The organism is Halomonas sp. V046, assembly GCF_052645355.1.
Genome location: NZ_JBQXYF010000004.1, coordinates 114,314 through 171,100, shown reverse-complemented (window position 1 = coordinate 171,100; position 56,787 = coordinate 114,314). Strand labels below are relative to the sequence as shown.

General features: G+C 65.7%; 52 protein-coding genes (2 of these 52 only partly in view). 7 read left to right on the top strand and 45 right to left on the bottom strand.

Translation table 11 applies throughout. From position 1 onward, the window contains the following. The 11 genes from pdxJ to rpoE all read right to left on the bottom strand — a co-directional run. Window positions 1–809, bottom strand: partial view of a pyridoxine 5'-phosphate synthase gene (pdxJ, locus tag ACUN9Y_RS06825; protein WP_445459930.1) — the 5' portion only. The gene continues 25 nt to the left of window position 1, outside the view; 809 of the gene's 834 nt are visible here — the first part of the coding sequence; the start codon lies at window positions 807–809; its stop codon lies beyond the left edge, outside the window. A 116-nt stretch (window positions 810–925) separates the two neighbouring features. Further along, window positions 926–1,633 (bottom strand): DNA repair protein RecO, encoded by a 708-nt coding sequence (gene recO / locus ACUN9Y_RS06820; protein WP_445459929.1) that lies wholly within the window; start codon window positions 1,631–1,633, stop codon window positions 926–928. A 113-nt stretch (window positions 1,634–1,746) separates the two neighbouring features. Then, window positions 1,747–2,646, bottom strand: coding sequence for a GTPase Era (gene era, locus ACUN9Y_RS06815; protein WP_445459928.1), 900 nt, complete (start codon window positions 2,644–2,646; stop codon window positions 1,747–1,749). Continuing rightward, entirely contained in the window at window positions 2,643–3,332 is a 690-nt protein-coding gene (gene rnc, locus ACUN9Y_RS06810) for a ribonuclease III (RefSeq protein WP_445459927.1), read from the bottom strand. The genes era and rnc overlap by 4 nt, the downstream gene beginning before the upstream one ends. A 55-nt stretch (window positions 3,333–3,387) precedes the next feature. Continuing rightward, window positions 3,388–4,191: a signal peptidase I gene (gene lepB / locus ACUN9Y_RS06805; protein WP_445459926.1), complete on the bottom strand. Its 804-nt coding sequence runs from the start codon at window positions 4,189–4,191 to the stop codon at window positions 3,388–3,390. 11 nt (window positions 4,192–4,202) lie between these two features. Further along, entirely contained in the window at window positions 4,203–6,020 is a 1,818-nt protein-coding gene (lepA, locus tag ACUN9Y_RS06800) for a translation elongation factor 4 (RefSeq protein ID WP_445459925.1), read from the bottom strand. A 211-nt stretch (window positions 6,021–6,231) separates the two neighbouring features. Further along, window positions 6,232–7,653: a DegQ family serine endoprotease gene (locus ACUN9Y_RS06795; RefSeq protein WP_445459924.1), complete on the bottom strand. Its 1,422-nt coding sequence runs from the start codon at window positions 7,651–7,653 to the stop codon at window positions 6,232–6,234. 139 nt (window positions 7,654–7,792) lie between these two features. After that, complete coding sequence (locus ACUN9Y_RS06790; protein WP_445459923.1) at window positions 7,793–8,272, bottom strand: SoxR reducing system RseC family protein; 480 nt, start codon at window positions 8,270–8,272, stop codon at window positions 7,793–7,795. Window positions 8,273–8,368: 96 nt separating this feature from the next. Next, a complete protein-coding gene (locus tag ACUN9Y_RS06785) occupies window positions 8,369–9,517 on the bottom strand; it encodes a MucB/RseB C-terminal domain-containing protein (protein WP_445459922.1) in 1,149 nt (382 codons plus the stop codon). A gap of 494 nt (window positions 9,518–10,011) precedes the next feature. Beyond that, window positions 10,012–10,743, bottom strand: a complete 732-nt coding sequence (locus ACUN9Y_RS06780; RefSeq protein WP_445459921.1) for a sigma-E factor negative regulatory protein — start codon at window positions 10,741–10,743, stop codon at window positions 10,012–10,014. A gap of 231 nt (window positions 10,744–10,974) precedes the next feature. Next, window positions 10,975–11,580, bottom strand: coding sequence for an RNA polymerase sigma factor RpoE (gene rpoE / locus ACUN9Y_RS06775; RefSeq protein WP_445459920.1), 606 nt, complete (start codon window positions 11,578–11,580; stop codon window positions 10,975–10,977). 309 nt (window positions 11,581–11,889) lie between these two features. Here rpoE and ACUN9Y_RS06770 point away from each other — a divergent pair, with 309 nt between their 5' ends. Beyond that, a complete protein-coding gene (locus ACUN9Y_RS06770; RefSeq protein WP_445459919.1) occupies window positions 11,890–12,963 on the top strand; it encodes a 3-deoxy-7-phosphoheptulonate synthase in 1,074 nt (357 codons plus the stop codon). A gap of 518 nt (window positions 12,964–13,481) precedes the next feature. Here the strand turns inward: ACUN9Y_RS06770 and ACUN9Y_RS06765 are convergent. The 4 genes from ACUN9Y_RS06765 to rhlB form a co-directional block, all read right to left on the bottom strand. Then, complete coding sequence (locus ACUN9Y_RS06765; RefSeq protein ID WP_445459918.1) at window positions 13,482–13,931, bottom strand: hypothetical protein; 450 nt, start codon at window positions 13,929–13,931, stop codon at window positions 13,482–13,484. 160 nt (window positions 13,932–14,091) lie between these two features. Further along, entirely contained in the window at window positions 14,092–14,292 is a 201-nt protein-coding gene (locus ACUN9Y_RS06760) for a hypothetical protein (protein ID WP_445459917.1), read from the bottom strand. A 238-nt stretch (window positions 14,293–14,530) separates the two neighbouring features. After that, complete coding sequence (gene dinG / locus ACUN9Y_RS06755; RefSeq protein WP_445459916.1) at window positions 14,531–16,669, bottom strand: ATP-dependent DNA helicase DinG; 2,139 nt, start codon at window positions 16,667–16,669, stop codon at window positions 14,531–14,533. A gap of 123 nt (window positions 16,670–16,792) precedes the next feature. After that, window positions 16,793–18,067: an ATP-dependent RNA helicase RhlB gene (gene rhlB, locus ACUN9Y_RS06750; protein ID WP_445459915.1), complete on the bottom strand. Its 1,275-nt coding sequence runs from the start codon at window positions 18,065–18,067 to the stop codon at window positions 16,793–16,795. Between the two features lie 168 nt (window positions 18,068–18,235). On the opposite strand from rhlB, the gene ACUN9Y_RS06745 reads away from it, so the two are divergent. Both ACUN9Y_RS06745 and xthA read left to right on the top strand, forming a co-directional pair. After that, entirely contained in the window at window positions 18,236–18,490 is a 255-nt protein-coding gene (locus ACUN9Y_RS06745) for a hypothetical protein (RefSeq protein WP_445459914.1), read from the top strand. After that, window positions 18,490–19,305, top strand: coding sequence for an exodeoxyribonuclease III (gene xthA, locus ACUN9Y_RS06740; protein WP_445459913.1), 816 nt, complete (start codon window positions 18,490–18,492; stop codon window positions 19,303–19,305). The genes ACUN9Y_RS06745 and xthA overlap by 1 nt, the downstream gene beginning before the upstream one ends. A 325-nt stretch (window positions 19,306–19,630) precedes the next feature. Here xthA and ACUN9Y_RS06735 read toward each other — a convergent pair whose 3' ends face one another. The 10 genes from ACUN9Y_RS06735 to ACUN9Y_RS06690 form a co-directional block, all read right to left on the bottom strand. Continuing rightward, on the bottom strand, window positions 19,631–20,182 hold the full coding sequence (locus ACUN9Y_RS06735) for a cysteine hydrolase family protein (RefSeq protein ID WP_445459912.1): 552 nt from the start codon (window positions 20,180–20,182) through the stop codon (window positions 19,631–19,633). A 132-nt stretch (window positions 20,183–20,314) separates the two neighbouring features. Next, entirely contained in the window at window positions 20,315–21,304 is a 990-nt protein-coding gene (locus ACUN9Y_RS06730) for a GlxA family transcriptional regulator (protein ID WP_445459911.1), read from the bottom strand. Window positions 21,305–21,770: 466 nt separating this feature from the next. Beyond that, window positions 21,771–22,913, bottom strand: coding sequence for a hypothetical protein (locus ACUN9Y_RS06725; RefSeq protein WP_445459910.1), 1,143 nt, complete (start codon window positions 22,911–22,913; stop codon window positions 21,771–21,773). Continuing rightward, the gene (locus tag ACUN9Y_RS06720; RefSeq protein ID WP_445459909.1) at window positions 22,910–23,719 is read right to left on the bottom strand and encodes an energy transducer TonB; all 810 of its coding nucleotides are present in this window, start codon (window positions 23,717–23,719) and stop codon (window positions 22,910–22,912) included. The genes ACUN9Y_RS06725 and ACUN9Y_RS06720 overlap by 4 nt, the downstream gene beginning before the upstream one ends. Beyond that, window positions 23,719–24,126 (bottom strand): ExbD/TolR family protein, encoded by a 408-nt coding sequence (locus ACUN9Y_RS06715; RefSeq protein WP_445459908.1) that lies wholly within the window; start codon window positions 24,124–24,126, stop codon window positions 23,719–23,721. The genes ACUN9Y_RS06720 and ACUN9Y_RS06715 overlap by 1 nt, the downstream gene beginning before the upstream one ends. Beyond that, complete coding sequence (locus tag ACUN9Y_RS06710; RefSeq protein ID WP_445459907.1) at window positions 24,119–24,655, bottom strand: MotA/TolQ/ExbB proton channel family protein; 537 nt, start codon at window positions 24,653–24,655, stop codon at window positions 24,119–24,121. Before ACUN9Y_RS06710 ends, ACUN9Y_RS06715 begins: the two co-directional genes overlap by 8 nt. Beyond that, window positions 24,636–26,075 carry a MotA/TolQ/ExbB proton channel family protein gene (locus ACUN9Y_RS06705; protein ID WP_445459906.1) on the bottom strand — a complete coding sequence of 480 codons (1,440 nt, stop codon included), beginning with the start codon at window positions 26,073–26,075 and terminating at the stop codon, window positions 24,636–24,638. Before ACUN9Y_RS06705 ends, ACUN9Y_RS06710 begins: the two co-directional genes overlap by 20 nt. Window positions 26,076–26,242: 167 nt before the next feature. After that, complete coding sequence (locus tag ACUN9Y_RS06700) at window positions 26,243–27,076, bottom strand: DUF3450 domain-containing protein (protein WP_445459905.1); 834 nt, start codon at window positions 27,074–27,076, stop codon at window positions 26,243–26,245. A 426-nt stretch (window positions 27,077–27,502) separates the two neighbouring features. Then, entirely contained in the window at window positions 27,503–28,429 is a 927-nt protein-coding gene (locus tag ACUN9Y_RS06695; protein ID WP_445459904.1) for an electron transfer flavoprotein subunit alpha/FixB family protein, read from the bottom strand. Then, entirely contained in the window at window positions 28,426–29,178 is a 753-nt protein-coding gene (locus ACUN9Y_RS06690; RefSeq protein ID WP_445459903.1) for an electron transfer flavoprotein subunit beta/FixA family protein, read from the bottom strand. The genes ACUN9Y_RS06695 and ACUN9Y_RS06690 overlap by 4 nt, the downstream gene beginning before the upstream one ends. Before the next feature lie 378 nt (window positions 29,179–29,556). Here ACUN9Y_RS06690 and ACUN9Y_RS06685 point away from each other — a divergent pair, with 378 nt between their 5' ends. Further along, entirely contained in the window at window positions 29,557–31,224 is a 1,668-nt protein-coding gene (locus tag ACUN9Y_RS06685; protein WP_445459902.1) for an electron transfer flavoprotein-ubiquinone oxidoreductase, read from the top strand. Between the two features lie 351 nt (window positions 31,225–31,575). Beyond that, window positions 31,576–32,844, top strand: a complete 1,269-nt coding sequence (locus tag ACUN9Y_RS06680; protein WP_445459901.1) for a dicarboxylate/amino acid:cation symporter — start codon at window positions 31,576–31,578, stop codon at window positions 32,842–32,844. 210 nt (window positions 32,845–33,054) lie between these two features. On the opposite strand, the gene ACUN9Y_RS06675 is transcribed toward ACUN9Y_RS06680, so the two are convergent. The 15 genes from ACUN9Y_RS06675 to ACUN9Y_RS06605 form a co-directional block, all read right to left on the bottom strand. Beyond that, window positions 33,055–33,888, bottom strand: a complete 834-nt coding sequence (locus tag ACUN9Y_RS06675; protein ID WP_445459900.1) for a sulfurtransferase — start codon at window positions 33,886–33,888, stop codon at window positions 33,055–33,057. A gap of 197 nt (window positions 33,889–34,085) precedes the next feature. Beyond that, window positions 34,086–36,293, bottom strand: coding sequence for an ATP-dependent helicase (locus ACUN9Y_RS06670; protein ID WP_445459899.1), 2,208 nt, complete (start codon window positions 36,291–36,293; stop codon window positions 34,086–34,088). Continuing rightward, entirely contained in the window at window positions 36,284–36,838 is a 555-nt protein-coding gene (locus ACUN9Y_RS06665) for a DUF1285 domain-containing protein (protein ID WP_445459898.1), read from the bottom strand. The genes ACUN9Y_RS06670 and ACUN9Y_RS06665 overlap by 10 nt, the downstream gene beginning before the upstream one ends. Before the next feature lie 120 nt (window positions 36,839–36,958). Further along, on the bottom strand, window positions 36,959–37,789 hold the full coding sequence (locus ACUN9Y_RS06660) for a TatD family hydrolase (protein WP_445459897.1): 831 nt from the start codon (window positions 37,787–37,789) through the stop codon (window positions 36,959–36,961). Window positions 37,790–37,900: 111 nt separating this feature from the next. Continuing rightward, window positions 37,901–38,896, bottom strand: a complete 996-nt coding sequence (locus ACUN9Y_RS06655) for a DNA polymerase III subunit delta' (RefSeq protein ID WP_445459896.1) — start codon at window positions 38,894–38,896, stop codon at window positions 37,901–37,903. Then, window positions 38,887–39,552 carry a dTMP kinase gene (gene tmk, locus ACUN9Y_RS06650; protein WP_445459895.1) on the bottom strand — a complete coding sequence of 222 codons (666 nt, stop codon included), beginning with the start codon at window positions 39,550–39,552 and terminating at the stop codon, window positions 38,887–38,889. The genes ACUN9Y_RS06655 and tmk overlap by 10 nt, the downstream gene beginning before the upstream one ends. Window positions 39,553–39,672: 120 nt before the next feature. Then, the gene (gene mltG / locus ACUN9Y_RS06645; RefSeq protein ID WP_445459894.1) at window positions 39,673–40,677 is read right to left on the bottom strand and encodes an endolytic transglycosylase MltG; all 1,005 of its coding nucleotides are present in this window, start codon (window positions 40,675–40,677) and stop codon (window positions 39,673–39,675) included. A 176-nt stretch (window positions 40,678–40,853) separates the two neighbouring features. Beyond that, on the bottom strand, window positions 40,854–41,702 hold the full coding sequence (gene pabC, locus ACUN9Y_RS06640) for an aminodeoxychorismate lyase (protein ID WP_445459893.1): 849 nt from the start codon (window positions 41,700–41,702) through the stop codon (window positions 40,854–40,856). 20 nt (window positions 41,703–41,722) lie between these two features. Continuing rightward, window positions 41,723–42,961 (bottom strand): beta-ketoacyl-ACP synthase II, encoded by a 1,239-nt coding sequence (gene fabF / locus ACUN9Y_RS06635; RefSeq protein WP_445459892.1) that lies wholly within the window; start codon window positions 42,959–42,961, stop codon window positions 41,723–41,725. A 321-nt stretch (window positions 42,962–43,282) separates the two neighbouring features. Then, window positions 43,283–43,516 carry an acyl carrier protein gene (gene acpP / locus ACUN9Y_RS06630; RefSeq protein ID WP_089710620.1) on the bottom strand — a complete coding sequence of 78 codons (234 nt, stop codon included), beginning with the start codon at window positions 43,514–43,516 and terminating at the stop codon, window positions 43,283–43,285. Window positions 43,517–43,637: 121 nt separating this feature from the next. Beyond that, the gene (fabG, locus tag ACUN9Y_RS06625) at window positions 43,638–44,381 is read right to left on the bottom strand and encodes a 3-oxoacyl-ACP reductase FabG (RefSeq protein WP_445459891.1); all 744 of its coding nucleotides are present in this window, start codon (window positions 44,379–44,381) and stop codon (window positions 43,638–43,640) included. Window positions 44,382–44,471: 90 nt separating this feature from the next. Then, window positions 44,472–45,419: an ACP S-malonyltransferase gene (gene fabD / locus ACUN9Y_RS06620; protein WP_445459890.1), complete on the bottom strand. Its 948-nt coding sequence runs from the start codon at window positions 45,417–45,419 to the stop codon at window positions 44,472–44,474. A gap of 61 nt (window positions 45,420–45,480) precedes the next feature. Then, the gene (gene plsX, locus ACUN9Y_RS06615) at window positions 45,481–46,512 is read right to left on the bottom strand and encodes a phosphate acyltransferase PlsX (protein ID WP_445459889.1); all 1,032 of its coding nucleotides are present in this window, start codon (window positions 46,510–46,512) and stop codon (window positions 45,481–45,483) included. A 33-nt stretch (window positions 46,513–46,545) separates the two neighbouring features. Then, window positions 46,546–46,716 carry a 50S ribosomal protein L32 gene (rpmF, locus tag ACUN9Y_RS06610; protein ID WP_445459888.1) on the bottom strand — a complete coding sequence of 57 codons (171 nt, stop codon included), beginning with the start codon at window positions 46,714–46,716 and terminating at the stop codon, window positions 46,546–46,548. A 25-nt stretch (window positions 46,717–46,741) separates the two neighbouring features. Continuing rightward, entirely contained in the window at window positions 46,742–47,275 is a 534-nt protein-coding gene (locus ACUN9Y_RS06605) for a YceD family protein (protein ID WP_445459887.1), read from the bottom strand. A gap of 214 nt (window positions 47,276–47,489) precedes the next feature. Here ACUN9Y_RS06605 and ACUN9Y_RS06600 point away from each other — a divergent pair, with 214 nt between their 5' ends. Further along, complete coding sequence (locus ACUN9Y_RS06600) at window positions 47,490–48,107, top strand: Maf family protein (RefSeq protein ID WP_445459886.1); 618 nt, start codon at window positions 47,490–47,492, stop codon at window positions 48,105–48,107. Here ACUN9Y_RS06600 and sppA read toward each other — a convergent pair. The 4 genes from sppA to ACUN9Y_RS06580 form a co-directional block, all read right to left on the bottom strand. Further along, window positions 48,092–49,153 (bottom strand): signal peptide peptidase SppA, encoded by a 1,062-nt coding sequence (gene sppA / locus ACUN9Y_RS06595; protein ID WP_445459885.1) that lies wholly within the window; start codon window positions 49,151–49,153, stop codon window positions 48,092–48,094. The genes ACUN9Y_RS06600 and sppA overlap by 16 nt on opposite strands. A gap of 45 nt (window positions 49,154–49,198) precedes the next feature. Continuing rightward, window positions 49,199–49,852 (bottom strand): HAD-IA family hydrolase, encoded by a 654-nt coding sequence (locus ACUN9Y_RS06590; RefSeq protein WP_445460088.1) that lies wholly within the window; start codon window positions 49,850–49,852, stop codon window positions 49,199–49,201. A 49-nt stretch (window positions 49,853–49,901) separates the two neighbouring features. Then, the gene (locus tag ACUN9Y_RS06585) at window positions 49,902–51,128 is read right to left on the bottom strand and encodes a bifunctional alpha/beta hydrolase/OsmC family protein (protein WP_445459884.1); all 1,227 of its coding nucleotides are present in this window, start codon (window positions 51,126–51,128) and stop codon (window positions 49,902–49,904) included. Between the two features lie 116 nt (window positions 51,129–51,244). Continuing rightward, window positions 51,245–52,204, bottom strand: coding sequence for an RluA family pseudouridine synthase (locus ACUN9Y_RS06580; RefSeq protein WP_445459883.1), 960 nt, complete (start codon window positions 52,202–52,204; stop codon window positions 51,245–51,247). 581 nt (window positions 52,205–52,785) lie between these two features. On the opposite strand from ACUN9Y_RS06580, the gene rne reads away from it, so the two are divergent. Continuing rightward, window positions 52,786–56,529, top strand: a complete 3,744-nt coding sequence (rne, locus tag ACUN9Y_RS06575; RefSeq protein ID WP_445459882.1) for a ribonuclease E — start codon at window positions 52,786–52,788, stop codon at window positions 56,527–56,529. A 122-nt stretch (window positions 56,530–56,651) separates the two neighbouring features. On the opposite strand, the gene murB is transcribed toward rne, so the two are convergent. Beyond that, on the bottom strand, window positions 56,652–56,787 hold the end of the coding sequence (gene murB / locus ACUN9Y_RS06570) for a UDP-N-acetylmuramate dehydrogenase (RefSeq protein ID WP_445460087.1). The gene runs 899 nt beyond the window's last position; the window shows 136 of its 1,035 coding nt (coding positions 900–1,035); its start codon lies off the right edge, out of view; it ends in the stop codon at window positions 56,652–56,654.

Genomic DNA, 56,787 nt, shown 5'->3' with positions numbered 1-56,787 from the left:
GGGTGGCAATCGGCATGGTCATGCTCATGGTCGTGCTCCTCGGCGAAGTCGTCGATGGCAGCCACCAGCCCGGCTTCGTAGCCCGCCAGCATCAACCGCTTCATTTCCGCCACCGCTTCCTTGAGGCCCACAAACAACGACCGCGCGATGATGGCGTGACCAATGTTCAGCTCATGAAGGCCGGGGATCGCGGCGATTGCCTCGACGTTATGATAGTGCAGCCCATGGCCCGCGTTGACGATCAGGCCAAGCTCGCCGGCCATCTCGGTGGCCGCCACCAGACGCTGGTACTCGCGCGTCGCGTCATCGCGCCCGATGGCCTCGGCAAAGGCACCGGTATGCAGCTCGATCACCGGCGCGCCGGCGCGCACCGCCGCCTCGATCTGATCGGGCTCGGGATCGATGAACAGTGATACCTCCGCGCCAGCAGCCGCCAGACGCGCGCAGGCATCCTTGATCGCAGCGAACTGTCCGACCACGTCCAGGCCGCCTTCGGTGGTCAGCTCTTCACGCTTTTCCGGGACCAGGCAGACGTGGGCCGGGCGCACGTCCTCGGCCAGCACCAGCATCTCTTCAAGCACCGCCATCTCGAGGTTCATGCGTGTGTTCAGCACCTCGGCCAACAGTCGCACGTCACGCTCTTGAATATGGCGACGATCCTCACGCAGATGAACGGTAATACCATCGGCGCCGGCCTCTTCGGCCACCAGGGCCGCCTGTACCGGATCGGGATAGCGGGTGCCACGGGCCTGACGCAGGGTGGCAATGTGATCGATGTTGACGCCGAGCAACAGGCGAGGAGCATGCATCGGTGTTCTCCGATTAGTGAAAAGACGTAGTAGCGCAAGCCAGCACCGGCAGGTGCCGGAGGCACTCCAGCCGCCCTGGCAAGCTCAGCGATTCTAGCACCGTCACGGCGGCATTCTCAGCCCGTCACGACCGACCCACGCCGGCGCTCGGCCAGGGCCTGCATCAGCGCCCTGGAGCGCAACGGGCGTTCGCCGAGCAGTGGCGACAGCGCCGCACGCGTCACCGCCTTCGCGGCGCCGGCAAGCCCAGCCTCCCCCCAGTCGGACGACGCCAGCAGACGCAGCGTGCGTCCGTCGATACCGCGAGGCGCCGGCACAAAAGCCCGGCTCGCCACGTCGAAGCGATACGCGGCCTGAGGATCCAGTGACCCGCCATCGGGCAGCGTGAAACGCGGCGCCGCATCCAGCGCCTCGAGCAGCGCAAGCTCGAGGCGTCGGAGCGCCGTGGCCCGGGAAGCCGGCGTGACCAGGGCGGCCAGGGTCGAGGTGTAGAACGCGAAGACGTCGGCCACCGGCAACTCCACCGGCAGCAGGCGCGTCAGCAATTCGTTGGCATAGAGCCCACACAGCAGGCCCTCGCCGGCCAGCATCGCCGCGGCCCCGCGCGACTCGATCAGGCGCAAGCGCTTGAGGTCGCGCTCACCCTGCCAGGTCAAGTGCAGCGGAGCGAAGGGTTGCATCTGCGCGCGGCTACGACTGCCCGGACGCTGAACGCCCTGGGCCACCGCGCGCACTCGACCATGATCGAGGGTCAGCAGTTCCACCAGGGCGCTGGTTTCACGGTAGGGGCGCTTGTGCAGCAAAAAGGCGGGCTGGGGCTGCATCGCGTGAACTCCACCGAATCCTTAGAAAAGTGCCTCAGACGTTGGGACAAGACCCGACGGGACCGCGGCCTCAGCCTCGCGCCGGCCGCGTTTCGAGACCGGCGGTGCGCACCTCAGTCGAGGTCGTAGCCGAGGCTCTTCAGCGCCCGCTCGTCGTCGGACCAGCCACGCTTGACCTTGACCCACAGGTTCAGCATCACCTTGCTGTCCAGCGCCCGCTCCATGTCCAGACGCGCCTCACGACCGATGTTCTTGATCCGGTCGCCGTTGTCGCCGATCAGGATCTTCTTCTGGCCCTGACGCTCGACCAGAATCAGGGCACTGATGTGCACCACCCGGCCCTCGTCTCGGTACTCCTCGATCTCCACCGTCATCTGGTAAGGCAACTCGTCGCCGAGCTGACGCATGACCTTTTCCCGCACCAGCTCCGCCGCCAGAAAGCGCTGGCTTCTGTCGGTGACCTGGTCTTCAGGGAAGTGGTGAATGCCCTCGGGCAGGTGCTTGGCGATCTCGACCTCGAGTTCCGGCACGTTGCTGCCGTGCTTGGCCGAGATCGGCACCACGGCCGCGAAATCGCGACGCGCGCCGACATCGGACAGCCACGGCAATAGGCTCGCCTTGTCGTTGAGCCGATCGACCTTGTTCACCGCCAGAATCACCGGCGCCGTCACGTGAGCCAGACGATCGAGCACGATCTGGTCTTCCTCCGACCAGCGCGTCCGATCGATGATGAACACCACGCAGTCGACATCGCGCAGGGCCTGCACCGCGGCCTGGTTCATGAAACGGTTGATCGCCTTGTTGCGATCCTTGGCCATGATGTGAATACCCGGCGTATCGACGTAGATGAACTGCGCCTCGTCCTCGGTCTTGATGCCCATCACCTGGTGACGGGTGGTCTGGGGACGACGCGAGGTGATCGAGATCTTCTGGCCGAGGATCCGGTTCATCAGGGTCGATTTGCCGACGTTGGGCCGCCCGACAATGGCGACAAAACCGCAGGTCTGGGTCATGCACTGACTCCCTTGGGGTCGAGCAGGACCAGGGCACGCTCGGCGGCCTGCTGCTCGGCGTGGCGACGGCTCGAGCCGGTCCCCACGGTGTGTTCTTCGAGCACCTCCACGTGGCATTCCACGGTGAAGGTCTGCGCGTGGGCTTCGCCTTCCACCGAGGTGACGTCATAGCGCGGCAAGGGCGACTGACGCGACTGCAGAAACTCCTGCAGCCGAGTCTTGGGGTCTTTCTGCGACTGTTTGAGGTCGATCGCCTCGAGGCGCTCGGCAAACCAGGCCAGCACGCGGCTGCGCACCTGGTCCATGCCAGCGTCGAGATAGATCGCGCCGATCACCGCTTCGACGGCGTCGGCAAGGATCGATTCGCGACGGTGCCCACCGCTCTTCATCTCGCCAGAACCGAGGCGCAGGCACTCACCGACGCTCATCTCGCGCGCCAGTTCGGCGAGCGTCTGGCCCTTGACCAGGCGCGCGCGCAGCCGCGAGAGCTGCCCTTCTCGAGCCTCGGGAAAGCGCTGGAACAGCGCCTCGGCGATGACGAAGTTGACGATGGAGTCACCGAGAAACTCGAGACGCTCGTTGTTGCGCCCACCGAAACTGCGGTGGGTCATGGCCAATTCCAGCAGGCCGGGGTCAGCGAACTCATGACCGATACGGCGGCTGAAGGCAGTCAGGGGATTGCTCACGACGCTCCTGATAAGTGTTGTCTGACGGTGGGCAGGGGAACGGGGAACGCAGCGACTATGGAATCAGCCGTACGCTGGAGAAGCTCGGCAGCCCACCGTCCCAGTGCATCCATACGGCGAACGCCTTGCCCACGATGTTCTCCTCAGGGATGAATCCCCAGTAGCGGCTGTCATTGGAGTGGTCGCGATTGTCGCCCATGGCGAAATACTTGCCTTCCGGCACGACCACCTCATGCACCAGCGGACCCGGGTCCCGAGGATTATTATAAATGCGATGCTCGTGTTGCCCCAGTTGCTCGGCCAGTTCAAGCTCTCCTGGCGCCTTCTCGGGACCGGCCTCGATCAGCGACTTGGGCACCGGCTCCCCGTTGACGTAGAGCTGCTTGTCGACGTAGCGAATACGGTCACCCGGCAGCCCGACGACCCGCTTGATGAAGTTCACCGACGGGTCCTGGGGGAACCGGAACACCATCACGTCGCCACGTTCGGGTTCGTCGATATCGACGAACTTGGTGTTGACGGCCGGCAAGCGCAGGCCATAAGCGAACTTGTTGACGAGGATAAAGTCGCCCACTTCCAGCGTCGGGCGCATCGACCCCGACGGGATCTGGAACGGTTCGACCAGAAAGCTGCGCAGCACCAGCACCACCAGCAGCACCGGAAAGAAGGAGCGGGCGTAGTCCACCGGCCACGGGTCCTTGACGGCCCGTTGACGTGCCGGCAGGTCCACCCCTTCGGTGGTACCGGCTTCGGCTGCCTCGGTCACGCGCCGACGCTTCGGACGCCACCAGATGAGATCGAGCAGCCAGATGGCGCCGGTGATCGCCACCGCGATCACCAGAAGCAGGGAGAAATCCATGTCAGTCCTTCCTAATCGTTCACCTTGAGCACGGCAAGGAAGGCATCCTGGGGAATCTCGACCCGGCCGACCTGCTTCATGCGTTTCTTACCCGCTTTCTGCTTCTCGAGCAGCTTCTTCTTGCGAGTCATGTCGCCCCCGTAACACTTCGCGGTGACGTTCTTGCGCAGCGCCTTGACCGTGGACCGCGCCACGACCTGACCGCCGATGGCCGCCTGAATGGCGACGTCGAACATCTGGCGCGGGATCAGCTCTTTCATCTTCTCGACCAGGATCCGGCCGCGTGAATGGGCGTGGTCACGGTGAATGATGACCGCCAACGCATCGACGCGATCGCCGTTGATCAGCACGTCCAGGCGTACCAGCTTGGCCTCGTCAAAACGCTCGAAGTTGTAGTCGAGGGAGGCATAGCCCTTAGAGATGGACTTCAGTCGATCGAAGAAGTCCATCACGACCTCACTCATCGGCAGCTCGTAGGTCAGCTGAATCTGGCTGCCCAGGAACAGCATGTCGAGTTGACTACCACGACGCAATTCGCATTCGCTGATGACGTTGCCGACGAACTCCTGCGGCACCAGGATGCTGGCCCGCACGATGGGCTCACGCATCTCGTCCACGTCCGCCATGTCGGGCAACTTGGAGGGGTTGGACACGTAGCGGACATCGCCATTCTTCATGCCAAGCTCATAGACCACGGTCGGCGCCGTGGTCAGCAAGTCCATGTTGTACTCGCGCTCGAGCCGCTCCTGGACGATCTCCATGTGCAGCGTGCCGAGGAAGCCGACCCGGAAGCCGAAGCCGAGGGCGTCGGAATTCTCCGGCTCGTAGTCGAGGGAGGCATCGTTGAGCGCCAGCTTCTCGAGGGCGTCGCGGAAGTCTTCGTAATCGTCGGCGCTGATCGGGAACATGCCCGCATAGACCTGCGGCTTGACCTTCTGGAAGCCCGGCAGGCGTTTCACGTCCGGCGTCTTGGCGTGGGAGATGGTATCCCCCACCGGCGCGCCCTGGATGTCCTTGATGCCCGCCACCACGAAACCGACTTCACCGGCGCGCAGGACGTCGGTGGACTTGCGCAGCGGGGTAAAGATCCCGACCTCATTGGCCTGCCAGTCGCGACCGGTCGAGATAATCCGAATCTTCTCGCCTTTCTTGAGGGTGCCATCGAAGATACGCACCAGCGACACCACGCCCAGGTAGTTGTCGAACCAGGAGTCGATGATCAGCGCCTGAAGCGGAGCCTCGGGGTCGCCCTTGGGCGGCGGGATGTCGCGCACCAGCCGCTCCAGCAGCGCATCGATCCCCAGTCCGCTCTTGGCCGATACCTGGCAGGCATCGGTGGCGTCCAGGCCGATGATCTCCTCGACCTCATGGGCGACCTTGTCCGGATCGGCCTGGGGCAGGTCCATCTTGTTGAGCACCGGCAGCACTTCGAGGCCCTGCTCGATGGCGGTGTAGCAATTCGCCACCGACTGGGCTTCGACGCCCTGGGCCGCGTCCACCACCAGCAGCGCGCCTTCACAGGCGTACAGGGAGCGCGAGACCTCGTAAGAGAAGTCCACGTGCCCCGGCGTATCGATGAAGTTCAACTGATAGGTTTCGCCGTCGGCGGCCGTATAGTCCAGCGTCACCGACTGGGCCTTGATGGTAATCCCGCGCTCGCGCTCCAGGTCCATGGAGTCGAGCACCTGCTCCTTGAGTTCACGCTCGGTCAGGCCACCGCAGCTCTGGATCAGGCGATCGGCCAGGGTCGACTTGCCATGATCGATATGCGCGATGATCGAAAAGTTACGTATATTATTGATTACCTTTCGGTTATCAGTCTCTGACATGCAAGAGGTTTCCGTTTCAAAGAGAGCGTCAGGTGCAATGCGGCGGAGGATGCCTGGACGACGCGAGGAAGAAATTGGCGCCATTGTACCGGCATCCCAGTGCCGACGCACGCCGAGCCGATGCCGACACACCAGCGCCCGGTGAATCGTCACCGGGCGCCAGGAACATCGGCCTGTGCCACCAGGCCTATGGAGTCCGCCTGAAGGGCGGCTAGTCGTCGGATTCCTCGGCCACCCGCAAGGCGACGAACAGCGAGCGTCCGTCACGGAACAGACGCACCGGCACCGCCCGATCGGCGGGCAGTCCGCTCACCACCTCGGTCAGCTGGCGGGCACTTTGTATCGTCTGATTGTCGATACTGACCAGCACATCGCCGGCGCGAATACCGGAAGCGGCGGCGACGCCACGGGGGTCGACTTCGGTGACGCGCACGCCACTGTCGATGGCAAACTTGCCAAGCTCGGCGTCGGACAGCGATTGCACCGCGATGCCAAGACGCGCCGGTGACGACCCGCCACGCTCCTGACTCCCCTCTGCCGTCTCTGGCCAATTGCCCACCGTAACGCTCTCGGTCACTTGCTCACCGCCGCGCAGCAGCGTCAGCTCCACCTCGCTTTCCGGGCTCACCTTGCCGATCAGGCGCGGCAGGGAACTCGAGCGTTCGACGTTCTCGCCATTCACCGACAGGATGATATCCCCGGCCTGAAGGCCACCGCGTGCCGCCGGGCCGTCGGGATCGACGTCGGCAATCAGCGCCCCCTCGGCCTGGTCCATGCCGAAGGACTCGGCCAGATCACGAGACACCGGCTGAATCATCACACCGAGCCAGCCGCGGGTAACATGACCCTCGCTCCTGAGCTGATCGGCGACGTCCATGGCCACATTGATCGGGATGGCGAAGGACAGGCCCATGAAGCCACCGCTGCGGGTAAAGATCTGCGAGTTGATGCCGATGACCTCGCCGTCGAGGTTGAACAGCGGCCCGCCGGAGTTCCCCGGATTGATCGCCACATCGGTCTGGATAAAGGGCACGTAGGCGTCGCGCGGCAAGGTGCGATTGATCGCCGAGATGATGCCGGCGGTCACCGAATGGTCGAAACCGAACGGCGAGCCGATGGCGGCCACCCACTCCCCGACCTTCAGCCCGTCGGAGTCACCCAGATTCAGCGTCGGCAGATTGTCGGCGTCGACCTTGAGCACGGCGACATCGGTCTTCTCGTCCGCGCCCACCAGCTCGGCCTTCAGGTCGCGACGATCATTGAGGCGCACCATGATCTCGTCGGCGCCGTCCACCACGTGGGCGTTGGTCATGATGTAGCCGTCGGCATCGATGACGAAGCCGGAGCCGAGCGACTGGCGTTCTTCGCTGTAATCGCGCCCCCCCGGCGGCGCGGGCATGCGATCACCGAAGAAATGACGAAAGATATCGGGCATGTCCTGACCGCCGAACTGGTCAAACGGCGACGCCGACCGTTCCGTTATCCGGGTGGTCGAGATATTGACCACCCCGGGAGCGGCTTGCTCCACCAACTCGGTGAAGTCCGGCAGCTCCCTGGCCATGCTCGACTGGGCGAACACGACCCCGACGGCCAGCGCCATCCACAGGGTCAGGTTTCGAGTTATTGGCTTCATGCAAAACTCCTGCTACGACAAAGGATGCGAGGTAACAACGCAAGGGTTGCCCTATGATCTACCGCGCCCGGCGGAAAAGGTTCATTGATTAGCGGTCAAATCATCAACGCGGCGCACTCGACCTGCGAAGGGCGAAGCCTTATGGTGGCGCCGCGGATCGACCGGGATCCACCAGAATCGGACGGAACCGAGAGTCTCGACGGCGCAAATAGCGGCGCAAGGCCAGCCCCCCCACCGCGAGACCGAACCCAAAGGCCACCGGCACGCCAAGATGATCCGGATACATCCGATCGACGCCCCAGGCCACGCCCAGCGCTAGCCACAACGGGATGCCGTAGACCAGCACGCTGGCGCGGGTCAGGGTCGCGGCGGATACGCCCACCTCGACCCGGCTGCCGATGGCCGGCGGCGGGTCGGCGGCTACCTCAAGCTGCCAATCGCGAGCCCCGGCGCGCTCCAACACCCCTGCTCCGCAGCCACCCCGGCGCGAGCACCCCGAGCAACCGCGCGGGGAGGACAGCGCGACGCGTACCCCGCCCGTCACCCAGCCCACCACGACGCCCTCGGCGGTCACGCCACAGGTAGCGCCGGGTCGCGAGGTGAACGACTCAGACGTCACGCCAACGCTCCTGCCGGGCGCCACCCAAGGCACCTCCCTGGCCGAAACCCACTCGGGTTTCGCGACATGCCGCAAGCGGCGTCCTCGCGGGCAACATCAAGAGGACGACTCGGCGGCGCCGGAAGGAAGCTCGGGCGCAAGTTCCAGGGTCTCGGCAATACGCAACAGTACCCGAGGCGGCAACTCTCCCACCGCGATGACCTGCAGAGCGTGGCCGTCCGTCTCGAATCGCCGCACCGCCGCATGGCTCGCGCCGAGGCGATGCAGGCCGGGTCGCAAGGCCTCGGTCGTCGACACCGGCTCGACGAAAACGCTGATGGTCGACAACCCATCGCTGTACAGCCGATGGCGCCTGGGTCCTTCCTCGCCAGACGCCATGGCCATCAGCGGCTGCGCCACGAAGCCTTGTGGCAACCAGCCAGCGCGCCACGGGAAGGTGGCGCTGGAGACCGGCGCCAACAGCCGAACCTCCCCCTCGTAACGCTCGGGCGGCGTCAGCCCCACCAGTTGAAAGGTCTCCAGCGCTCGCCCCTGGCCATCGACCAGCATGCGCTTGAGCGGCAACCCCGTGGCGCGATCGAGCCACAGGCGATAGCCATAACGCAGGTCATCCCGTGGCACTAGGCGCAGTCGCTCGCTGACGCGATTGGCGATGCGCTCCTGGCCGTCCAGCGTGATCTCGTAGTACTGCACGAGATGGGCCACCAGGGCCTCAGGCGAGGCCGGTGCCGATCCGTCGGGGGGCGGACCCTCGGCGCCGCGACCGACGCTGGCTGCCGTTGCATCGTCCGCGCCTCCCTGGTGTTCCCTCTCGCCACTGGCGCCAGGCGCCGTGTTCAACTGAAAGCGCAGCGATCCGCCTTCGCGCAACAACGACCGACTGGGCCCGTCAAGATAGTGCAGGCGCTCACGCTCGACGCCGTCCTGCACGTCGCGTGCCAAGGACAGCGTCGCGACCTGATCATCGACGATCTGTACCGCCCTGGCCTGATAGCGATAGCAGTGTGTCGCCCAGACGCTGCGCTCGAACCACTGCACAGCACTCACAGGGGCCGCCACCGAGTCCAGTTCACGACAATCGTAAACGGACTGGGTCGTGGTGGCCGAGGCTTGCTCGGACGCGAGCGCACCAGTGACCTCATCGTCGGCGGCCATCGCCGGCAACGCCAGGCCACCGAGGACAGGCACGGCCAGCGACAGCACGGCAAGGGTCAGTGAACGGGACAAGAGGGATGGGAATGGCATAGGACCTTCCTGGACGGGGCGACCTGATTCAGATACTGCTGACAGTGACCATCGATCCTAACGCGCTCTGCATCGCTGTGAGAAGACAGCACGCCGTCGGTAGACCGGCGTCGGCGTCGGCCCCGGTCGCGACACGAACGAAAGACGGGGCCGCTCGGGACCGATGGCAAGCCGATGCGGTGGGCGGACCCTGCCCGCCGGGCACACGTCAGCTGCATGCCACTTGCATAAGAAAGGGCGCGCGACTTTGTGTCGGCGCCCCCTTTCCGTTGCTGTACGTTTCTTTGCTGCAATTTTTGCTTCTACATTCTTCTGTGCTGCGTTTCCTTGCCTTTGCTTGAACGGACTCTCGCTGGAACGCCCTTTCGCTTGCACCCAGCGCCAGAGCTCCGCCCCCGACGGCTGCCCAGTAACGTGACCGAGGCAGCCTTTCTCGCCATACCAACCGTCTTGCCCTGGCGATATCGGGTTTGTGCGGTGTCGCACCAGCCGATTTAACGAGCGTCGGCGGTTTCACCGGGCAGGGCCCGCACCATCGGCATCCAACTATCGGCACTGCTGAAGGCGGCGCCCTGAGCATGGCGATCGAGATACGACTGCAACAGCCGCGCCTGGGCCTGGTCGGCGCGTGCCGACTGCTCCGAAGACGGTGACATGAACATCGGTGATGACGGGCTTGCACCCACTGTCATCAGCCCGCTGTTACCGCCGCCAGACGACTGGAACATCGGCAGATCGATCAGCGAAGGCCGCGCCGCAGCGAGCTCTGCCCCACCGGCGGACACCGTGCTCACCGCCGACGGCGACGAGGCTTGGGTGCCAGTGGCCAGCTCCGAACCGGCTCCCGCCGGTGCCGAACCAGCGCTACCACTGAACGAACCGTTGTAAAACTGCACGCCGCTGATCACCATCAAGGACACGGCGGCAGCGATACCGGCCCCCCGGGCGAAGGGAAGGCTGGCCACGCGACCGGCACGGCCCGCTGTGGCATCGTCGAGCAGGGGCGCCGGCTCATCGGCAAGGCGTGCCATGATCCCGGCCGACAGGTCCACCGACGGATCCATATCGGACTCGCGTCGCATGCTAGCTCTCATCAGGTGGTACCGACGCCAGGCGGAAGCGGCATCACCATCGGTTTCCAGTGACTTGAGCACCCGGCGCAACTCGAGTTCGTCACCTTCGTTGTCCATCAGGGCTGAAAGCGATTCCCGTGCGTTCAGACTCATTCTCCACACCTCACATCGACGAAGCGTTGCGCCTCATGGTCATTTGACCCATCGGGGCCCTTGTCTATGGCTCCCGACGAGCGCCGCATTGCGGCTGGCGGCCCGTAAAACGCTGGGCCAGTCACAGGGTAAGACGCGGCAAACACCAATCAGTTCATCCTTATCATGAAAAAAATGGGGAAATCACCGGCCAGATCGATTTCATCTGCCTGAACGCGCCGCAGGAGTCACCTATTCCGGCACGGGTTCAGCGTTGCGGGTGGTCGTGACCAGGGGCTGAATATGCTGGTCCACGGCCTCCCTGGCACGGAAAATACGCGATCGTACCGTACCGACCGGGCACTGCATGATCTGGGCGATGTCCTCATAGGACAGCCCGTCGAGCTCGCGCAGGGTGATCGCGGTACGCAGATCGTCGGGCAGATTCTCGATGGCCTCGAACACCGCCGCCTCAAGCTGATCGCGGGCAATGGCTGCTTCCGGCGTCTCGATATCCGACAGCCGACCACTCATGTCGATCATTTCGGCGTCGTTGATATCGAGGTCACTGCCCGGCGGTCGCCGCCCCCGAGAGACCAGATGGTTCTTGGCGGTGTTGATCGCAATGCGGTACATCCAGGTATAGAAGGCACTCTCGGCGCGAAATTTTCCCAGCGCTCGGTACGCCTTGATGAAGGCTTCCTGAGCCACGTCCTGCACTTCGGCGTGATCGTTGATGTAGCGCCCGATCAGGCCGAGGATCTTGTGCTGGTACTTTTTGACCAGCAGATCGAAGGCACGGTTGTCGCCCTTCTGGGCTCGCTCGACCAACTGCTGATCGGTTTCCCTACTGCTCATGCGACTCCTCCCCGAACGGGCCGGAAGTGAGTCGCGACGGTGTTCGCACTGAAGACGCTTGGGGCAGCATAGGTCAACCTGAGGCCCGGTGGCTGAAATCGGATCATGGGATTCGTCACGACAAAAGGAACAAGTGTTCCTGTTTCACGGGCTTGCATCAAGCTTCCTTTGCCTGCATTTCATTGTCGCGCTACGACAACCCGCGTATGGCAAGGTTCCCCCGGGCGATTGAATTTGCCCGTGGCTCAAGGGATAGTAGGGCCATGCACATCGCGCCCGCGCGCCGCCACGACCCCACAGGTAGCCCCCATGTCCGACCAGCAGGTGAACAACCTCAACGTTCTCGCCCAGGACGTTCTCGTCACACCCGAGCAGCTCAAGCAGGAAATCCCCCTGACGCCCGAGGCGGAAACCACCGTCATCGAGGGACGCGAGACCATCCAGAATATTCTCGATGGCAAGGACCCGCGCCTGCTGATGGTCGTCGGGCCCTGCTCCATCCACGATGTGGATGCGGCGCTGGACTATGCTCGCCGCCTGCGCCGGCTCGCCGATGAGGTCAAGGATAGCCTGTATATCGTGATGCGAGTCTACTTCGAGAAGCCGCGCACTACCGTCGGCTGGAAGGGGCTGATCAATGACCCCCACTTGAACGGCTCGTTCGAGATCGAAGAAGGTCTGCACATCGCCCGGCGTCTGCTGGTCGAACTGTCCGAGCTCGGCCTGCCGCTGGCCACCGAGGCGCTGGACCCGATATCGCCCCAGTACCTGCAGGACTGCATCAGCTGGTCGGCCATCGGCGCCCGGACCACCGAGTCCCAGACCCACCGCGAAATGTCGTCCGGCCTGTCATGCCCGGTGGGCTTCAAGAATGGCACCGACGGCAGCCTCGACGTCGCGGTCAATGCGCTGCAGTCGGTGTCTCACCCGCACAATTTCCTCGGCATCGATCAGCGCGGCCAGGTGGCGATCATTCGCACCCGGGGCAACGCCTACGCCCATGTAGTGCTGCGCGGCGGCAATGGCAAGCCCAACTACGACAGCGTCAGCGTTGCGCTGGCCGAGCAGGAGCTCAAGAGGGCCGGGGTCAAGCCCAACATCATGATCGACTGCTCCCACGCCAACTCCAACAAGGATGCCGCGCTGCAGCCGCTGGTGCTGGAAAACGTCACCCATCAGATTCTCGACGGCAACCGCTCCATCATCGGCCTGATGGTCGAGTCGAATATCGGCTGGGGCAATCAGAAACTCAGCGAAGACCGCAGCCAGATGGCCTACGGCGTGTCCGTTACCGACGCCTGCATCGACTGGGACACCAGCGTCGAGGCCCTGCGCAGCATGAACGAACGACTGGCACCGGTACTCGCCAAACGCGTCTCGTAAAGGCCGCACACCCGAACCTTCACGCCCACGCCTCCAGGGCCAGACCGCAACACTGGCCTTGGAGATCGCCGCGCCGGGCTCCCCCAAGGTCACAGGCCCAGGACAGGGCACAGGCCGGGGCAACATGGCGCAGGAAATAGACCAGGACATAGCCCGGAACATAGCCCGAAACATAGCCCGGAACATAGCCCGGAACATGGCGCAGGGAATAGACCAGGACATAGCCCGGAACATAGCCCGGAACTAGGGCGGAACACAGCCCGGGACATAGACCAGGACATAGCCCGGAACTAGGGCGGAACATAGCCCGGGACATGTACCAGGAAACACGCCAGGGCATCATCAAGATCACGCGTGCCGACGCGGTTCGCGCCGGGCAGTGGCGTCGAGGGTCAATGGAAAGGACCTGGTTCACCTGGCCATCGTCGCCACCTGGCCTGCCCAGGTCGCTCGCGCAAGGGCTATTTCCCATCATTCGCGAGAGGGCGAGTCACGTCACTCGCGCGAAGCGCTAGATGTCACGCGCGCTCGCGGCCCTGCTCGGCAAGCTTATACTGGGCGAAGAACCGACTGTCGCACTCCGAGGCCTCGGGGCACACGAAATAGGCCAAGTCATCGCGCACCGGGGCATCGCGCCGATGCTGGCCGTCCTCCCAGTACAGCACCGCGTGCTTTACCAGCTCGGCGAGATAGTTGTGATCCCAGGCGTAGTGGCAGTAGCCATGATGCGCCGACAGATAGGCGCTGTAGGCCGGATCCGGCTGCGGGACGCTACCCGCCTGCTTGAACGCGGCGAACGCCTTGGCATCGCGCTCCGCGGAGTCCGGGTGGACGAAATAGGCGATATCACGCCGCGGCGCCAAGGCCTGAGGCAAGCCGAACTTCTCCCCCACCTCGGCGCACTGGACGACGATCCAGGACACGAAGTGCGCACCGATCTTGTGGTCCCATTTGAGGGCGACGTACATGGCGAAGCTCCCTGTCGCAGAGGCGATTTAACCACCAGCGTAGTGATTGCCGCGGATTGCCGTGCCACGCCACGACGCACTCGGCCGCGATCGTCACCAGCATCGTCACTGCACACTCTCGCCTACCCCAGTCCGGCTGGCTTGGCGTCGAAGCGTCGATTCATGTAGGCGTATGCCGACAAGATGGAGAGGACATTGCCTTGACCGCCTTGACCGCCTTGACCGCCTTGACCGCCTTGACCGCCTTGACCGCCTTGACCGCCTTGACCGCCTTGACCGCCTTGACCGCCTTGACCACAGCGCCTTGACCACAGCGCATTGACCACAGCGCCTTGACCACAGGGCCTTGACCACAGCGCATTGAGCACACTTGACCACAGGGCCTTGACCACAGCGCCTTGACCACAGCACCCTGGCGCCAGACAGTCGGTACAACGCAAGGAAAGACCGCCGTTGAAAGATCCCCGTTGTACCGACCGCATGACGTCCCTCCCCGGCGGCGATGGCCGCCATGCCGGCGACAGACCGAGCGTTCGTCATCAGGGGGGGACGCCATCGGGGGGGGTAACAGAGCCACGCGAGCGCAGCCACCCTCGCGGCTACTGCACCACCCCATCGATCTCGCGCACGAACGGCGGCAAGGCGTCGAGCAAGGCCCTCCCGTAGCGCCGGGTCAGCACGCGGCGATCGAGCAGCGTGATGCGTCCGGTATCCGCCTCCTTGCGAATCAGCCTGCCGCAGGCCTGGACCAGCTTGATCGAGGCATCCGGCACGCTGATGCGCATAAAGGGATTGCCGCCCTGGCTCTCGATCCATTCGGCCAAGGTCGCCCCCACCGGGTCATCGGGCACGGCGAACGGCAAACGCGTGATCACCACGTGGGTCAGGTAGTCACCCGGCAAGTCGATGCCCTCGGCGAAGCTCGCCAGACCAAACAGGACGCTGCCACCGCCGGCATCGACCGCGGCACGATGCCGCTCGACCAGTTCCCGCTTGGGCAACCGGTCCTGGGCCAGCACCCGATCGCGAGACTCTCGCGACAAGGCGCGCTCGACGCCACGCAGCTGCGCCCGGGAAGAGAACAGCACCAACACCGCCTCGTCCTGGCCCAGCGCTTCGACGAAGTCGACGATGGCGCGCTCATGACCTTCGCGATCGGCAGGATCCATGGCCTCTCGAGGCACACTGAGCACCGCACGCGAGTAGTCGAAGGGGCTCGGCAGGCGCTGGTAGCGATAGCGGTTGGCCAGCCCCGCCCTCTCCTGCAGGCGTTCGAAACGCCCGAGAGCGGTGAGCGTGGCCGACGTCACGACCGCGCCGAAACAACGCCCCCACAGCGACTTGGCCAGGGTATGCGCCGCCGACACCGGGCTTGCCGAAAAGGACAGCTCGGCCTCGCCCTGAAAGCGCTCCAGGATCAGCCAGCGCGCCCGCGGTGGCTCATTGGCCGCGTCGAGCTCGGCGAAGGCCTGCCACAGCGCGTGCGCCTCCAGCGCGCGCCCATGCAACAGCGCCAGCAGCGGCAACCAGGCCTCGGCCTGCTCGCGGGGCAACCCCGTCGCCTTCTCCGGGTCGAGGCTCTCGCGCAGGATATCGGTCATGCTCTCGAGCGAGCGTGACAGCTCGGCGAAGGGAATCACCAGCCCTTCGGCCTGCTCGCGCAGCGCATCCGGCACCCGGCCCATCTCGAAGCGATGCTGACCGCTGTCTTCGTCCTCCTGTAGACCGTCGGGCCGGTTGGCGAGCTGGTGGCCGAGGGCAAACACCTCGCCAAGGCGCGGCTCCACGGCCTCAAGCAGCGTCGGCATGTTACCCAGTAAACGCGCCAGGGTTGGCTGTACGCCGAGAGCCGTATTGAGCTCGGTGAGCGAGCCACGCAGGTTGCGCAGCCACCTAAGGCCACCGCCAACGCTGAAGCGATGAGTGAAGTGCTGGATCGCCTTGTCCGGCAGGTGGTGGCCTTCGTCGAAGACGTAGAGACAGTCGGCGGGGTCCGGCAGCACCATGCCACCGCCGAGGGCCAGGTCGGCCAGCACCAGGTCATGGTTGGCGACGATGATGTCGGCGCTCTCGAGATCGCGGCGGGCGCGAAAGAACGCGCAGGCACCGAAGTGCCCGCAGCGGCGATTGGTACACTGACGATGATCGACGGTGAGCCGGCGCCAGTGGCCATCGTCGATGGCCTCGCCCCAACTGTCGCGATCGCCTTCCCAGCGCCCGTTGCCGTAGGCATCTCCCATGCGCTGTACCAGGCTCTTGAACTCATCGCCCGGTGCGTCGAGGGCCTGCTCGAACAACGACAGCGTCGGGTTGTCCTCGGCCCCCTCCATGGCCTGGTCGAGCTTGGCGACACACACATAGCGCCCGCGACCCTTGGCCAGGGCATAGCCGAAAGCGAGCCCGCTATGCGCCTTGAGCGCCGGCAGGTCCTGATGCAGCACCTGCTCCTGCAGGGCCACCGTGGCGGTGGCCAGCACCAGTCGCTTGCCCCGAGCCTTGGCCACGGGCAGCGCCGAGAGCAGGTAGGCCAGCGTCTTGCCGGTGCCGGTCCCCGCCTCGAGCACGCAGACGTGTTCGTCGCTGACGCGCTTGCCGGCGTCGTCGAGTTCGATATTGCCCAGGGTTCGCGCGATCTCGGCGATCATCAGGCGCTGACCATAGCGCGGCGTCAGATCAAGCCCCTCCAGCACCCGGCGGTAGGCGGTTTGTATCTCGCTCTTGAGCACCTCTTCAAGCATGGCGGTCATCCGGGTGTGCAGTGCCTGTCATTGCCAGGTGGCGCCGCCCCAAGGGCCCTCCACTTGACCACTATCGAAAAGGCCGGCATCTGCCGGCCTCCTGCTCGCTGTGTGATGCGCGATTTACAGCATGCCTTCCGGCGGGTGCTCACAGGGCAGCTTGTCACCGATGAAGCGCTCGATCTCGGGCAGCGAGAACGCGTCTTCTTCACCGACGAAGCTGATCGATACGCCCTTGGCACCGGCACGTCCGGTACGACCGATCCGGTGGACATAGTCCTCCGGATCTTCCGGCAAGGTGTAGTTGATGACGTGACTGACGTCTTCGATATGGATGCCACGCCCGGCGACATCGGTGGCGACCAGCACCTGGACGCTGCCCTCACGGAACTCTTCGAGGGTGCGAATGCGCTGATTCTGTGGCACGTCACCCGACAGCATGGCGACGTTGATGTCGGCCTTCTTCAGCAGCTCAAGCAGGTTACGCACCAGATCGCGCCGGTTACCGAAGACCATGACGCGCTCGAAGCTCTCCTGCTGGAGCAGCTTGACCAGCAGACGCTGCTTGTCGTCGTCGCTGACCAGATAGACGCGCTGGTCGATATCGGCGGCGTTTTCGACGGTCACGGCGATCTCGACGTGGGCCGGATCGAGGGTCCACTGGCTCGCCAGATTGAGGATATCGTCGGTGAAGGTTGCCGAGAACAGGAACGTCTGGCGCTCCTCGGGCTTGGGCGTGTAGCGGATGATGCGCTTCACGTCCGGGATGAAGCCCATCGACAGCATCCGATCGGCCTCATCCAGCACCAGGACTTCCACCTGGCCAAGATCGATGTCGCGCTTCTGCTGAAAGTCCAGCAGACGACCCGGCGTTGCCACCAGAATATCGACGTTGCCGGCCAGGCCCTCTCGCTGCTTCTGGTAGTCCATGCCGCCGACGACGCTGGTCACGTTCAACGCGGTGAAGCGAGCCAGGGCCTTGGCGTCCTTCTCGATCTGCAGCGCCAACTCGCGGGTCGGAGCCACGATCAGGGCACGCGGCGCGCCGGCCTTCTGGCCGTCCGGCGCCGGCTCTTCCAGGAAGTAGGCCAACATGGAGATCAGGAAGGCCGCGGTCTTGCCGGTGCCGGTCTGGGCCTTGCCGACCACGTCTCCGCCCAGCAGCGTCTGGGTCAGTGCTTCGGCCTGAATCGGCGTGCAGTACTCGAAGCCTTCGGCGTGAATGGCACGCATCAGCGGCAGCGGCAGATCGAAGTCGTGGAACCGCCACTTGCCCGCCACGGCGGGCACCTGAAACTGGCGAAGATCCCAGCTGGACTGGCGGCGCCTCGGCTTGCGGCGACGACGCTTGGGCTTGCGGCTCTGGGCCGGTGCGGTGGTCTGTTCCGACTCGCTCATAGGCTGTGCTGTGTGTCCGTTTCGAGTGAAAAGAGAAAAATCCAAGGCGGGTATTGTACCAGCCTCTGACGATTTCGGCCCACCTACATGATGCACCCGTGGCGCTTCACTGTCAGAGCGGGCCGGCACACTGGTAGAATGCCGCCAACGATAAAGGAGCCCCGCGTCATGACACGCCGTAAGAAAACCCGATCTCTAGCCGACAAGGTGACCATTCGCACCGGTCGACGCAAGGATTTCAAGAAGTGGCGCCACGATAACCCCGACGAGGTCGTGTCGTCGCGTCGCTACACCCAGAAGAAACGCCAGCAGCGTAAACTGCAAGCCGCCAAGCGCCTGGAACGTCAGCAGTCAGCACCGACCATCGACATCCATCCCGAGCCCAAGGACACCGGCGACACGCCGCGTAAGGATAACGACTGATGCGCCTGGTGTCGTTCAACATCAATGGCCTGCGTGCACGCCCGCACCAGCTCGAGGCGCTGATCGAGGCGCACCAGCCGGCGCTGATCGGCCTTCAGGAAACCAAGGTCCAGGACAGCGAGTTTCCCCGCGAGGCCGTCGAAGCGATGGGCTACCACGTGCACTTCTTCGGCCAGAAGGGCCACTACGGCGTTGCCGTGATGACCCGAGAAGCGCCACTGGAAGTTCGCTACGGCCTGCCGGGAGACGCCGAAGACGCCCAGCGCCGCATGATCGGCGTGCGCCTGGCCTGCGCCGATGGCGAGCCACTGTGGGTCTACAACGGCTACTTTCCCCAGGGCGAAAACGTCGCTCACCCGACCAAGTATCCGCTCAAGCGCGCCTTCTACGAACAGCTGCAGACGCTGCTCGATGACCACCATCAGGCCGGCGAGCGCCTGGCTATCATGGGCGACTTCAACATCTCCCCGGCCGATATCGATATCGGCATCGGCGAGGACAACCGCAAGCGCTGGCTGCGCGAAGGCAAGACCAGCTTCCAGCCGGAAGAACGCGAGTGGCTCGACCGCCTCAAGGGCTGGGGCCTGACCGACAGCTACCGTCACCGCTATCCCGATGTCGACGACCTGTATAGCTGGTTCGACTACCGCTCCAAGGGCTTCGACCGCGAGCCCAAGCGGGGCCTGCGCATCGACTATATCCTGACCACCGATGCCCTGCGCGAGCGCATCACGGACGCCGGCATCGACTACCGGCTGCGCGGCATGGAGAAACCCTCGGACCACGCCCCGATCTGGACCCAGTTCGACCTTTGACATGGGGCTAGCGATGGGCCAAGCAAAAACAGCCTTGAGCCGAGCAAACAGCCCTGAGCCGAGCAAACAGCCAAGGCGTCCAACACCAGGGGGGCCATCAGCGCCTCGCTGAGCCCCACGCGCCCCTTCTCCCGGGCGTCTATCGACCATGCGTACGACCTGGACCTTGACGGCAACGATGCGGGCCGGTGGCAAAGCCGCCTGGGCGGTTCGACGCCGCGACCGTCGGTCGGTCATCGGGCCAGCCGCCAAGCGCAACGCCCCCGACGCCTGCGCAAGACAGGCATCGGGGGCGTTGGCGCAGCAGCGATGGAGATGCGGTTGTCTACGTGGCCGCCAGGTACGCCTGTGTCGACATCACGCTCCCGTAGCCGAACTCGAAGGCCGCCATCATGGCCGCGTGGACCTGAGCCGCAGGCACGCTCACCCCGCTGTACTTTAGATCGAGAGTGGCACAGGCATCGTGCAATACGGTGGCCGGGTACCCCATATCAACGGCGGCACGCACGCAGGCATCGACACACATGTGGCTCATCGCACCGATAATCACGACTTCGTCGACCCCATGCGCCGTGAGCTGCTGCTTGAGATCGGTGTCGCGAAACGCGTTGATGTGATTCTTGACGATGACCGGCTCATTGCCGACCGGCGCCACCGCGGGCTGGATCTCGACGCCGTCGGTGCCCGGCACGAATGCCGGCGCCTCACTACCGGCGAACTCGTGGCGAATGTGAAAGACGGGGATGCCCTTCGCCCGGGCATCGGCGATCACCTTGGCGGCATTGTCGACGGCGGCCTCGATGCCCGCCAGAGGCAGCTTACCGCTGGGCAGGTACTCGTTCTGCAAATCGATGACGATCAAACCGGACGTCTTCATGGGCTAGCTCCTTGAGCGGATGAATAGCCCCAATGTTCGCCGGTAGCTGACATGGCGAGAAGTGGCGCCATGGACATTTTTGGTGTCGATAGCGACAGCAACCGTCAACTGTCCTGGGCCGTATCGCGATGCTTAGCCGTGTGCGCCCTGGCCGCTTGCGCTAAAGCGACGGCGATACGCGCTGGGAGACAAACCGACGATGCGCGTAAATACCTTGCGCAAGGCGCCGGGGTCGCTGTAGCCGACTTCCCACGCCACACGGTCGATGGAGGCGTTGCCGAACTGCAGCAACTCACGGGCCCGCCCCACGCGCAGGCGCTGGCAGTATTCGGTCGTTGTCATGCCGGTGGCCTTGTGGAAGCGACGCAGGAGTGTGCGCTCTTCCAGTCCGGCCTGCGCGGCCAAGGTGCGCAGTGCCACGTCCTTGGCCTGGGTGGCCTGCAGCCAGTGCTGGACCTTGAGGACCGCCGCATCGCCATGCGTCAATCGGGGAGAAAACACGCTGTAGTAGCGCTGCTCCCGGCCCGGCGGATCCACCAGCAGCATGCGCGCCGTTTCGATCATGATCGTGGGGCCCAGTAGCCGATCCACGAGCCGGAGCCCCAAGTCCGTCCAGGCCATGAGCCCTCCGGCCGTCATGACATCACCATCGTCGATGATCAACTGGTCCGCATCCACGTGTACGTCGGGGTATCGCCGTTGCAGCAATTCGGCATACGTCCAGTGAGTGGTCATCGTGCGCCCTGCCATCAGGCCGGTGGCCGCCAGTGGAAAGGCACCGGCGCAGACCGAGCCCAAGGCGACGCCTTCCGCGTGCCGCTCACGCAGCCACACCGTCAGCGGCAGGATCTCATCCGCCGCGATCGGTTCCGGTTCGTTCAGCGTGGGCGGCAGGATCAGCGCCGACAGCACGGAAGGCGCGCCCGGGGCACTATCGAACACACGCTCCGGGCTTGCATCGGCGGCGTGCTGTTGCCAATGCGTTACCCGCAGCGGCGGCTCGGACTGCCGAAGACGCGACGAGGCCATGCGATTCGCGACACGAAACAGGTCGGTCAGGCCCAGGACAGCCGCCTGCTGCGCCCCCGGATAAAGCACCACCCCTATCTCGATCATCGGCATGTTTCCCTTTGGCGCGACGACCGTCGCTGTCTATCGGCATCTCCATTCGCCACGTTAGCACCGCCAATCGACGCTGCAGCGGGCGTCTGCGAGGGCCTGGGTCGCAAGACATTTCAACGACGCCTTCCGGTGTGCCAGCGCTGAGCTTCCAGCCTGTCCTGAACCGGCTCAACGCCTGTTCCAGATAGTCGTTTCCAGCAACTGAACAAGCTAGGCTCGAGCGTTTATGCTTGAGGAAAAGGTCCTGTCTGGGACGGCCTGAAAACACCGAACCGAAGGACCCGTGCGGCCACCGGCGCCACGAGATGATGTCACACCCGCTGGCGCGATCTGTCCCACTATCGCTTGACGGGACTGTGCCCCCACTCATGCCGATCGTAAGCGACGAGCCTATCGCCATGCGTGACGTGGGACATGCCTTCACCTACTTGTCACTGGCTCCTTGTCACTGACTCCTTGCCACTGGCTACTTGTCACTGCTCCCACTCGCGCCGTCACTAAGCGCTGCAAGCCAGGCCGCGGCGCCGTCGGCCCCGCCTCGCTGCGCGCGGCTCAAGGCCTGACGCGCCAGCTCGGTCTTGCCCCAGCCTGAGGCCAATTGACCGAGGGTCAACCAGTCCTCGGCGGCGCCGCTCTCCTCGGCGACGGCTCGCCAGGCACTCAGCGCCTGATCGTGGCTGCGTGCGGCCTGCCAGGCCTGAGCCAGCAGGCGACGGTTGGCGGGGGTGTCGGCAAGACGGCCATCGTCCAGCGCGCTGGAGAGCAGCTCCGCGGCACGCGCGGGGGTGCCTGCCGCCAGGTGCAGCCTGATGCGCCGTTCGAGATCCTCGGCGCCGGACAGAAGCCCGCGTCGCCAAGCGCTCTCCCACAGCGCTGCGGCGCGGCGCGGATCGCCGAGTCGCTGGGCCAGCGCGGCGGCGCGGCGCCATGCCTCAGGATCGTCGCCTGCCTGCCTGAGCTGGGCCTCCAGCGCCGCCAGGGCCGCATCGAGCCGGCCACTGCGCTGCATGACCGTGGCGAGCAGTGCCAATCGCTCGGGCGTCGGCGAGGGATCCGCCTTGTGCGCGGCGTCGACCCAATCGGCAGCGCTGTCCCAGGCCTCACGCCTGGCCGCTAGCTGGGCCATCAACCACCGCTCCTCGACGCTATCGGGATGCCGTTCGAGCCAGTCGGCGAGCAGGTCGCTACCCTCCTCCCAGCGCTCGGCTGCCAGTCTCAACCCGGCCTCCTGACGCTGCCAGCGATCACGCTGGCTCGTCTCCACACCGTCGACGCTGCGCGCAGCCGCCAGATGGTCGGCGGCCTCCAGGGGTTTATCGAGGGATGCCTCGGCGCTTGCCGCAAGCTGCAGATACAGTGCCCGAGCCCAGCGATCGGAGGCATTGCCGCCCCGGAGCCTCTCGGCCTGGTCCTCGGCCCTCGACTCGACGCCGCCTGGATCGCCGGCGAGCGCCTGCTCGAGACCCTTGAGATCGGCGATGATACCCGCCGATAGGGTCGGCGCCGCGTTAGCCGCGGTGCAGGCCAACGCCATCACCGCGCCGACCGCCACCGCCATGATGCGCGGGCGGCCAGGCAGCGCATGGGAGAGAACGTGAACGATGCTCATTTCAGCTGAAACTCCAATCGCTGCCTGGCACGCCGGAGCCCCGACGCCGACTCGAAGCGCCAGCCGGCGATCGCATCGGTGGCGGCCCGTTCGAAGGTGCGCCGTGGGCTCGCCTCGAGCACCTCGATGCTGCCGCGATCGACGCTGCCGTCGGCGCGGATCAGGAACTGCACAATGACGTAACCCTCGAGACCTCGCCGCTGAGCCCTGGAGGGATACTGAGGCGGCACCTTGCTGGTGGCCCGCGCCGAGGTGCCAACGTCGACCGGTGTGTTAGACGCCGGCGCGGCCTGGGAAGCGGCGCTGCCGCTGGCGGCTGCCGGCGACGGGCTGGGCGACGGGCTAGGTGCCGGCGACGGGCTGGGCGACGGGCTAGGTGCCGGCGACGGGCTGGGTGTCGGCCTGGGTGCAGGTTGCGGCTCTGGTTGCGGTTCGGGCTCTGGTTCAGGCTGAGGTTCGGGTTCAGGCGGCGTCTCGGTCAGCTCGGGCAGCCGGCTGTCCATGGCGAGTTCCGGCATGTCCATGGCCGGCATCTCGGGTTCGGGCAGGGCGATTTCGCTATCGACCGTCGGTGCCGGACTCGGCGGCGGCGGTGCGGATGCCGTGGGCGGCGGTGGCGGTGGTGCCGAGGACGGCGCCGCTTCGCTTGGCGTCTCGGCCTCGGGGGCCGGCGCCTCGGCGAGCGTCAGGGTGATCTCCTCCCGCAGCTCTGGCTCCGCCTGGGGCGGCACCACCAGCAGCGCCAACAAGGCGAACAGCACCAGGGTCAGCAGCGAACCGGCAATCAGGGACAGCACTCGCCGCATCAGCCAGCGCTCCGCTGTGCCGCTACCGCCACCTTGTCCACGTCGGCATCGCGCAGCCGATCCATGACCTCGATCAGCACGCCGGTGGCGGCCTCACGATCGGCCTGGATCACCACCGAGCCGTCATCGCTGACCATGCCGGCGACCGTGGTGCCGATGCGATGAATATCGACGGGTTCGCCGTCCACCCACACCGCGCCTTCCGGGGTAATCGCCACCAGCACCTGCACGTCGGGCCTCGCGCTCGCCGCACTCGACTCAGGCCGCTCGATCTCGACCCCGCTTTCCTTGATGAAGCTGGTGGTCACGATGAAGAAGATCAACATGATGAACACCACGTCCAGCATCGGGGTCAGGTTGACCTCACTGGATTCGTCCGAGGCGGCCGATAGCCTGCGCCTACGCATGTGCATCCTCCGCGGCACGGGCGAGGCGATCATGCAGCTTCTGATCCTCGCGCCGAATGATATGTTCAAGACGGGTAATAAAGAGCAGGCCCACCACCGACACGGCCATGCCGGTCAACGTCGGCAGGGTCGCCCGCGCCACGCCATCGGCCATGGCGCGAGCCTGGTTGGTACCGGCCAACGAGAGACTATCGAATACCGTGATCATGCCGGTGACGGTGCCAAGAAGCCCCAGCAGCGGGCAGATCACCACCAGCAGACGCAACCAGGGCAAGGGACCGCGCAGCCCCTGGATCAGGTCTCTCACCCAGACCTCACGCAGCGTCATGGCGCTCCAGCTGGTGCGGTCCCCGCGCGCGACCCACTGGCCAACCAACGCCTGGCGAGCCGGGCGGTAGTGGAAGCGAAAGAACCACCAACGCTCGAGGCCCACCGAGAACAGCAGCATGGCCACGAACGCAATCACGACCAGGACCGGGCCACCGGCATCGATCAACCGGGCAAGCGGATCAAGCCAGGGCATCGGCATGGTGCCTGGCCTCGCTTGGCGATGTCGACGGCGCGCGATCCGCCTCCAGACGATCGGCAAGCACGGCGCTGGCGCGCCCTTCCATGGTGCCGATCAGGGCACGCGAGCGTGCCGACAGCGCGGTATGGGCGAACAGCAGCGGGACCGCGGTGATCAGACCCAACACGGTGGTCACCAGCGCCTGACTGATGCCGCCGGCCATCAACTGCGGATCGCCGGTGCCAAACACCGTGATCGACTGGAAGGTCACGATCATGCCGGTGACGGTTCCGAGCAGGCCGAGTAGAGGCGCCACGGCGGCCAGCATCTTGACCAGGGCCTGACCACGCTCGATGCGCGGCTGCTCGGCGAGCATCGCCTCGTCGAGACGCGCCTCCAGGGCCTCGGGCGCGTGGCCCGCACCGAAGGCATGAAAGCGATTAAGCACGCGTCCCAACGGATTGTCCGCGCGCAGATTGTCGAGATCGGCCAACTGGCGCCGCGTGGTCATGCTGACACGCAGCAGATACAGGTACTGGCCGAGGGCGATGACCAGGCCGAGGGCCCCCAGCGCCACCACGACCCAGCCCACCGCACCGCCCTGCTGGAAGCGCTGCCACAGGGTCGGCTGAAGGGCCAACGCCTGAAGCACGCGTCCCTCGGCGGGGTCCACCGGCACTACGTTGCTGTCCCCCGCGGAGAAGGCGTTGAGGCGCTCGGCCACGATGCCCGGCGTATGCTCGATCACCGCCAGGCGACCGTCCTCCCCGACGCGCTCAAGCAGCTGATCGTTGCTGAAGGCAAGCTGATCGCCGATTCGGGTCACCGGACGCGACGCCACGCGACCATCGGCGGCGGCCACCGGCGCATCGAGGCTCACCACTCGAGCCGTCTCGGCGGTCAGCCCCATCAGGCTATCGGCGAGCCGCTCGATCTGATCGAGGGTGACGATCTCATCGTCGCCGAGGCGCTCCGGGAGCTCGACTCGGGCGCCCACCGTCAGCCAGCTGTTGGCAAGGTCATCACGCAGCTCGCCGCCTTCGGCGGCGACACTGGCGAAGACGCCGGCCAGATCACCGCCCTGGGCATCGCGTTCGGCGTTCAGCGCATCGAGAGTTGCGCTCAATTCCTGCTGACGGGCCTCCAGGCTTTCGCGCCGTTCACGCGCCGCGGCCAGGTCGGCCTGGGCCTTGTCGAGTGCGGCCGACAGCGCCTCGCTATCATCGACAAGCCCCGCCAGGCGCGCGCTATCCCGGGCCTCGGCGGCCTCGCGGTCGGCGCGCAGGGTGCTCAGCGCGGCGCCGACGCTCCCCGCTTGAGACGGCGCTTGCGCCTGGGCCTGCTCCTGAGGCTGCTCTTGAGATGAGGCCGGCGACGCCTCCTGGGCCTGGACGGCGAGCGGCGCCGCGGCCATCACGCTCAGGGCGGCGGCGCCTAGCATGTTCCGGGCGTTGAGTCGCATGCCGCGGGCGCTGACTGGCAAGAAACGGCCATGACCCCGGGCGCTGACTGGCAAGAGACGGCCATGACCCCGGGCGCCGACTGGCGAGAGACGGCCATGACCCAGGGCGCTTCGACATGTGACGAACGCAGACAACACCAGCGCCTTCATGAGCGTCCCTCCAGCGGCTGGGACAGCGGCAGATCGAGCAGTGCCGGCGCACGCTGATCCCTAACGATACTCATGCCCTTGCCGACTTCACTGCGGGCGTTGGCATCCAGCGGCTGCCAGCCATGCTCGGCCACCTTCCACACGCCGCCTTCGCTGCCATCCGGCGTCAGGTAATACCAGCCGACCCGACCCAGGCGCAGGAAGTCCACTTCGCGGCCGTCCGTCTCGCCATCGGTAGCGGCCAGGCGTCCCCGCCAGGCATCGAGCTCACGCCCATACTCGAGCTCGGCACGCCAGGCGCCCAGGACCCGCTCGAGCTTCTCGCCATCGCCAAGGGCCGGATCACTCAAGGCGCTCTGCAACGAGGCGACCCTGGCGCGACGCTCGTCGTGTAGAAAAGGCAGGTCCTGGTCGACCCACGTCGACAGGCGCTCGGTCATGTCGGCGAGGCGTCCCGGCAAGGCCTCACGGGTCTCGGACAGCGTCGCCAGCGCCGCCTCGCGCTCGGTGGCGGTCTCGGCCTGGCGCTCGACCTGAGGGGCCAGGGCGGCGTTGTAGCTCTCGAGGCGACGCGCCTCGGTCTCGGCCTGGCGCAGTGCTTGAATGTTCTCGCGCACCGCCTCATCGGCGGCATCGATCCTGGTCTGCAGCTCGGCCTGGGCACGCTGCGCCGCCAGTGCCTCATCGCTGAGATTCCCCTCGGCGATCGCCAGCGGCGCAGCCATGACAGCGGCCGCCAGCGCGAAGACGCAAAGGCCGCGGCGCAGACTCGGCGAGACGCTAGCGCCCCCGCCAAACCAGCGTGGGGAGGAAGGGATAGTCGACTGCACGTTGCCTCCGATACGTCGGGCACGCACCGAGAACTCGGCGCGCAAAAGTGGCGGATACAGTATCGCAAACACGAATAGTTATCAATGTTGGCACGACCTTTGGGCACAACGCAAAGCGCCAAGGAAGGGCAGCGCCTGACCGCGAGCGAGGACGCCATCAGGCGCGTCCCAAGGCCACTGGACACCGCTGCCCCCCTCCCGAGCGCCTCGGCACCACCGGCGCAGGAGCAGGCCGCTACCTCGAAAATCCGCGTCTCGAACCCACGTATAGAACGACAGAACCCCCGATGCGATGCATCGGGGGTTCGTCATGCCGTGGGCTCAGTGCCCTCAAGCGCCCTCAAGCGCCGTGGATAGCGTCGCGCTCGCGGTTCGCCGACAGACACGCGGTGTGGCGTCTAGCGTCGCGCTCGCCGCACCGCCGCGTCATAGCTTGCCATCGAGCTCCGGAATGGCCTCGAACAGATCGGCCACCAGGCCGTAGTCCGCGACCTGGAAGATCGGCGCCTCTTCGTCTTTGTTGATCGCGACGATGACCTTGGAGTCTTTCATCCCCGCCAGGTGCTGGATGGCACCCGAGATGCCGACGGCGATGTACAGATCCGGAGCGACGATCTTGCCGGTCTGGCCCACCTGCATGTCGTTGGGCACGTAGCCCGCGTCCACCGCAGCTCGCGATGCACCGATGGCGGCGCCGAGCTTGTCGGCGATGCTGTCGAGAATCTTGAAGTTCTCGCCGCTGCCCATGCCACGACCACCGGAAATAACGATCTTGGCGGCGCCGAGTTCGGGACGATCGCTCTTGGCAAGCTCCTCGCCGACGAAGCTCGACAGGCTATTGGCAACGCTTGCCGCGACGGGTTCGACGGCGGCGCTACCACCCTCACCCACGGCGTCGAAACCGGTGGAGCGAACGGTGATGACCTTGAGCGCGTCGTCGCTTTTGACCGTGGCGATGGCGTTACCGGCATAGATCGGGCGCTTGAAGGTATCGGCGCTCTCGACGGCGATGATCTCGGAGATCTGGGCCACGTCCTTGAGCGCAGCGAGCCGCGGCAGCACGTTCTTGCCGGTGGTCGAGGCCGCCGCCAGCACGTGGCTGTAGTCGTCGGCGAGGCTAACCAGCAGATCGGCCATGGGCTCGGCCAACTGGTGGGCGAACACCTCGCCATCGGCGACCCGTACACGCTTGACGCCGTCGAGCTTGGCGGCGGCCTCGGCAATGGCGCCGACGTCCTGGCCTGCCACCAGCACATCGATATCGCCGCCGATGGCCTTTGCAGCGGCCACCACATGGGCGGTCGCTTCACCGAGATGACCGTCGTGATGTTCGGCTAAGACAAGAATGCTCATGAAATCACCTTGGCTTCGTTCTTGAGTTTGTCGACGAGCTCGTCCACGGAGCCCACTTTCACGCCGCCCTGACGCTCGGCGGGCGGCTCGACCTTGACCAGGGTCAGGCGAGAAGCCACTTCCACGCCGAGATCGGCCGGCGTGGTGACGTCCATCGGCTTCTTCTTGGCCTTCATGATGTCCGGCAGCTTGGCGTAGCGCGGCTCGTTCAAGCGCAGATCGGTGGTTACCACCGCGGGCAGGGCCAGCTCCACGGTCTGCAGACCGCCGTCGATTTCACGGATGACCTTGAGCTTGTCGCCGTCGACACTGACGTCCGAGGCGAAGGTGCCCTGGGCCATGCCGGTCAGCGCAGCCAGCATCTGGCCGGTCTGATTGTTATCGGAATCGATGGCCTGCTTGCCGAGAATCACGAGCCCCGGGCTCTCCTGCTCGACCACCTTGGCCAGGGCCTTGGCCGCGCCGAGAGACTCGACGCGCTCATCGGTCTCGACATGAATGGCGCGATCGGCGCCAAGCGCCAACGCCGTGCGCAGCTGCTCCTGGGCGGCCTTGGGGCCGACCGTCACGGCGACAACCTCGGTGGCCACGCCCTTTTCCTTGAGCCGCACCGCTTCTTCCACGGCGATCTCGCAGAACGGGTTCATGGCCATCTTGACGTTGGTCAAATCCACATCGCTGCCATCCGGCTTGACCCGGATCTTGACGTTGTAGTCGATGACGCGTTTGACCGCGACGAGTACTTTCATGTTGTCCTCGCTTGGTTCACCCTTGGAACCGTCGATGAAGAACGCCACGAGCTAGGCCGTGGGCTGTCTTTGAGCCTGATCGCCACCCTGGTCACACGCGGCGCCTTAGAACCATCCGATAGGTTTCTAGACGTTTCATGCAAGCGTTTGATAGGGGCTCTGAAAACCTCTTCAATGTGCCACAGCCTGACGCTTGGCAACAATCCCTACGCGCCCCGCCCTCGATGATGACCGTCTCACAGTAGGCCATCGTAAGGATGGCCTGGCGACGCTATTATGCCTATCATGGGGTTAGTCTTGAAGCAAACGACCGTTTAAAATCTGTTCGACGTTGGTGGTAGACCGTCCCCAGCGCCGATGCCAGGAGGAGAGGACTCGATGACAGAACAAGTAGAACGCGACACCATGGATTTCGACGTGGTCATCGTCGGTGCAGGCCCTTCGGGGCTCGCCGCTGCCTGCCGTCTGATGCAGCAGGCAACCGAAGCGGAGCAGGAATTGACCGTATGCGTGGTCGAAAAGGGCTCCGAGGTCGGCGCCCACATCCTCTCCGGCGCGGTATTCGAGCCGCGCGCCCTGACCGAGCTGTTCCCCGACTGGCAGGAACGTGGTGCCCCGCTCACCACTCCCGCCGTGCGCGATGAGCTCTACCTGCTCAAGGATGCCGACAAGGCCCAGAAACTGCCCAATGCGCTGGTCCCGAAGACCATGCACAATACCGGCGGCGACCAGACTCGCTACGTCATTTCCGCCGGCAACCTGTGCCGCTGGCTGGCGGAACAGGCCGAAGCGCTCGGGGTCGAGATCTTCCCGGGCTTCGCCGCCCAGGAAGCCATCGTCGAAGACGGCGTGGTGCGCGGCATCCTGATCGGAGACATGGGCGTGGGTGCCGACGGCAGCGAGAAATCCGGCCATATGCCGGGCATGGAGCTGCGCGCCAAGTACACGCTGTTTGCCGAAGGCGCTCGTGGCCACATCGGCAAGCGCCTGATCGCGGAATATTCCCTCGATCAGGGCCGTGATCCTCAGCACTACGCCATCGGACTCAAGGAGTTGTGGGACATCCCCGCCGACAAGTACGAGCCCGGGCTGGTGCTGCATGGCTCTGGCTGGCCCCTGGACAAGCACACGCACGGCGGCTGGTTTCTCTACCATGGCGACAACCAGCAGGCGGTGGTCGGCCTGATCATGGACCTGGCCTATCACAACCCCTACCTCTCGCCCTTTGACGAGTTCCAGCGCATGAAGCATCACCCGGTGCTCAAGCAGCATCTCGAGGGCGGCAAGCGCGTGGCCTACGGCGCCCGCGCCATCGCCAAGGGCGGGATCAACAGCCTGCCGAAGATGACCTTCCCGGGGGGACTCTTGATCGGCTGCGATGCCGGCACCCTGAATTTTGCCAAGATCAAGGGCCTGCACACCGCCATGAAGTCGGGCCTGGTGGCCGCCGAAAGCGTCTTCGCGGCGCTCAAGAATGGCGACGAGGGCGGCAAGGAACTCAGTGCCTTTACCCAGCTATGGGAAGAGAGCTGGGCCTATCAGGAGCTCAAAGACAGCGCGAGCTTCGGCCCTGCCATTCACAAGTACGGCACCGTCGGCGGTGGTGCCTACAATTTTGTCGATCAACTACTCGGCGGAAAATTGCCGACCGTGCACGACACCAAGCCGGATTACGCCACTCTCAAGCCGGCCGCCGAGTTCGACAAGATCGATTATCCCAAGCCCGACGGTAAACTCTCCTTCGACAAGCCGTCCTCGGTGTTCCTGTCCAACACCAATCATGAGGAAGACCAACCCTGTCACTTGAAGCTCGCCGATCCCGACCTGCCGATTCGCGACAACCTGCCCGAGTACGCGGAGCCGGCCGTACGTTATTGCCCGGCGGGCGTGTACGAGGTCGTCGAGGACGATGCCGGCAAGCCGAAGTTCCAGATCAACTTCCAGAACTGCGTGCACTGCAAGACCTGTGACATCAAGGATCCGGCCCAGAACATCACCTGGGTCGCACCCGAAGGCGGCGGCGGGCCAAATTACCCGAACATGTGATCGCCACGTCGGCAAGCGATACGCGAACCCGTGTCGCTCACCTCCGCGGGCGGGGCCATCGGCCCCGCCCGCTATCGCCTTGTCGTGCCTTGCCGTGCCAACTGACGCACCTGCGGCGCTGTTCGCTCCTGCCTCGCCGCTGATTCGCCGCTGATTCGCCACCCTGGCCGACGAGTCACGCCGGCGCCCGGTATCCGCCCTCGGTCCACCGCGGGTTTTCTCTAAGGTAATAACAGATCGTTCTGTTGATAGCCTTGCCTTATACCTTGGTCGACACAATAGTGTGCAGCCTCACTAATGCACGCTCCTTCGCTGGACTCGCGATCGAAGGCCATCAACACGGACACTCTCATGGCACACACTCGTCAGATCCTGCTTGCCCTGATCCTTGGCATCGCCGCTGGCGCCGCGATCAATCTGCTGGTGCCCGGGTGGGCCGAGCCGCTCGACACCAACCTGCTTACACCGTTGGGCCAGGTCTTCCTGCGCCTGCTGCAGTTCATCGTCGTGCCGATGGTGTTCTGTGCGCTGATCCTGAGTTTTACCCAGGTCGAGCGCGGCGCCAATGTCGGCCGCTACGCCGGGAAACTGCTGGGGCTCTACGTGGTCACCAGCGCCGTGGCGCTGGCGATCGGCATGGCCGTGGCCGCCTGGCTGACCCCCGGACTCGGTGTCGATGCCGCCGGCGCTCAGGCCACCGCCACCAGCGACCCTCAACCGCTGGCCCAGTGGCTGGTCGGCCTGGTGCCGAAGAACCCTTTCGAAGCCCTGGCCGAGGCCAACCTGCTGCAGATCATTCTGGCCGCCGCGCTGATCGGTATCGCCGCTCGTCAGTTGCCGGAGCACAGCCGTGCGTTTATCGGCGTGCTCGAAAGTGGCTACGAGATCGTCCTCAAGGTCCTGTCGCTGGTGCTGAAGCTTGCCCCCATCGGGGTCTTCGCCCTGATCGCCTCGGTGGTCGCGACCCAGGGCCTGGACCTGCTGCTCAAGCTCGGGCTCTATGTGGTCGGCCTGCTGATCGCCATCGCCGCCATGGCGCTGTTCTACCTGGCGCTGCTGACCCTGACCGGATCTCGTCCCGGGGCCTATCTGCGCCATTTCGGCGAGGCACTGAGCTTCGCCCTCGGCACGGCGAGCTCCAACGCGACGCTGCCCATCGCGCTGGAAAACGCCAAAGCCTACGGTGCGCCTCGCGAGCTGACCGCCTTCGCACTGCCCTTCGGCACCGCGCTAAAGCGTGACGGCGCCGCCGTGCTGCAAGGCTTCAATGCGCTGTTTGTGGCTCAGCTGTTTGGCGTCGAGGTGACACTGACCCTGGCCCTGACGATCTTCGCCACGGGTCTGCTGGTGTCGTTCTCCACCGCCGGCGTTCCTGGTGCCGGACTCGTCGCGATGAGCACCGTGCTGTCGGCGGCGGGCCTGCCGCTGGAAGGCGTCGCCGTGGTCGCCGGCGTCGATCGCTTCACCGATGGCTTTCGCACGTCGCTCAACGTCATGGGCAACACCGCCAACGCCATGCTGTTGGCCAAGGGGGAAGCGCGCCACGCAGCCGACCCCTCGCCCACACCGACGACGACGCCCGCGCCCAAGACTGAGACCGACGGCCGCGCCCAAGGCTGAGACCGGCACCCGGTCCCAAGGTCATGCTGGCGGGCTGCCTCCCTCAAGCGGGTGTGATCGTGCCAACGCGGCTGTGCCACCAACAGCTCGAACCTCCCGTCGTATCGATGGCTCGTAAAAGCACCCCGAAGGTTGGAATGGGTGTCCAACTGTCGGGGTGCTTTTCCCTTCCGGGGGTGTTGTTGTACGTCGGTGAACGGCGTCGCCGGCCTACCCTGCCGCGCCGGTGGCCGCGGGACGCTGGGGATCGGCGCTCCATTCACTCCACGACCCCACGTACAGGCGCGGCAACGCCCGCCCGGCGAGCTGATAGGCCAACAGGTCATGGCAAGCCGTCACCCCGGAACCACAGTAGGCGATCACCGCCTCTGCGTGGGGCAATTCCGCGGCCAATTGCTGCGAGGATTTGAACAGGCCCTGCTCGTCGAGGTTCTCCGAACAGGGACGATTCACCGCGCCGGGAATGTGTCCGGCCCTGGGGTCGAGGGGCTCGCTGTCACCGCGAAAACGCTCACTCGCCCGGGCATCGACCTTGAGTGCTGCGCTGGTCGCCATTTCCTCGAGCCCAACCAGGCCGCTATCGTCGAACACCGGCTGCCACCGGGACGGTGTCACATCTGCGCCGTCGCCCACCTCCCATTCACCGCCGAGGGCTTCCCAGGCCGCCAGCCCACCATCAAGCAGTTGCACCTCGGGGTGCCCGGCCCAGTGGCTAAGCATCCACCAGGCTCGAGCCGCAGCGAGTTGTCCGCCCATGTCGTCCAGCACCACGATGGGGCGGTCCGGCGACAACCCCAGCCGCTGCAGAGTGTCACGAAAGGCATCACGGGCCGGCAAGGGATGGCGCCCACCGCCGGATGCGGTAGCGCCGGACAGGTCGCGATCGAGATCCAGGTGCTGGCTGCCTGGCACATGGCCTTCGCGCCATAGCTGCTTGCCGGCGCCGGGATCGGTCAGACGCACTCGGCAATCGAGGATCACGGGCGGCGTCACGCCTGACAGCGCCTCATCGAGGGCCTTGGCGGTAATCAGCGGATGGGTCATGCGGTCTCTCCTGGCAAGGGTTGCGGGCGACGTCGGGGCACACATCGGGCTGTCGGGTCGGACACTCGACGGGCACACCTAGAGCTCCCGGGTCGGACGCTCGACGGACACACATCGGGCTCCCAGGTCAGCCGCTCGATGGGCACACATCGGGCTGTCGGGTCAGCCGCTTGACGGGCACACATCGGGCTGTCGGGTCAGCCGTTCGATGGGCGCGGATCGGGCTCCCGGGCCAGCCGTTCGATGGGCGCGCGCCGAGCGATCAGGCGGCGCAGGCCGGCCTGGGCAAAGCGCACTTCGATCACCGGATTAGCCGGATCGCCTTCGACGACACAGATATCGCCATCGCCGAAGACGCCGTGACGAATGCGTTCGCCCACGGCGAAGTCGCCAGGCAGCTGAGCCCCTGGTGCCATCGTGGCCTTCCTGACGGCAAGTTGACAGCCGATGCCACTCAAGTATTGCTGCACCAGGCGCGGTGACGACACCTGGAGGGGCTCGCCCGGCGGCACCTCGGCGGCCAAGGCCCGAGCGACAGCGCCCACGTCGTCGCAGGCTGTCTCGGCAACGAACCGGCTGGGACGATGATCACCGCCATCATGCAGCACCACCAAGCGCTCGATGGCCCGGGTGATCGCCACGTAGTAAAGCCTGCGTTCCTCCTCGAGGCGCTCCGCGTCCAGCGGGTTATCACGGCTGTAGTGAGGGAAGTCTTCCTCATTGACGCCCCCCACCACGACCATCGGCCATTCCAGTCCCTTGGCGCCATGCACGGTACTGATCAATACGCCGTCGTCGCGGTTCTGTACCGGGCGGCGCAACAATTCGATGAAGGTCGACAAGTCCGGCACCTCCCGGGCCTGCTCGATCAGCACGTCGAGCAGGCGAATGTCCTCTTCGCCCTTGTCGCGGCGGGCGGCGGCACGCTTGAGCACCTTCTCGGCCTCGACCTCCGCGACCACATGTTCGAGTAACTTGTCGGCCCCGAGATGAGCGAGTCGAGGCAGTTCGTTGAGCAGAGCGTAGCGGCGCTTCAGGGTACGTCGCTGGTGAGGCTTCAGCCGCGCGAGCAGGGGATCGTGCTTGTCCGGCCAGCGTTGGGTCTCGGCCAGGCGCGTCGCCAGTGCCGCGAGGGTCTCTCGGGGCACGAAGCAGGTCGGCTGGGAGAACAGCAACAGCAGATGCGCCGGATCACGCAATAACGCCGCGGATACCGCCAGCGCCAGGTAACCGGCCAGCGCCTCGACCAGTGGCAGGCGAAAGACGAAACGGTCTTCCCGGGCCAGGCGAAACGGTATCCCCTCGCGCAGTAGCGCGAGCTGCATCGGCACCGACAGGGCCCAGCTGCGCACCAACAGGCAGGCTTCATCGAGCCGCCGACCATCACGCTGCCACTGACCCAGGGTGTCGAGAAAGGCCGCGGCGCCCTGGCGCACTTCCAGCCGGGTATCGGGGTTGCCCGGCGCCGCCAGGCAGAGCTGATCGGGTCGACGCCGGTTGGCGGCAATCGCATGGTTGGCGGCCAGCGCCAGAGCGTGGCCGTGGCGAAAGGTGGTCGATAGCGGGTAGTCGCGACCGGGGCCGAAGATCGCGGTAAACGTCTCGAGCATGGTGTCCGGGCGCGCCCCGCGCCACTCGTAGATGCACTGGTTGGCATCCCCCACCGCCATGACGGCCGCCTGGCGACCGGCCAGCACCGCCAGCAGACGCTGCTGGGCGGCATTGATATCCTGATACTCGTCGATGATGACGTGGTCGAGGAAACCCTGCACCCGTCGTGACAGGGCAGGGTCCGCTTCCAGCGCCATCAGCGGCCGATACAGAAGGTCGGCGTAGCTCATCACCCCTTGTTCGGCCATGAGCGCCTCGGCATGACCGTAGGCCTGAACGAAATGGCGCGTGCCCTCGCCCAGATCGCGGCGCTCATAGAGGAGCTCGGGGTCGATCACTTCGGCCTTCACCAGGCCACAGAAATGCGCCAGCGCCTCGAGCCTTTCGGGCTCCAGGGCGCTGTCTCGATCCTCGTCCACGCTCTCGAGCGCCTGCAACGTCGCCTGACGCAACAACCGCTCCATCTGCCAGTCGGCGGTCAACAACTGGCGCGGCGACAGCGCACCCCAGCGGGTCAGGCTGCCGCTCAAGCGGTGGCCCAGCGAATGAAAGGTCCGCACATCCGGCAACGCCAGCCCCGCCGGCGCCATGCCGACGAGGCGGCGCTGAAAATCCTCCCGGGCGGCGCGGTTGAACATCAGCACCATGATACGCGGCGCCGGCACGCCCTGCTCGAGCAGGTGCAGCACCCTCGCCACGAGTGTCGTGGTCTTGCCGGACCCTGCCACGGCGGCTACCCGGGCGTGGCCCCCCGGATGCATCACCACCGTCTGTTGTTCGTCGGTCAGCCCCATTCGGACGCCCCGTCGATACGCCCCAGTGGCTGCCAGACGCCACCGCTGGTCAGCCCCAGCGCCTGGCGGTCGCCCTCGGCGGCCAGCTCGCCATGCTCGGCGAGGCGATAGAAGACGTTGCGCCCCAGCCGCGCGGCGAGGCCCAGGCGAAGATTGACCTCGGGCACCGCCTCCGCGGCAGGCGTCTCGGTCACGGTCAGGCGATGCTCATGGCCGAGGACGACGCGCTCACCGACGTTGGTAATCAGCGCCCAGGCGTCACCCTCAGGCTCGGCATCCACCACCACGAAGGGATGATCCTCCACCGAGATGCGCCATTTCTCGATCGGCGTGACCAGGCAATAATGACCATCGTCTTCGCGGCGTAGAATGCGGGCGAACAGGCGCACGAGTTCGGCACGGGTGATCTCGCTGCCTTCATGGATCCAGCGGCCGTCCCGAGCGATCACCAGGTCCATCTCGCCACTCAACTCAGGTGCCCATTGATCCACCGGCGGACGATCGCCCAGCGGCGCAACCCCATTGAGAATCCGGTCCAGCTGCATAGGGCCTCCCTCGTCTGAAAGCCGTCGTGGCTCATCTTCGATGATAGTGCTCCCAGCGCAGTCGCGCCGACCCGGCGAGGCCAGGGTGCGGGCGTCTGCCCGCGTGGCGGCGACTCTTACTCAGCGCACGAAGCCGGCATCGCTGAGCGCCTGGCGAAGGTCCGCCGGCGCCTCGGGGGCGGCGGCACGGAACAGTTGATGGAAGTTGGCCGTGGTCTGCAGCGCCACTTCTTCCACACTGATGCCACGCTCGGCGGCGATGCACTGCGCCACTTCCACCACCCAGGCCGGCTCATTGGGCTTGCCGCGATACGGCACCGGCGCCAGGTAAGGACTGTCGGTCTCGATCAGCAGGCGATCCAGCGGCAAGCGACGCGCCAACTCCTTGACCGAGGTGGCATTGCGGAAGGTCACGATCCCCGATAGCGAGATATAGAAGCCGAGCCGGACCGCCTCCCGGGCCATGTCCAGGTCTTCGGTGAAGCAGTGCAGCACGCCGCCGATCGCCGGATCGGTATGGGCACGGATCAGATCCAGCGTATCCTCGCGGGCCTCCCGGGTATGCACGATGATCGGCGCACGCAGTTCCGTGGCCGCCTTCAGGTGGCGAGCGAAGCGCTCGTACTGGCACTCCCGGGACACGCTATCGTAGTGGTAGTCGAGGCCCGACTCGCCGATGGCGACCGCACCATGCTCACGAGCACAGGCCACGATATCCACGACCTCGGGCTCCTGGGCGACCTCATGAAGCGGGTGTACCCCGGCCGAGATGACCACGTCCGGATGGGTCTCGCGAATCGCGGCAAGCTCCGGCACGCCGTCCAGGGTCACCGCGATGGCGAGGAACTGCTTGACGCCGCGATCGCGGGCCGCATCGAGGGTTGCCGCCAGATCGCCAGCGTGGGTGTCGGCGGACAGGCGGTCGAGGTGACAGTGAGAATCGACGAACATGCGGGTCTCTCGCAGGGAAGAATGAACAGGCACTATGACCAGATACGATGAACAGGTGCCAGTGGCGCAGGCGCTGGGCAGAACAGGCGCGGCGCTGTCGATGCCGCAGCGCTAGGAGCGCAGCAAGGCGGCCCAGCGGACCAGCCAGGCCTCCAGCACCAGTTGCGGATTGGGGTTGCCGCCCTCGCCGAGCAGACGGCGCTGCTCCCGGGCGTAATCGAGCAGCCGGAACCAGTCGCGTACCCGCGCATTCTTGACCGCCTGACGATACAGCGGCATCAGATCGGGATTACGTAGCCCCTCGGCGTCGCCGGACAGGCCCAGGCGAATCAGGTCCTCAAGCCAGGCGATACCGTACCACAGGATGGTATCGATAGCCTGGCGGTCGAGTCGCGCGGCTTCGGCCACGGGCTCTGCCCCTCGCACCAGCGCATCGAAGGTTTCATGCAACTGTTGGCGCAGGGCCCGCGAGCCTGGCTCGGCCATCGACAGGGCCTGCAGCGGCAGCCCACCGCTGGCGCGCCACCAGAACCGCGCCTCCTCCTCGCCGCCGAGCCGCTCCGAGAGCCAGGGCAGGCAAGACGCGAGATCGGGTAGCGGCAGGCTCCAGTGCTGGCAGCGCGAGCGAATGGTCGGCAGCAGGTGTGACGGCATGTCGGACTGCAGCACGAACAGGGTCGAGGCACCGGGTTCCTCGAGGCTCTTGAGCAACGCATTCGAGGCCGCCACGTTCATCGCCTCGGCGGGGCGAATATCGATGACTCGGTAGCCGCCCTGCTGAGCCGTCTGGGCGACAAACGCATTGACCTGGCGCACCGGGTCGATGCGGATCATGCGCTTGCCCTCTTCCGGCGCCACCCGCATCAGATCCGGATGATAGCCCGCGGCCAGCATGCGACAACCATGGCATTCGCCGCAGGCAATCTCCCCGGGATTGGCACACAGGGCCCTGGCAATCAGGGCGTCGGCCAGGGTCTGCTTGCCTATCCCCCGGGGCCCTGACACCAGCAGTGCATGGGGCAGGCGCCCGGCATCCATCAATCGGGTCAATTCTCGCCAGCGCGGCATCAGCCACGGCAAGGGCGTTCGTGGCTGTGTCAGCTCCATGCCGCTATCCGTTCGTCCAGGCAATGGCCGATGCGACGCTGCACGGCGTCCAGCGAGCCCCCGGCGTCGATCACCGCGACACGCTCTTCGGCGCAGTGCGCACGAGCGAGATAGGCACGCCGGACGCGCTCGAAGAAGTCCCGCTGCTCGCGCTCGAAGCGGTCGCGAACCTCGCCGGACTTATCCAGGCGTCCCGCGAGACGCGCCTCGGCATCCTCCAGCGGCATGTCCAGCAGTAGCGTCAGGTCCGGCGTCAGCTCGCGCTGCACGAACCCCTCGAGCAGCGCGATGCGCTCGCCATCGATGCCACGGCCTCCGCCCTGATAGGCGAAGGTCGCGTCGGTGAAGCGATCGCACACCACCCAGGTCCCGCGAGCCAGCGCCGGTCGAATCTTGCGCGCCAGGTGCTGGGCCCGTGCAGCGAACACCAGCAACAGTTCGGCGTCACTATCCAGCGGCTCTTCGTGATGGGCCAGCAGCAGCTCGCGAATCGCCTCCGCCGTCGGCGTGCCGCCGGGTTCTCGGGTACTGACAACGTCGATGCCGTGCCCGCGCAGGCGCTCGACCACGAAGGCCACATTGGTCGACTTGCCGACCCCTTCTCCCCCCTCCAGGGTGATGAAGCGACCGCGTGGGCCGTTAACGGCTTGGGGCATGCTGGCTCCTGGTGTCTTGGGCACGGACTGGGCATCGTGCTCGATACGGTATGACGTCGATCGCGGTCGCCGACGCAGGCATCGGCCAGGACGCGGGGTTGTCCGCTACCACGTCCGCTTTCAGCGATTTCGAATATAACGATTGACGGCGTTGTTGTGCTCACGCAGGGTCCGCGAGAACTGATGGCTGCCGTCGCCCTTGGCCACGAAGTACAGGCTGTCGCCGTCGGCCGGGTTGACCGCCGCCTCGAGGGAGGCCCGCCCCGGCAGGGCGATCGGCGTCGGCGGCATGCCCTCGATGACGTAGGTGTTGTAGGCCGTCGCCTCACGCAGATCGGCCCGGGTAATGTTGCCCTCATAGCGCTCTCCCATGCCGTAGATCACGGTGGGGTCCGTCTGCAGGCGCATGCCGCGCTCCAGGCGGCGCTTGAAGACGCCGGCAATCTGGCGTCGCTCCTCGGGCGCGCCCGTCTCGCGCTCGATCAGCGACGCCATGATCAGAGCCTCATAGGGCGTCTCCAGGGCCAGGTCCGCGTCCCGACCCTCCCAGACGTCCGCCAGGATGCTGTCCATGCGCGCCAGGGACTGACGCAGGATCTCCTCGTCACTGACACCCTTGTGGTAGGTATAGGTATCGGGGAAGAAGCGCCCTTCCGGATGTTCGCCTTCGCGGCCAAGCGCCGCCATGATCGCGTCATCGTCCAGGCCCGCGGTGCGGTGATCGATCTTTTCGGCGCCGTCGAGGGCGTCGCGCATCTGGGCGAAGGTCCAACCCTCGGGAATCGTCACGGAATAGATCACAACGTCGGCGCTGGCGAGCTTGTCGAGCACGTCCAGGCCGGTCATGTCGGGCGTCAGGCGGTACTCCCCGACCTTGAGCGCCGGCACCCGCTGAGGGTCGAGCCGCGACAGCAGCTTGAAGGCCCAGCCATTGGCGAGCACGCCCTCGGCTTCCAGCTCATCGACCACGCGGTGAAACCCGGCGCCGGGCGGCACTTCATAGAGCATCGGCGCGTCGAGCGCGATCGGCGCCTCGAGGCGAGCTTCCCAGTAGCGATAGCCGGCGTAGGCGGTGATCAGGCCAATGACGACAAGCACCACCAAGGCTTTTAGCGCAGTGCGCATGGGGTTTCCTTAATCTCGAATGATGTCCGCCGGCGACGCCAGGCGACGCACAGCGCAGTGGGCCCGGGAGGTGCGCGCTCGGGTGATGCGCGCCCGGGAGATGCGCCTCGGCTCTCGGCTAAGACCGCCGACCGACTCAGGCGTTCCCCCGGCCGCGTCGGGCTCCGGCCCGGGTCCTAGACCTCGGGATAACCGAGCCGGGCGTGGGCCTGGCGCTGAAGCGCCCGATGCACCTCGCCGATCGACCAATCCCCGAGCAGTGCGCCGGTTTCGTCCTCGAGACGCCGCACCGGCCACACGCCCTGGACGCTATTGCCCACCCATAGCGCCCGACAGTGACCGAGCCGAGCGCGAGGCAACGTGCCCACCGCAACCTGCGCGCCGTCGATCAGCGACTGGCGCAGCGTACCGGCGACGCCGCAGGCTTCCAGCCCGGGCGTCATCGGCGCGCCATCGGCGTCGCACCAGAACAGATTCATGCTGGTCGCCTCGACGATGCGCCCTTCCCCATCGCCCACCAGACCTTCGGCAACCTCGGGGTCGCTCCACTCGGCCCGGGCAAGCACGTTCTCGAGCCGGGCCAGGTGCTTGATCCCGGCCAGCCGCGGCTGGCGGGAAAGCGTCATCTCGCACAGACGCACGCGGACCCCCTCACGCCAGCGCTGCGGCTGGGGCGCGAAGGGGAACGCCCGCCAACGCAAGCGCGGCACGGTATCGTCGGGGAGTGCATAACCGCGCCCCCCACTGCCTCGGGTGTAGACGATCTTGAGTACCAGAAGCCCCGGGGCCAGATGCGAAAAGATCCCTTCGAGCTCCCCCCGCGGCGGCGGCGGCATGCCCAGCACCCGACAGCCCCACTCCAGGCGCGCCAGGTGCTCTGGCCACAACACAGGGCGACCATCACGAATCAACACGGTTTCAAAAAGGCCATCGCCGTAGGCCAGGCCGCGATCATCGAACGGCAGGCCGTCATCGCCACCCGGGCCATCGCTCGGCATACCATCGGCGGCGATGGCCTTTGTCACCCCAGCGTCGGCCCCGTGCATCAGACGCGCTTGAACACCAGGGTGCCGTTGGTTCCGCCGAAGCCGAACGAATTCGACAGCGTGGTCTCGACCCTGGCCTGGCGTGCGGTGTGTGGCACATAGTCCAGCACGCAGCCTTCCTGGGGGTTGTCCAGATTGATGGTCGGGGGCAGCACCTGATCGCGAATCGCCAGGATGCAGAACACCGCCTCCACCGCACCGGCGGCGCCCAGCAGGTGTCCGATCATCGATTTGGTCGAGCTCACCGCTACGTTCTCGGCGGCGCTGCCCAGCACCTTCTGGACGGCACGGCTCTCGGCCAGATCACCGGCCGCGGTCGAGGTGCCGTGGGCGTTGATGTAGTCGATCTCGGAGGCATCGATGGCCGCATCCTTGATGGCATTGGCCATCGCCGCGGCGGCACCACGACCGTCCTCGGGGGGCGAGGTCATGTGGTAGGCGTCATCGCTCATGCCGAAGCCGGTAAGCTCGGCATAGATACGGGCACCACGCGCCTTGGCATGCTCGTACTCTTCTAGCACCAGAACACCGGCGCCGTCGGACAATACGAAACCGTCACGGTCCTTGTCCCAGGGACGGCTGGCCGCCTGGGGATCCTCATTGCGCGTGGACAGCGCGCGGGCCGCGGAGAATCCGCCGAGACCCAGCGGGGTGGTCGCCATCTCGGCGCCGCCGCAGACCATGACGTCGGCATCACCGTAGGCGATGGTCCGGGCGCTGTAACCGATATTATGAGTCCCGGTCGTGCAGGCGGTCGTGATGGCGATATTGGGCCCACGGAAGCCATGCTGGATCGCCAGATTGCCGGAGATCATGTTGATGATCGAGCCGGGCACGAAGAACGGCGAGATACGCCGCGCACCGCTCTTGTTCAGTGCATTGTGGTTGGTCTCGATCATCGGCAGCCCACCGATGCCGGAGCCAATCGCGACCCCGATGCGGTCGGCATTGGCCTCGGTGCATTCGATACCGGCGTCCTGGATGGCCTGACCACCAGCCGCGATCCCGTACTGGATGAACAGGTCCATCTTCCTGGCATCCTTGGGATTCAAGTACGGGCTGATGTCGAAGTCCTTGATCGAGCCACCGAAGCGGGTATTGAAGCCGCTGACATCGAAGTGCTCGATGGGTGCCACACCGCTCTTGCCGGCCACAATACTGTCCCAGCTTTCCTTGACGGTGTTGCCCACCGGCGTGACGAGGCCAAGGCCCGTCACCACTACCCTTCTGCGAGACATCAGCTTTCCTCCAGACATCCTTAAAGTCGCGACCCGGTTCCAGGGGGCCGCCGTTTGCGCGCATTATACCCGAGACACCGGCCCCTGTGCGCCCCCGGCAGGCGGAATCCGCGGACGCCTTTTCCTGGCCTCCCACGAGGCCACCCCCCGGGCGGCACCACCATCGAGGACACTGTCGGCTTGTGGCCATGCAAAAGCCACCTTTCAGATACACAAAAGCCGCCCTGACCAGCAGGGCGGCTCTTGGGAGCCGGGGCTCCGACACTTCAGCAAGCAGTATCAACCGCCACCAAAGGAGGTATCAGCAGAGCCGATACACCCTTACTGGTGAGAGTTGACGTAGTCGATCGCTTCCTGAACGGTGGTGATCTTCTCGGCTTCTTCGTCGGGAATCTCGGTGTCGAATTCCTCTTCCAGCGCCATCACCAGCTCGACGGTATCCAGGGAATCAGCGCCCAGGTCCTCGGTGAAGGAAGATGAGTTCTGAATATCTTCTTCCTTGACGTTCAGGCGCTCAGCCACAACTTTCTTCACGCGCTCTTCGATGGTGCTCATGTAGACGTACTCCAGTCGTTCACGTTAGCCGTTCTGATGACCAGCCGGTTAAATCCGCAAGTAAACTGCGGGGTAGTTTATAGACCCCTAAGGGCCGACGCAACACACGCTAGGCGTGTGTTCAGCGCATGTTCATACCGCCATTGACGTGCAGGGTTTCGCCGGTGACATAGCTTGCCGTATCACCGGTCAAAAACCCGACCGCCGCGGCGATCTCCTCGGGCTGACCGAGACGCGCCAGGGGCACCTGCCCCTTGAGCATCGTCTGCTGGTCGTCGGACAGCGCTTCGGTCATGTCGGTCGCGATGAAGCCCGGCGCCACCGCGTTGACGGTGATCGCCCGCGACGCGACTTCGCGTGCCAGTGCACGCGTAAAACCTTCCATGCCCGCCTTGGCGGCAGCATAGTTGGTCTGGCCGAGATTGCCCATGGTCGCGACCACGGAGCTGATCGACACGATCCGCCCCCAACGCGCCTTGGTCATGCCTCGCAGGCAGGCCTTGCTGACGCGATAGACCGACTTGAGGTTGGTGTCGACGACGCCATCCCACTCGTCTTCCTTCATCCGCATCAGCAGATTATCCCGGGTGATGCCGGCGTTATTGACCAGGATGGTCGGCGCGCCGAACTCTTCGGTGATCGCCTTGATCAGGCCGTCGACACTGGCCTGATCGGTGACGTCCAGCCGACGCCCGGCCCCGTCGAATCCTTGGGCCTTGAGGTCGGCATCGATACGCTCGGCACCCGCTTCACTGGTCGCGGTGCCGATCACGATCCGACCCTGGCGGCCGAGCTCGTGGGCGATGGCACGGCCGATGCCGCGACTGGCCCCGGTAATCAGGGCGACTCTACGCTCGGTTGTCATGATCACTTCCGTTGGTTCGTCAAAGCCCGGCCTTGGCCGGGCGAAGTCTTGCGGCGCGCAACTGGCCCTGAAACGCTCATGCGGCGATGACTAGAGCGTTTCCTTGGCCAGTTCCAGCGCGGCGTCGAGACTATCAGGGTCATTGACCGCGATGCCACGACTGCCCTTGGCAATACGCTTGTTCAACCCGGTAAGCACCTTGCCGGGCCCACATTCGATGAACACCTCGGCGCCACCGTCGACCATGGTCTCGACGCAGGAGGTCCAGCGCACCGGCTGATAGAGCTGTTCGAGCAGACGGGTCCTGAGCGTCGCCACATCGGCATGGGCGGCGGCATCAACGTTCTGCACCACGGTATAGCGCGGCACCCGTATCTCGATAGCGCTCATGGCCTCAGCGAGGCGCTCCGCCGCCGGGCGCATCAGGTCGCAATGCGACGGCACCGAGACCGGCAACGGCATGGCTCGCTTGGCCCCGGACTCCTGACAGGCGACGATGGCGCGCTCGACTGCGGCCTTGGCGCCGGCGATCACCACCTGGCCCGGGGCATTGTAGTTGACGGCCGCGACCACGTCGCCGTCGGCGGCCTTGGCACAGGCCGCCTCGACCGCCGCGTCCTCGAGACCGAGGATGGCTGCCATCGCCCCCTGACCGACCGGCACGGCTTCCTGCATGGCCTCGCCGCGCAGGCGGACGAGCCGAATCCCCTCGGCGAACGGGATCGCTCCAGCACAGACCATCGCGCTGTACTCGCCGAGGCTATGGCCGGCCATGGCGCCCGGGCGCGGCCCTTCAAGCTCTTGCCAGACACGCCAGATCGCCACACTGGCAGCCAGCAGCGCTGGCTGTGTGCAGGCGGTCGCATTCAACGATTCTGCGGGTCCTTCCTGGACGACTTTCCACAGATCGTAACCAAGCGCCTCGGACGCCTCCTCGAAGGTGGTCCTCACTACGCTATAGCGCTCCGCCAGCTCGCGCAGCATACCGACCTGCTGGGAGCCCTGCCCGGGAAAGATGAGGGCAAGCGGTTGTGTCATGTCGATCACCTATGCTCATGTTGGTCGTCGCCTGGGCGCGTCGAGAGACGGCCTTGGCACGTCACACCCGAGGCGCAACCGGACGACGATGGACGAGTTCGGCTTCCAGCCGACTCGGCAAGTCACGACGCACTTCCTGGACCGCACGCTTGAGCGCGTAGTGGAAGCCGGCAGCATCGCTGCCACCGTGACTCTTGATAACAATACCCGCCAACCCTAAAAGGCTAGCGCCATTATAGCGAACCGGATCCAGCTCGTTCTTCAGCCGCTTGAGCGCCGGACGCGCCAGCACCCCGATCACCCGACTGCTCCAGTGCGCCTCGAAGGTCGCCTGCACGCGCTGGACCAGCATCTTTGCCAGTCCTTCACTCGCCTTCAGCAGTATATTGCCGACGAAGCCATCACACACGACGACATCGGCCGCTCCGGAGAAGACACCGTCGCCCTCGATGAAGCCGCGATAGTTGAGGCCCTCGATGCGACGCAGTTCGGCATCGGCTTCGCGCACGCTGGAAGTGCCCTTGGTGGCTTCCACCCCGACATTGAGCAGGGCAACCCGAGGCGCGGCAAGCCCATCGACATGGCGCGCCATGATGTCCCCCATCAGGGCAAAATCCACCAACCTGGCCGCCGACACTTCGACGTTAGCGCCCAGATCGAGGAGGTAGCAGCGGCCATCGTCATGAGTCGGGATCGCGGTACTGATCGCCGGGCGGGGCACCCCCGCGACCATCCCCAGCGCTCGCCGCGCCAGCGCCATCAAGGCCCCGGTGTTGCCTGCGCTGACCCCCACGTCCGCTTCCCCTGCCGCCACACAGGCCAGCATCAGCGCCATGCTCGAGCCGTCCCCATGGCGCAAGGCCTGGGTCGGACGCATGGACTGAGGGATCAGGGTAGGAGCATCACATAGGCGCAGACGCGACGCCGCCGCGACCATAGGCCGCGGCAGGCGTGCGATCTCGGCTTCCAGCGTCTGGACAGGACCAAACAACCGAATCTCGAGGCTCGGGTCTTCAATAAGCGCACTGGCCGCACCCACCACAGTGGCGGTAGGACCTTTGTCCCCGCCCATGGCGTCGACGGCTATCCGCACCTCAGCGGCCAGGCGATATCAGGTCAGTGTCGCTTAGACGTCGACGACCTTGCGACCACGGTAGAAACCGTCCGGAGAGACGTGGTGACGCAGGTGAGTCGTGCCGGTCTCCTTGTCCTGGGACAGGGCCGGAGCGGTCAGGGCGTCGTGGCTGCGACGCATGCCGCGCTTGGAACGGGTCTTGCGGTTCTGTTGAACTGCCATGGGAAATCACTCCACAGTGAATCTATCAGGTATCGGTGTTGCCCTTGAGGTGCTTGAGCACATCGAAGGGGCTGCCAGCGGGCGCATCCGAGGCTTCGGCTTGTGCCCCACTGCTCAGCTGGTCGCGCGAGACAGGGCACTCTGACTCGTCGTGGTAAACCACCTGGGGCAGGCTGAGGATCAGCTCGTCCTCGATCGCACCCAGGAGGTTCAGCTGTTCGTTTTCGACCAGCACCGGCTCGTGGGTACTGGGCAAGTCGGCGGCCAGGTCGTCGCTGGAGACGAGCCCAAGCAGGAAGTCGCTGTCGACATGTTGAGCCATCGGCTCGAGACAGCGCCTGCACGGCAGCTGCAACTCGGCCTCCAGGCGGCCCCGGATCACCCGACGCCCCTGGGCGTCGATAGCAAATTCGAGCCAGACGCTGGCGTCGCCTTGCTGAGCACCGACCTCGTCGGTCAGTCGGCTCATCTCGGCCAGTGCCACCAGGCCTTCAAGGTGTTCGGCGTGGGCGGCGAGCTTGTACGGCTCGACCCTGCCAGGCAATCGTGAGGTCAACATAGGCGCGCAATGATAGGCACTCGTCAGGGCCCTGTCAAAGCCCTGCGGTCAGTAGGTTACAATCTTTGGCCAACTTTGGCCAAGGCGCGGGACGAGAGCGGCAGGATCATGCCCGACACCAGACGACCCCGGGTCGATGCCCCCGGTTCCCTTACGCCCGCCCAACGCCCAGACTCTCTCGCTCGGCACACAGCCTCACAAAGGAGCTCATCACATGCCTGCCCTGGTCCTCGCGTCCAGCTCACCCTGGCGCCGCGACTTGCTGTCGCGCCTCGGCCTGCCCTTCACCTGGGCCAGCCCCGAGATCGACGAAACGCGCCACGCCGACGAAGCCCCATCGGCGCTGGTCCACCGTCTGGCATTGGCCAAGGCGGAGCGCCTCTGCACCGACCACCCCGCGCACCTGATCATCGGTTCGGACCAGGTTGCGGTGTTCGGCGACCGGGTCCTTGGCAAGCCTCTGACCGCCGCCAAAGCCCGCGCCACTCTGCGAGCCTTCTCCGGGCAACGCGTCAGTTTCCTGACCGGTCTTGCCCTGATCGACACCGCACGCCAGACCCATCGCGTCTGCCACGAGCGCTATGACGTGGTCTTTCGCCGACTCAGCGACGCCGAGATCCATGCCTACGTCGAGCGCGAACAGCCGCTGGACTGTGCCGGCAGCTTCCGCATGGAGGGACTCGGCATCACCCTGTTTGAACGCCTCGAGGGCGACGACCCCAACACCCTGATCGGGCTGCCGCTGATAAGACTGTGCCAGATGCTACGCGAGGCGGGGATGGATCCGCTGCTTCACGACGAGCCTCTGGCTAACGCTCAAGGCAACTCATAGCGCAACGGCGACACCGTTTGCGGCATGCCCAACCACTGCGAGGTGACAATACCCAGCTGGCGGGCGACGCGATCGAAGGGGTCCTGGGCCGGCGTATAGTCCTGCAGCACCGGATCCTCCAGGCGCTCCCTGGCCACGTCATCGATACTTCCGAGGCTGTCGACCAGCCCCAGGTCCAGCGCCTGCTCGCCGGTCCACACCAGGCCACTGAACAGTGACGGGTCATCGGCGAGGCGATCTCCCCGCCCGGCCTTGACGTCGTCGATGAACTGGCGGTGGGTCGTTTCCAGCACCGTCTGCCAGAACTCGCGCTGCTGAGGCGAGATATCGGAGAACGGGTCGAGAAACGCCTTGTTGTCGCCGGCGGTAAAGACCCTGCGCTCGACGCCCAGGCGCTGAATGGCATCCTCGAGATCGAAGCCGGCGTAGATCACGCCGATGGAGCCCACCAGGCTCGCCGGGGACGCGACGATTTCATCGGCCGCCGCGGCGACGTAGTAGGCGCCGCTGGCACCGATATCCTCGATCACCGCGATGATCGGCTTGTCGCCACTCTCGCGCAGGCGCATCACGCTGTCGTAGATGCGCTGAGACTGCACGGGGCTACCGCCTGGGCTATTGATATGCAACACGACCGCCACGCTATCCGGCGCCTCCCAGGCAGCCTCTACGCCCTCGATGATGCGCTCGGCGTTGGCCGGCGACTCGCTGTCGATGACGCCTTCAAACTCGACCAGTCCAAGGTGCTTGCCCTGGGCGGGCACCCCTGTCGGCACGGACAGAACCGCGTAGGCGACCAGGGCGACCAGGCTCAGCAGTAGCGATAGCGTCACCAACCGAAAGAACAGCTTCCAGCGCCGACTGCGGCGCTGTTCGGTCAGGACGCCGCCGACCCAACGGTCCATCATCTCGATCTGGGCCAGGCGCTGGCGCTCGCGCAGCGTTTCGGCGTCTGCGCTGGCGACGCCGTCTCGCGGTGCCTGGTGCCCGCCCGCCGGGACCTCATCGCCTTGGGTCCAGGGGTCACGGGGGTGCTCATCGCTCATGGGATTCCCTTTCCTTAACGGTTACCCGTCACGCCAGGTGGCGCATCAGGCGTGGCAAAGCCAGTGGATCAATCCATCGACGCTGTCGGCGACGTGGCACGGCCCACAGGCGTCCAGCCGCTCGCGGGAGTGCACCCCATAGGTCACGGCGACTCGATCCATGCCGAGCGTTCGCGCCATGGCCAGGTCGTATTCGGTGTCACCCACCATCACCGCCCGGTCAACCGGGACGTCGAGCTCGGCAAGCAGCTCCTCGAGCATCTGCGGATGGGGCTTGGAGCGGGTCTCGTCGGCGGTCCGGCTCGCATGAAAGAAACGCCCTGTCGCCGTCTCGCGAAAGACCCGATCGAGCCCACGCCGGCTCTTGCCGGTGGCGACGGCCAGGCGCTGTCCCGGCCTGGCCAGGAGCCGCTCCAGCCCCGGTTCGACGCCTGGGTAAAAGGGCATCGGCGTCGTGTTGCCTTCGACGAAGTGATAGGCGTAGCGTGCCTTGAGGCGCTCCGCCTGGGCCGGCGTGATCCCGGGGCAGAGTGCCTCGATGGCCTCCGGCAAGCCCAGACCGATGATATTGCGTACCGCGGCATCGTCGAGCTCGCCCCACTGAACCTCACCTGCCGCCGCCTGCATACAGGAGACGATTCGGCCGATGGAATCCATCAGGGTGCCGTCCCAGTCGAAGATGATCAGATCGTAGCGCAACACAGGGACTCCGAAATAATGAGATAAGCCACGAGCCCCTACGGCGCCGTCATTCGGCCAGCCGGGTCACCACCACCGCGGTGGCCTCCAGGGTCAGGTGCACGGGACACAGATCGGCAATCGCCAACAGCTTGGCGCGCGCCTCCTGATCGAGGTCGCCGCTGAGGTACAGGACTCGTTCGAAGCGGTCAATTCTGCCACTGCTGGCCTCGCATTCGCCACAGTCCTTGGCGTGAATCTTGGCGTGGGAGACATCGACCGTGACATCGGTAAGCGGCAGGTTCTTGCGCCGCGCATAGCTGCGCACCGTCATCGAGGTACAGGCGCCGAGCGCTGCGCCGAGCAGTTGATACGGGGTAAACCCCAGATTGGTACCGCCAAACGACTCTGGCTCGTCGGCCAGCAGGTGATGGCCAGCGGCGACGATATCCTGACGGAAGCCTGCGGGGTCGGCCTCGGACGTGCGAGTCACTCCCTCCGGCGCCCCAGCTGGCGGCTTGGGCGCCTCCAGCTCGAGGTAACGCGTCGCCCAACTGACGATCACCTCGGCGGCATACTCCGCGTCCACGGCCCTGGTCAGCAGGTGATCGGCATCGTCGAGGGACACGAAACTGCGCGGATGACGCGCCGTGGTGAAGATCTCGGCGGCACTCTCGATCTCCACCACCTCGTCGCCCGGTGCGTGGAGGACCAACAGAGGCCGCCCCAGTGTGGCGATACGCTGGCGCTGGCGTTGCTGGCGCAGGTCGTCGACAAACGCCTTGCGGATGGTAAAGGGACGCCCGGCCAGCGTCAGCTCGGCCTCCCCCTCGCGCTCGATGGTCGCCAGATTGGCACCAAAGTTATGCACCACATGAGCCGGATCGAAGGGTGCCCCGATGGTGGCAACGGCCTTCACGCTGGTCAGCTTGGTGGCCGCGGCTATCACCGCGGCGCCTCCAAGCGAGTGCCCGACCAGCAAGCTGGGTGCCTGGCCACGCCCGGCGAGAAAGGTCGCGGCGGCCACCAGGTCATCGACGTTGGACGTGAAGTGGGTGTTGGCGAACTCGCCCTCGGAGTGGCCAAGGCCGGTGAAATCGAAGCGCAGAACCGCCACTCCTCGCGACACCAGACGCTCGGCAATGCGCTTGGCGGCGAGGATATCCTTGGTGCAGGTAAAGCAGTGGGCGAAGATCGCATAGGCTTGGACCGTCCCCACCTCGGGGCGATCGAAGCGCGCCGCCAACAGCGCGCCATCGTGGCCCGGAAACTGCTCTCGTTCACTGATCATGCGCATGCTGGCTTCTCCCTGACGACGGCGACACGACTCCTCGGGCGCGCCCACCGCCTTTCGGCGCCACCCTTCCGCATCCTTGACCGCGGCTCACCGAAAGCGCAAGGGGGAGGCCCGTTTCAGCGCCTGCCGCGCGCTTTTTCCAGCACAGCTTCGAGTCCTGGCTCCAGCGGTGCCCGAATCTGCACGGGTCGACCACTGGTCGGCTCCGGGAAGGTCAGCGCCGCTGCATGCAAAAATAGCCGATCCAGCCCCAGCTCGCGGGTCAGCCGCGCGCCCTCGCGGGTGCCGTACTTGTCGTCCCCAAGCAAGACGTGGCCGGCATGGGCGGCATGCACGCGAATCTGATGGGTACGCCCTGTCACCGGCTCGGCTTCCACCAGGGTCACCCCGGCGAAGGCCTCGCGTACCGCAAAGCGCGTCCGCGCCACCTTGCCGGCGGGATCGACGCGCACGCGGCGCTCGCCGTTGCCGGCGTCGTAGCGATCCAGGCGCGCACTGACGAAGTCGCGCCGCGCCGGCCAACGCCCCGCCACCAGGGCCAGGTACTGTTTAGTCATCTTGTGTTGCTTGAGTGACTCATTCAGCGCCAGCAGCGCCGGACGCGATTTGGCCAGCAGCAGACACCCCGAGGTATCCCGGTCGAGCCGATGCACCAGTTCCAGGAAGTCGAGATCGTCGCGGATCTGGCGCAGGGCCTCGATCAGACCGATCTTGACGCCGCTGCCGCCGTGCACGGCGAGCCCCGACGGCTTGTTGATCACCATCCAGTCGGGCCCCTCGATCAGGACACTGCCCGACAGCAGGTTACGCAGATTATCGCTGACGTCTCGCACCGCCTCACGAGGGGCAAGCTTCAGCGGCGGTATGCGCACCATATCGCCGAGCGCCAGGCGGGTATCCGCCTTGATACGCTTCTTGTTCACGCGCACCTCGCCCTTGCGCACGATGCGATAGACCAACGACCGAGGCACGCCCTTGAGCCGCGTCATCAGGAAGTTATCGACGCGCTGACCGACCTGGCCTTCGGTCACTTCCACCCATTGCACTTGCTGCCCTTCGGCTTGCCCTTCGGCCACGACGACACTCCACTGAAAAACCTGCGGGAAACGGCCATTCTAGCGCAGCCTAGCGCCAATTGCTGGCCCCTGGTATTGCTGTTATATTGCTCTCTCGCTCCCAGGGTCCGACAGACACCTGCAGGCGCCTGCACGACAGACACGCAGGCCGGAGCGAAGCCATACGACGCTCGACCCCGACGTCACAAACAGTAAGGCCGCGACGACTCTCGCCAATTCGAGATCCCGCCGCCGACGATAACGTAACAACACCGTGCCCGAATCCAGGCATACCCACCGTGGTGGCCCAGTGATTCGGGAGACGTACAACACCGCGCCGGAGGCCGGCGTCGGTGAATCGATGAATGCCAGGTGTTGGCGGTGACGGCAGGACCGGATGGGCAAGTCCCACCGAGACACGTCTTCCCTCCGCCACGTACTCAACATGATCATGCCGTGTCGCCTCACGTATCCCTGGCGACCCGGCCGGGCGCAGCCACCGCTTCCGCGACATGCGCTGAGCACAAGCACGCAGCACCCAGCGGTTCGCCTTCGTCGATGCCTGTGGGCGCCTCTCCGGCGCGCCCATATTGCGAGACAACATGAAACGGATGCTCATCAATGCGACACAGCCTGAAGAGCTGCGCGTCGCTCTGGTCGATGGACAACGCCTTTACGACCTGGACATCGAATCCGGTGCCCGGGAGCAGAAGAAAGCCAACATCTATCGCGGCAAGATCACCCGCGTGGAACCCTCCCTCGAAGCCGCCTTCGTCGACTTCGGCGCAGAGCGTCATGGTTTCCTGCCGCTGAAAGAAGTCGCCCGTGAGTACTTCCTCAAGGAGCCCTCCGGGCGCCCCAGCATCAAGGAAGTGCTCAAGGAAGGCCAGGAAGTCATCGTCCAGGTCGACAAGGAAGAGCGTGGCAACAAGGGCGCCGCCCTGACCACCTTCATCAGCCTTGCTGGCCGCTTCTTGGTGCTGATGCCGAACAACGCCCGCGCCGGCGGGATCTCCCGTCGCATCGAGGGCGAAGAGCGCAGCCAGCTCAAGGAAGCCATGGGGCAACTCACGGTCCCCGACAAGATGGGACTGATCGTGCGCACCGCCGGCATCGGCCGCTCGCCCGAGGAGCTGCAGTGGGATCTGGACTACCTGGTTCAGGTATGGGAATCGATCACCGAAGAAGCCGGCAAGCGTTCCGCCCCCTTCCTGATCTATCGCGAGTCCAACGTCATCATTCGCGCCATGCGCGACTACCTGCGCCAGGACATCGGCGAGGTGCTGATCGACAGCCCCGAGGTCCACGAGGAAGCGCTGGCCTTCATCCGCCAGGTCATGCCCTCCTACCAGCAGAAGATCAAGCTGTACGCCGACGAGGTACCGCTGTTCTCACGCTTCCAGATCGAATCGCAGATCGAGACGGCCTACGAGCGTGAAGTCAAGCTGCCCTCCGGCGGCTCCATCGTGATCGACCACACCGAGGCGCTGGTCTCCATCGATATCAACTCGGCCCGGGCCACCCGCGGCAGCGATATCGAGGAAACCGCCCTTCAGACCAACCTGGAAGCCGCCGACGAGATCGCTCGCCAGCTACGCCTGCGCGATATCGGCGGCCTGGTGGTCATCGACTTCATCGACATGAGTCCGGCACGCAACCAGCGCGAAGTCGAAAACCGCGCCCGTGACGCCCTCAAGCTCGACCGCGCCCGGGTCCAGATCGGGCGCATTTCGCGCTTTGGCCTGATGGAAATGTCGCGCCAGCGCCTGCGCCCGTCCCTCGGCGAAACCAGCGGCGTGGTCTGCCCCCGCTGCGATGGCCAGGGCACCATCCGTGACGTCCGCTCCCTGGCCCTCTCGGTCATGCGCCTCATCGAAGAAGAGGCGATGAAGGAGCGCAGCGCCCAGATTCGCGCCATCCTGCCGGTACCGGTGGCGACCTACCTGCTCAACGAAAAGCGCGCCATACTCGCCGAGATCGAACGCCGCCAGGGCGTCAGGGTCGTGGCCCTGCCCAACCCGGAGATGGATACCCCCCACTTCGATGTGCAGCGCCTGCGCGATGACCACGTCGATGACGAAGGCACGGCGGACGTCTCCAGCTTCGAGCTGTCCATGGACACCGAAGTCGGCAAGGAGCCGGAAGCCGCCTTCGGCAAGCCGGTGCAACGCGCCGAAGCCGCGGTCAAGACCGTGGTCCACAACGAGCCCGCGCCGGCATCGCTGCAGCGCGAGCCTGCCGAGGCACCGGCACAACCGAAACCTGCCGCCTCGCGGCCCAGCGCCAAGGCAACGCCCAGGACACCGACTCGCGCACCCGCCGCGCCGCAGCAATCTCAGGCAGGCGTCCAGAACGCCGGCCTGTTCGGCCGCCTGGTGAAAGGGTTCGCTCGCTTCCTCGGCGGTGAAGAAACGCCTACCGACAGCACCGGCGGCAACGCCAGCAGTGGCGGCCAGAAAAGCGCGGCCAGTCGCTCCCAGGGCGAGAGCGGCAACCGCGGCGCCGAGCGCTCTGCTTCTCCCAATGCCAACCGCCAGCGCAACCGTCGCTCCGCCGGTCAGCGCCAGGACCGCGACAGCGGCCGTGGCCGCCAGGACAACCGCGGCTCCAGCGATAACCGCAGCGACAACCGCAACGCCAGCGATAATCGCGGCTCGAGCGACAACCGCAGCGCCGGCGATAATCGCGGCTCGAGTGACAACCGCAGCGCCGGCGATAACCGCGGTTCGAGTGACAACCGCAGCGCCGGCGATAACCGCGGATCGAACGACAACCGCAGCGCCAGTCGCAGTGCCAGCGACAACCGCCAGGATAGCGGTCGTCAGCAGGAGCGCCGCCAGCAGGAGCGTCGCGACCAGAGCAGCCGGTCCGATAGCGCGGATTCCCGCGGCGGACGCTCACGCCGCCCGGCCCAGGAGGATGGCGCCCAGAAGGCTAGCGCCACTCCCCAGAGCAGCGCACAGGCGAGCACCACGGAAACGCCTGCCGCGGACAGCGCCAAGGACACCAAGCCCAAGCGCAGCCGCAACAACCCGCGCAAGCGGACGCGCACTCAGGCCCTGAACCCGCAGTCCGTCGCGGAACAAGAGCGCCTCAAGGCCGAGGCGGCGAGCGTGAGCGAAGCGCCGCAAGCGTCTGCGCAAGCTGACGCCGAGCCTCAGGCCTCAAGCGATACCAGCCCCCAGGTCTCTGACAAGACCGACGCCCAGGCGAAGACGCCCGCGAGCGATGCCGGTACCAAGACCGACGACAAGGTCGAAGACAAGACCGACGTCCCGGCGAAGACGCCCGCGAGCGATGCCGGTACCAAGACCGACGACAAGGTCGAAGACAAGACCGACGCCAAGAGCGACGCCAAGGCGGATGCCCCGGCGAAGACGCCCGCGAGCGATGCCGGCACCAAGGCCGACGACAAGACCGACGCCAAGGTCGACGCCAAGGCGGATGCCCCGGCGAAGACGCCCGCGAGCGATGCCAGCACCAAGGCCGACACCAAGGTCGACGCCAAGGCGGATGCCCAGGCGAAGACGCCCGCGAGCGATGCCAGCACCAAGACCGACGCCAAGGTCGACGCCAAGGCGGATGCCCCGGCGAAGACGCCCGCGAGCGATGCCGGCACCAAGGCCGACGCCAAGGTCGACGACAAGGCGGATGCCCCGGCGAAGACGCCCGCGAGCGGTGCCAGCACCAAGGCCGACGCCAAGGTCGACGACAAGGCGGATGCCCAGGCGAAGACGCCCGCGAGCGATGCCAGCACCAAGGCCGACGCCAAGGTCGACGACAAGGCCGATACTCGTGCAACACAGCCCGAGTCAACGCCCGCCGCCGCGACCGAAACCAAGCCTGGTACCAAGGCCGACGGCAAGACCGATGCCCAGGCGACGAAGCCCGCGAGCGAGGCCGACAACAAGGCCGACACTGGTGCGACACAGCCCGCGTCAGAAGCCAGCGCAAAGCCCGGCGACAAGGCAGATGCCAAGGCTGAAGCAACGCCGGGTGGCGCGACCGAGTCCAGGCACCCGGCCAGCACTACGGCCAGCACCAGGGCCAGTGTCCCGGCATCCGAAAAGGCCGACAGCCAAGCGCAGAAGCCCGAGGTAAAGGCTAACGCCAAGGCCGACGACCCGGCGGATGCCTCATTGGAGTCCACGCCGGAAAGCCCGTCCGATGACGGGACCAAGACCGGCGCCCCGGCGTCATCGGAGCAAGCCAAAGCCGCCACAGGCGAGCCGACACCGGGCAAGACCGAGTCCACCAGCGCTCGCCGAAGCCGCCGCCGCGCCCACAACGACCCGCGTGAACAGCGTCGTCGTGAGCAGGACAAGACCGGTGACCAGCAGAGCTAGCACGCTCGCCCGGCCCGACCCTGAAACGACGGCCCCGTAACGACAACGCCCGCAAGCCATGGCTTGCGGGCGTTGTCGTTGGTGCCTGTGGCGCGAGCTGGCAGGCAGTCTCGCGTTGCCGATCAGGCCAGAGACGCTCGCTCATCAACGTCGAGCATACCGGCCAGGCGCGGCTCACGTTCGAGCTCGATGTCGAATCGATCCCGGACACGGGCCGCCACCTGGGCCGCCACGGCCAGCAACTCCTGCGCACTCCCC

What these genes read in the sequence shown, in the direction of transcription:
- ACUN9Y_RS06600 (WP_445459886.1), top strand. Translation starts at nt 47,490, where the DNA reads ATGCCTGCCCTGGTCCTCGCGTCCAGCTCACCCTGGCGCCGCGACTTG.
- ACUN9Y_RS06695 (WP_445459904.1), bottom strand. Translation starts at nt 28,429, where the DNA reads ATGAGCATTCTTGTCTTAGCCGAACATCACGACGGTCATCTCGGTGAA.
- ACUN9Y_RS06780 (WP_445459921.1), bottom strand. Translation starts at nt 10,743, where the DNA reads ATGAGTCTGAACGCACGGGAATCGCTTTCAGCCCTGATGGACAACGAA.
- sppA (WP_445459885.1), bottom strand. Translation starts at nt 49,153, where the DNA reads ATGAGCGATGAGCACCCCCGTGACCCCTGGACCCAAGGCGATGAGGTC.
- ACUN9Y_RS06585 (WP_445459884.1), bottom strand. Translation starts at nt 51,128, where the DNA reads ATGCGCATGATCAGTGAACGAGAGCAGTTTCCGGGCCACGATGGCGCG.
- ACUN9Y_RS06655 (WP_445459896.1), bottom strand. Translation starts at nt 38,896, where the DNA reads ATGGAGCTGACACAGCCACGAACGCCCTTGCCGTGGCTGATGCCGCGC.
- fabF (WP_445459892.1), bottom strand. Translation starts at nt 42,961, where the DNA reads ATGTCTCGCAGAAGGGTAGTGGTGACGGGCCTTGGCCTCGTCACGCCG.
- mltG (WP_445459894.1), bottom strand. Translation starts at nt 40,677, where the DNA reads ATGCGCACTGCGCTAAAAGCCTTGGTGGTGCTTGTCGTCATTGGCCTG.
- rne (WP_445459882.1), top strand. Translation starts at nt 52,786, where the DNA reads ATGAAACGGATGCTCATCAATGCGACACAGCCTGAAGAGCTGCGCGTC.
- lepA (WP_445459925.1), bottom strand. Translation starts at nt 6,020, where the DNA reads ATGTCAGAGACTGATAACCGAAAGGTAATCAATAATATACGTAACTTT.
- ACUN9Y_RS06690 (WP_445459903.1), bottom strand. Translation starts at nt 29,178, where the DNA reads ATGAAAGTACTCGTCGCGGTCAAACGCGTCATCGACTACAACGTCAAG.
- xthA (WP_445459913.1), top strand. Translation starts at nt 18,490, where the DNA reads ATGCGCCTGGTGTCGTTCAACATCAATGGCCTGCGTGCACGCCCGCAC.
- fabG (WP_445459891.1), bottom strand. Translation starts at nt 44,381, where the DNA reads ATGACAACCGAGCGTAGAGTCGCCCTGATTACCGGGGCCAGTCGCGGC.
- ACUN9Y_RS06795 (WP_445459924.1), bottom strand. Translation starts at nt 7,653, where the DNA reads ATGAAGCCAATAACTCGAAACCTGACCCTGTGGATGGCGCTGGCCGTC.
- ACUN9Y_RS06710 (WP_445459907.1), bottom strand. Translation starts at nt 24,655, where the DNA reads ATGCCGATGCCCTGGCTTGATCCGCTTGCCCGGTTGATCGATGCCGGT.
- rpmF (WP_445459888.1), bottom strand. Translation starts at nt 46,716, where the DNA reads ATGGCAGTTCAACAGAACCGCAAGACCCGTTCCAAGCGCGGCATGCGT.
- ACUN9Y_RS06725 (WP_445459910.1), bottom strand. Translation starts at nt 22,913, where the DNA reads ATGAGCATCGTTCACGTTCTCTCCCATGCGCTGCCTGGCCGCCCGCGC.
- ACUN9Y_RS06660 (WP_445459897.1), bottom strand. Translation starts at nt 37,789, where the DNA reads ATGTTCGTCGATTCTCACTGTCACCTCGACCGCCTGTCCGCCGACACC.
- ACUN9Y_RS06680 (WP_445459901.1), top strand. Translation starts at nt 31,576, where the DNA reads ATGGCACACACTCGTCAGATCCTGCTTGCCCTGATCCTTGGCATCGCC.
- acpP (WP_089710620.1), bottom strand. Translation starts at nt 43,516, where the DNA reads ATGAGCACCATCGAAGAGCGCGTGAAGAAAGTTGTGGCTGAGCGCCTG.
- era (WP_445459928.1), bottom strand. Translation starts at nt 2,646, where the DNA reads ATGACCCAGACCTGCGGTTTTGTCGCCATTGTCGGGCGGCCCAACGTC.
- lepB (WP_445459926.1), bottom strand. Translation starts at nt 4,191, where the DNA reads ATGGATTTCTCCCTGCTTCTGGTGATCGCGGTGGCGATCACCGGCGCC.
- ACUN9Y_RS06765 (WP_445459918.1), bottom strand. Translation starts at nt 13,931, where the DNA reads ATGTACGTCGCCCTCAAATGGGACCACAAGATCGGTGCGCACTTCGTG.
- ACUN9Y_RS06665 (WP_445459898.1), bottom strand. Translation starts at nt 36,838, where the DNA reads ATGCAGCTGGACCGGATTCTCAATGGGGTTGCGCCGCTGGGCGATCGT.
- fabD (WP_445459890.1), bottom strand. Translation starts at nt 45,419, where the DNA reads ATGACACAACCGCTTGCCCTCATCTTTCCCGGGCAGGGCTCCCAGCAG.
- ACUN9Y_RS06605 (WP_445459887.1), bottom strand. Translation starts at nt 47,275, where the DNA reads ATGTTGACCTCACGATTGCCTGGCAGGGTCGAGCCGTACAAGCTCGCC.
- ACUN9Y_RS06770 (WP_445459919.1), top strand. Translation starts at nt 11,890, where the DNA reads ATGTCCGACCAGCAGGTGAACAACCTCAACGTTCTCGCCCAGGACGTT.
- ACUN9Y_RS06785 (WP_445459922.1), bottom strand. Translation starts at nt 9,517, where the DNA reads ATGCCATTCCCATCCCTCTTGTCCCGTTCACTGACCCTTGCCGTGCTG.
- ACUN9Y_RS06715 (WP_445459908.1), bottom strand. Translation starts at nt 24,126, where the DNA reads ATGCGTAGGCGCAGGCTATCGGCCGCCTCGGACGAATCCAGTGAGGTC.
- ACUN9Y_RS06745 (WP_445459914.1), top strand. Translation starts at nt 18,236, where the DNA reads ATGACACGCCGTAAGAAAACCCGATCTCTAGCCGACAAGGTGACCATT.
- rhlB (WP_445459915.1), bottom strand. Translation starts at nt 18,067, where the DNA reads ATGAGCGAGTCGGAACAGACCACCGCACCGGCCCAGAGCCGCAAGCCC.
- ACUN9Y_RS06720 (WP_445459909.1), bottom strand. Translation starts at nt 23,719, where the DNA reads ATGCGGCGAGTGCTGTCCCTGATTGCCGGTTCGCTGCTGACCCTGGTG.
- ACUN9Y_RS06705 (WP_445459906.1), bottom strand. Translation starts at nt 26,075, where the DNA reads ATGCTAGGCGCCGCCGCCCTGAGCGTGATGGCCGCGGCGCCGCTCGCC.
- ACUN9Y_RS06675 (WP_445459900.1), bottom strand. Translation starts at nt 33,888, where the DNA reads ATGACCCATCCGCTGATTACCGCCAAGGCCCTCGATGAGGCGCTGTCA.
- dinG (WP_445459916.1), bottom strand. Translation starts at nt 16,669, where the DNA reads ATGCTTGAAGAGGTGCTCAAGAGCGAGATACAAACCGCCTACCGCCGG.
- tmk (WP_445459895.1), bottom strand. Translation starts at nt 39,552, where the DNA reads ATGCCCCAAGCCGTTAACGGCCCACGCGGTCGCTTCATCACCCTGGAG.
- ACUN9Y_RS06760 (WP_445459917.1), bottom strand. Translation starts at nt 14,292, where the DNA reads ATGCGCTGTGGTCAAGGCCCTGTGGTCAAGGCGCTGTGGTCAATGCGC.
- ACUN9Y_RS06670 (WP_445459899.1), bottom strand. Translation starts at nt 36,293, where the DNA reads ATGGGGCTGACCGACGAACAACAGACGGTGGTGATGCATCCGGGGGGC.
- ACUN9Y_RS06730 (WP_445459911.1), bottom strand. Translation starts at nt 21,304, where the DNA reads ATGCCGATGATCGAGATAGGGGTGGTGCTTTATCCGGGGGCGCAGCAG.
- recO (WP_445459929.1), bottom strand. Translation starts at nt 1,633, where the DNA reads ATGCAGCCCCAGCCCGCCTTTTTGCTGCACAAGCGCCCCTACCGTGAA.
- ACUN9Y_RS06685 (WP_445459902.1), top strand. Translation starts at nt 29,557, where the DNA reads ATGACAGAACAAGTAGAACGCGACACCATGGATTTCGACGTGGTCATC.
- rpoE (WP_445459920.1), bottom strand. Translation starts at nt 11,580, where the DNA reads ATGAGCAGTAGGGAAACCGATCAGCAGTTGGTCGAGCGAGCCCAGAAG.
- ACUN9Y_RS06735 (WP_445459912.1), bottom strand. Translation starts at nt 20,182, where the DNA reads ATGAAGACGTCCGGTTTGATCGTCATCGATTTGCAGAACGAGTACCTG.